This window comes from Bifidobacterium [indicum] DSM 20214 = LMG 11587, from assembly GCF_000706765.1.
Classification (GTDB): Bacteria; Actinomycetota; Actinomycetes; order Actinomycetales; family Bifidobacteriaceae; genus Bombiscardovia; species Bombiscardovia coryneformis.
In genome coordinates this window covers 1,153,429-1,210,092 of sequence record NZ_CP006018.1, presented here as the reverse complement: position 1 = coordinate 1,210,092, position 56,664 = coordinate 1,153,429, and the positions used below count along the sequence as shown (strand labels likewise).

Genomic DNA, 56,664 nt, shown 5'->3' with positions numbered 1-56,664 from the left:
ACGTTCACGTGTCCGGTATCCGCGGCGACAAGGCCCTGCCAAGGCTTGAGGATGCAGGAGACGATGGTCTGATTGGTCTGTGTGCCACCCGCCATGAAGAAGACCTGGGCCTGGGGGCAGGAGCAGGCTTCGGCTATTTTGCGTGCTGCCGAGCTGCAATACCGGTCCCTGCCGTATCCGGGGAGCTGCTCCATGTTGGTGTCGATCAGCCGCTGAAGGACTGCGGGATGGGCGCCTTCGGAATAGTCGTTGACGAATGAGAGCATGGCTGTCCTTTCTGTCCGGTCTTCATTCCGGGTTTTGCCGGTGACACGTGTGCCAATCTCTATCAGCATATGGCTTAGGGCTCCCATGTGGTGCAGGTGGGAGATGTGGCTGGACGGGTGCGGATGTGGCGAATGGGTGGGGCATGAGAATCAATGCCCCACCCATTTATCTCAGCATCTGGTGCGGGCGAGGATGCAAAAGATGCAGATGGCGCAGATGATGCACCTTTTGCATTCACGCCCTATGCTGTCGGGATGGCTTTTGGGGATGCACAGCCGGTCTCATTTTCCGTCGGTCATTGTTTCGGAGGCAACATCTCCTGTTGATCAGCATCCTCCTTGGGCTGAGGTTTCGGGGCCTTGGAAGAAGGGTTGTGGCGGTAGATCAAGGCGAAGGCGGCGATGGTTTCGACCACGGTGGCAAGAATCCAGGTGATGATGACCGGGTTCTGGTACTTCTGGACCGACCCCATCCTGGTAAAGATGAAAACGTCCATGATGAATGTCTGGAGGACCAGGAGGACCGCCGTTATCACAACCGTCGCAGTGTGCCGGTCGGCTCCGGATCCTGGTTCCGGTGCCTGGTCGGGGGATTGGAGGCTGGCGTAAGAAAGCAACCAGATGCCGATTCCGAAGAGGACCGCAGCCAAGGGGATGGAGAAGAAGATGGGTAGGGTGCTCAGGCTGAGTCCCAAGGCGGCTACCAGGAAAGCGGCTGCTAGGCCGAGGTAGAAGGAACCGAGATTCTTGGTCCTGCCGCGCTTGCCGGTGGTCCCGGTACCTGCCTGCTTCTTGTCGTTGTGCGGATCATCTGGTCGGCTTGTTCGTGGCGAGTCATCCTTGACGCGACCTGCCTTGCCGACCTCGGCTGCATCCGCTCGACTCATATCGGGCTTGGGCCTCTCGCGATCGGGAACAGCAGGACCTTCGCCGTCTGCTCCGTCTTTGGCTTCCGGTTTCCGATCGGGTCCTTCCGTGTCAGGTTTATCCTCACCGGAATCGGTTTCCGCTGCTGATGTCCTTTCTTGCTCATCTTCATCGGGTGCGGATTCTGTGGCTCCGGGTTCATCTGTGCTCGCCGTGCCTGATTCGCCTGAGAAGGAGTGGTCTTCGTCGGTCCTCGTGGTTTCGGTCTTTTCTCTTCCGGCGTCGTGGGCATCGGACCGGCTGGAGGCGTGGCTACCTTCTTCTGCATTTTCCGGGTTTTGCTGTTGGTCCACGCCCGGTTCCGGCAACAGCGGCTCATCTGGCGCTGTAGATGGGGCTTCATCCATCTTGTCTGCGTCCGGGCGCCTCGGTTGCCCTGTATCGTCACTGTGAATCCTGTACCGATCCTGATGCCGACCGTTTCTTCTGTTCTGCTTACTGTTCATGTCAACTCCCGCCTGTAAGCGCCCAGAAGGTCCGGGGAAGAAGAAGTCCGCCCGAATCTCGAGGGCTATATGACTGCCTTTTCTGTCAGTGTATGCAGCTGCGAATGGCAAAGCGGGTATTGAAGTGAAGAATGCAACCGAGTGTTTGTTGTGCCGTGGTCAGTCGGTTTTTCAAGGCCTGAGTCAAGCTTGATTGCGCTCTTTCGAAACCGTGAATCAGCGGTCGGCAGTAGGGGGGGTGACTTTACGACGGCACCAACGACTAAGGCGACATGTACTGATGTTCATATCGAGGTGAGTGAGAACTTATGGGCGAGTCCTATATACTCAGTCGCACGATTATCTTGGGCCGGTCAGTCGTACGGGAGCGTGCAGCGAGATCAGCTCCATCTATGTCAGGGACCCGGACAGGAACCTCGTTGAGCTCTCAGTTTACGTAAATTAGGAATCATAAGCGCACAGAGTCGACTCCTGTATTCCTGATGGGTAATTGTGCCAGCTAATTATCGGAGAATTGCAAATATCATGGGAGTTGCAACACCGAGTCGAGTCGGCTGTTTGTCACTGTGCCGTCATGCTGATCGTGTCGAACCTCGTTGTTCCGGACGCCTCGACAGGAGCCATGCAGAAAAGAAGAGGCCCCGACGGAGCGGGGCCAGGTTTATGCAGTCGATAGGGGGGTGTCACATGCCCAGGCTCTGCTGCATCACGTCTGGTGCTGTCTGCATCTGCTGGGAAACCACGGAAACGGGGGCTTCCGCCTTGGTGCGGTGAGAAAGTCCGCTGCCCACATTGGCGGCTACCATAGCGGCAAGCGCTGCTATGAGGATACTGGGCCACTTTGCCTTTTTATCCGGTTTCTTCTCTTCCTTCTTGGGCTCAGGAAGCGGATTCGGCGCCTTCGAGGGCCTCTGGTCCTGTTCGGGGTTGGTCATGATATCCCTTTCTTTTGCCTACACTGACGAAGCAAGCCTAACAAAAGCTTTTGTGCGGGGTGAAGAGGACCTGTTCCGCGCAGCAAGGAGGGTGAAGCGCTGGTGGTTTGAAAGAGCATGATGAGTAAGTTGACGCGGATTGTCCGTTTTCGTCCCCGGCGCTACTGTCTGAAAGACTTTGGCAAATCTGCGAATAGCGTTCACCTTTCATGCATTCATGTTCGGCCTTTTGTTTTAGAAATTTCTGAGGCTTTTTGAGATTGTTGTCTCTCGTGTCTTGCCTAGAAGCTGTCTGGGATATGGTGAATTAAAAAAGGATTGACGGCGATTATTACGATAGGGTGATTAGCTGGAACTAGGGTTATTATCGACTTTGCGTCATCCAGGATTCTTCGGTCATGGATCCAGAAATCCCGCTCCACTGTATGGCGTCTTTTTCTGGAGGAACTACCGCTGGTATGTGGTGCCGACATCCAATGAGCCGTATTTGGCGGGATTGTATTTCTCGGTTCTTGTGGCGGTTATGTCGAATTCGACGAAATGGTCGTGCTCCGGCTGTCGAGGTTCGTGGTCTGAGCAGGTCGGGTCGGGGATGATTTTGACCACCGTCCAGATGGCCACGTCCTTGCCGTCTTCACCGGTGATGCCGGTCTCGTGTCCACCTGCTTGACGATGTTTCACTTACTGTTTAACTTGGCGAATCTGCGGGATCGCTGCCGGTTTGTCCTTCATGTTGGTCGTGGTCTCGGCAGTGCCGCAGACTGACAACGTCAGTACGGGCGCTAATGCGGCTGCGACAGCGGGTTCATGATGGTTCCTTGTCCGCTGTGACTGTAAGCAGGCCATCAGTCGTTTTGTATGGCGAATATGGCTGATTCGATTAGCGTGTTGCGTTGTAGTGCGAGTGGTTTGTGTCGAGTATCCGTTGGTAGTCCTGAATAATCTGGAGGGTCACGTCAAGTTCGCAGGCAATCTGGTAGGGGTCCCCCTCGTAGATGGTTTCGGCGGTCTGGTACTCGATTGGGTCCACGAGCTTGAGTGCGGTCTCTCGTCGTGCTCGGTTCTCTATGCGCGACCCGTACACGCCTGAGCGGGTGGTGTCGGCATGCTGCCAATGGATGAGTTCATGGACGAGTGTGCAGCGCTTCTGGCAGTAAGTAAGCCTACGGTCGATGAGGATGGTTCTGGTGGCTTCATCGTAGAAGCCGGTCATGCCTTCCGGCAGGAGTGCGCTGCTGATGGTGACGTCCAGGGTGTCGGTGTAGCAGCGCATCTGCCCGTATGTCATCGTCGACATCAGGCCGTCCAGGAGCCTCGGGCCCTTATCTGCCATCGCCGCCTTCTGCTTCCTTCTCCTTGTTCGGGTCGTTCATGGCCGCCAACGCCTGGTCGTTTGCCTTGACCTTGTCGAGCACGTAGGCCACCTTCTCCTCCTCGGGGAGCCAGGAGAGATCCATGTCGGTTCTTTTGGTTGCATCGGCTCTTTCGGCCGCGTTGCTGAGGATAAGGAATGGGTCGACTCCCATGGCTCTGGCCAGCGCATCGATGTCTTCGGTGGTGAAGCTGGTATCCCCGCGCATCTTTCTGAAGAACGTGGATCGTCTGATTCCGGAACGTTGGATGAGTTCCTGAGTCGTCATGCCCACTTCCTGCCTGGTGGACTCAATCGTTTTGATCGCCTGGTCAGTGAATGCGTCTATCTCTTTCATGTTCCTCATAGTAGTCAATTTTGGCACTTTTTGCAATAAGTACCGTTCTTGGTTGACAGATAGTCCCAAATATGGCACTATCAGGATGTGCCAAAAATGAGACTCAAGCAATCCTCCACTCGGGTGATCCGGGCAGTGAGGGCGGAAGCGGCCCGTTGCGGATATAGCGGTAAGGACGTGGCAAAGGCACTGGGCAGGGACCCGAAATACGTATACGAGCGGTTCAGGTTTCAAAAGCCATTTTCGACCGAGGATCTGAATCAGGTGGCTGAATGGCTGGGTATCACCTTTAACGACTTGATCAAATCAGCTGAGTTCGATGCTGCCATGCGTAAGCAAGATTTGTCTGACAGCAGTCTGGTGGCGTGAGGTGGATTGGCTAAGGCTAGGTGAAGGACTGCTCGAACTTGTCGTTTCGTCTCACCCGGAGGGACCTGTCGCAACCCCGATGGAAGAGATGATCATGCTTCGAGTCCTATCGTCATCGTCTCTGATTCTTGCCCAAGTAAGAAGAATGCCGCAGCTGCCACTGCGGCGATGACAAAGAAAGTAGGTAAGCAATCAATGTCGGATTTCAGTGTATCAACCGCTCCGACGCGAAGGGGTAATCCTGAGACGTCGTTTGCGGCTGCGGCTGAGGTAAGGACTGGTCGTATGCAGGCTCTTACCCTGCAGGCCTTGTCTCGTCTGTGTTCTGAAAGACCGGGGCCTTTCACGCAGTGGGAGGTTGAGGCTGAGGTGGAGCAGCGGTTGGGGCGCAGGCTGGCGGACAGCACGGTTCGTAGTCGTCTTCCCGAGCTGGTCCGTAAGGGCCTGGTCTTGTGCGTGGACCGTGAGGGCATCAGTCCCAGCGGGCACGCCTGCTCCCGGTACCGTCTCTCGGATGTGGGGATGGCGGTATGAGCAGGGCATTGCTGTGTGAGGAGGGGGCCCGTGAGTATGTGGGCGGGATACCGGAGCGTACGTTCAAAACGCTCTGCGGTGACCATGTGATGCGTCTGGGGAAACGGAACTATTGCAGACCGTCCGATCTTGACGAGGCGGACAGGGTGCTTGATGATGCGGCGGACAAGGTGGAGCGGTTGTCGCGGTGGGTGTTGGTCGCGAATAGTCGCGTGAATGCTGTCAATGCTGTGAATGCCGGTCGTCGTCATCGTCACCGCACGTTGAGGAGCAGGCGCAAGTCAAGGGAATCAAACAAAACAATCGTGAAGGAAACAGGAAATGAGTGTTCTATTTGACCGCTTGGACCCGGGGGAAATAACGGGCATGCATGTTCGCGCCAGGTTTGACAGCGACACCGTGATTGAAGGCCGAATTGAAGGGGGCAACTGATGGGGTTTGAGATTAAGGAGATGGCGGATCGGGAGTACTTCGCTGACCCGGCGTTGGATCAGTCTGCGTTGAAGCGGTTCATGGTGTCGCCGTTGTCGTATGTGGATTATCTCGATCATGGTCTGGATGTGTCCGGTGATGCTCTGGATTTTGGCAAGGCGGCGCATGCGCTGGTGCTGGGCACTGGTGCGGAGGTCGTCGACAGGCCGAATCTGCGTACGAAGGCGGGCAAGGCCCTGATGGAGGAGCTGCGCGCTTCGGACGCGGTGGTTGTCTCCTCCGGTGACAGGGAGCGTCTGCGGAAGATGGGGGCTGTTTCGGCCCCGTATTTCAGGTCGCTTCCCGGCAGGCCGGAGATGGTGGTGGTCGCGGACGACCCGGGGAGTGGGCTGCGGTTGAAGGGCAAGTTCGACTGGCTGCCTGACGGTCCGGACGAGGACGGGGTGCTGCGTATCCGTGATTACAAGACTACGAGCGCGGACCCGAGGGAGTTCCCCGGCGAGGCGGCCCGTTTCGGCTACCACATCCAGGCGGCCTTCTACATGATGCTGTACCGGCTGACCGGTTTCCAGGGCCTGCTCGGGTTCGAGTTCGTGGTGCAGGAGAAGAAGCGTCCTTACGACTACATGGTGTGGCGGATGGACGAGGATGGCCCGGAGACCGTGCTGGCCGGTGAGCGTATCGCGCAGGCGTTGGATGAGCTGGCCGGGTTCAGGCGTGACAGTCCGGACGACTGGAAGCGGCGCATGGGGGAGTACGGGCTGGACAAGACTCCCCGCACGATGGGGTTCCCCGGCTGGCGGATCGACAGAGAGTACGAGGAGATGGAAGTATGAGCGGTCAGGAAAACAAGACAAAGCAGGAGCAGGCTGAGCAGGAGCTGACGGTGTGGGAGCGCCTGCAGAAGGCGCGCATGGAGATGAAACCGGAGCAGTCCGGCCGGCTGATCATCAGCGGTAACCGGGTCAGGTACTCGACGATCGACGACCTGTACAAGGCTGTCACCGATGCCCTGGCAAAGCAGGACCTGTGGTTGTCCACGCACCTGGCGGACAAGGCGGTGCGCGTCCGGGTCGTGGACGTGAAGACGGGCCAGGCCGAGGATCTGCTCGACTACCCGTGCGTGCTGACGGGGAAGGATGTGAAGAAGGACGCGGGCACATGGACCAGCTGCAAGCGGTACGCGATCACGAGCGCCTTCAACCTGTCTTCGGGCGACGAGGGCGGCTCCGAACAGGCGGCCGCAAGGGAGGCGGAGCGCCAGCAGCGGGGGTTTGTGAGCAGGCAACGGTTCGCTTCCGCCTCGGATTCGTCCCTGACGCGCATCCGTGCGGCCCTGGCGGCGGCGGGGGTGAGTGTACCCGCCGAGCAGAGGGAGACGGTGAGCCGCCTGATCGGCAGGCAGATCACCGGCAACCTGGGCTCCGCGAACCTGACGCCCGCCGAGGCGGACAGGATACTTGATGAACTCGGCAAGGTGGGTGATTCCGATGATGCCTCTCGTTGATTTCCTCTGGCTGTGCGCCGCCGGTTTCTGCGGCGCGGTGTGCGTGTTCGCTTCCTGCTGGACGCTCGCACACCCTCAGCTTGGTCTGCTTGACCTGGCCGCCCTGGCAGGGTTCGGCTGGTGCATGGAAAGGGGTGAGCGCTCATGAGCAAGCGCAAGGTGCATGGCTATACGGTGCACGTCCCCGAGGACGGGTGGCGGTTCGACTGCGGTGTGCCCAACAGCATCAGATTCATCTCCATCTACAGGGACGGGCACGTAATCGACGGCACCCGTTTTCGCTCCGAGTTGCACCAGCTGGTGTGCGGAGTCGACGACGCGGAAACCGCTTTCGACCTGGGAGTCGTCAAGTACGGCTGGCAGAGGGGAGATGTGTTGGACCGGCTCTACTGCTACCCGGAGCATCGAGAGGATGCCGACTCATGACGCTATCAACCAGGGCCGGCTGTCCTTGTTCGACTTGTTCCCGGCTCACCCAGGGCGAGTGCTGCAAGTGCTGGTCTCCGTCGTGTGCCAAGACCATCTGGCATGGCTATACATGCAACTGGGAAGCCGAGCGTTCACATCCTGTCACTCGCCGTTACCGGAGCGAGGACAACCCGATTGTAATCGACGACTTCAAGAAGGAGACCTGACGTGGCCGGAGAAGCCATCATTACCATCATCGGCAACCTGACGGCGGCCCCTAAGATTCGGTCGACGTCGAACGGGGGCAGAGTGGCGAACGTCACCATCGCCTCCACGCCCAGGCAGTTCAACAGGACATCGGGTCAGTGGGAGGACGGGGATGCTCTGTTCATGCGTTGCTCGGCATGGGATACGCAGCACCAGCCCCTGGCCTCGAACATGCAGGCGAGCCTGACCAAGGGCATGAGGGTGATTGCCCAGGGCCGTCTGGTGCAGCGCTCCTACCAGGACCGCAATGGCAACAACCGTATGTTCGTGGAGCTGTGCCTGGACGAGATTGGCCCGGCCCTGACTCGGAGCACCGCCCAGGTGACTCGGAACAATAATAGTGGCGGCAATTCGGGCGGCGGTGCTGGGTTCGGTGAGCAGTTCGCGTGGGGTGGGGGAGCGTCCCCGATTCCCGCGTCATCGGCCTCGTGCGCACCGGGACCGGCAGGTGGACAAACAGGTGCGCCGGAACAGGACCCGTGGGTAGGGGGCGGCAATGACGAACCTGAGTTTTGACCCGTTCGCCGGGGTTGAAACGCCGCCCGAGCCTGACCGCGTGTGCCCCGAGTGCGGTGGCGCGGTCGGCATGGTGGGCCGCTGCTTGGGTTGCGGGTGGCCGTCCTGGGAGGCGTACGCATAAGCAGACGGAAGAAAGGACAAGGGTACGAGGTTCGAGGCCGCCGTCTTGCGGTACCTGCGTGACCGTATAAGCGACCCCGAGGGCATGATCCGCCGGAAGACCCTACACGGGAACACCGATGAGGGCGACATCAAAAGCCACGGGGAGTCTGGTTCTGGCATGCAAGAACGCCAACAGGTTCTCGCTCTCGGACTGGCTGGGTCAAGCTCTGCAGGAGGCGGCGAACGCGGGGTCGACTACGGGATGGTGGTCTTCCACCGTCTTGGCAGGGGCGAGGCGAACATGGACCAGTACGTGCCGATGGACTGGATACGCTCGCCCGCATCGTAGGAGCGGAGGACGTGAACAAGGAAAGGGAAGAACATGAGTGAACCGCACATCTTCGCAAGCTGTGTGCATAAGCGGGGCGGTCTCGGGCCGGGGGCAGTCGAGTGAGGTATGTGAGCCTGTTCAGCGGCATCGAGGCGGCGAGCGTGGCGTGGGGGCCGTTGGGTTGGGTCCCGGTGTCGTTCAGTGAGATCGACCCGTTCCCTTCGGCGGTGCTGGCCCGCCGGTTCCCGGACGTGCCGAACCTTGGGGACATCACGAAGATCGATTGGAGCAAGCATGGAGAGTGTGTATCAGCCGACCTTGTGGTCGGGGGAAGCCCCTGCCAGTCCTTCAGCGTCGCAGGGACCCGAACCGGTCTCGACGGTGCCTCCGGACTCATGTGGGAGTATGTTCGGGCGGTACGTGAGCTCCGTCCTCGCTGGGTCGTCTGGGAGAACGTCCCGGGAGCGCTCAGCAGTTCGGGCGGGCGTGATTTCGGATGCCTGCTCGGCGCGTTGGATGACCTCGGGTACGGTCTGGCATGGCGGGTACTGGACGCGCAGTTCTTCGGAGTGGCCCAGCGCCGCCGCCGTCTGTTCCTTGTCGGCAGTCTTGGAGACCAGCGTGCCGCAGAGGTACTTTTTGAGCCCGAAGGCCTGCGCTGGGATCATCCGTCGATCCGCGAAAAGAGGCAAATCCTTGCCGGACCGGCTCAAGGACGCACTGGAGGCGCAGATGATGGTGCCAGCTGCCTGACCCCGTGGGACGTCCAGTCGCGCAGTATCCACGACTGCGACCACGCCTGGCCTGCGCTTTACGCAGAAGAGGGTGGCGGCCACGGATGCACCTCCGTGCCCTACGCGAGCGGTAAGGCAAACTCCACGACGCTAGGCGAGGAAGAGAGCCCGACACCCAAGATCGACCATAACCCCGCCGTGTTGTGCGCCACGGACAGCGGTTCCAATTCGTCCATCGCCGAGGACCTCGCCCCCACGTTGACAGCTCATGAGGGCAAGGCCGCCAGTTATGTGACCGGCCCCTGCCCCATACGTCGTCTCACCCCCACCGAATGCGAACGCCTCCAGGGTTTCCCGGACGGATGGGCCGACATCCCGTACAGGGGGGCGAGCCACGCGCCTGACAGCCCCCGCTACAAAGCCCTTGGCAACAGCATGGCGGTGCCTGTCATGAAGTGGATCGGACAACGCGTACAACACGTCGAGGGTGCTTTCCATGGCGTGGCTTGACAGGGGGAACACTGATGGTCACTTGCCGATTGCGCCAAATCGACCCCAAGCACCACCAGCCGAGGACAAGCGCGAGCTGCACCCTCTCTAGGGGCTAGGGTCCTGTTTCCCGGGTGCGTGCGTCGCATCGAGGCTCCCGGGGACTGACGGCTCGGGATGCTGACCATGCTCGGCTATGCGGGACGAAGCGGGGCCGACGTCATGCTGGTATGCCGGTGCGATTGCGGGCAGGTCGGCACCAAGGCCGGGCGGAACCTGACGGGCGGACAGTTCAAGTCATGCGGATGCCAATGAGGCAGTAAAGAAAGGAAAAAGAAAGGAGGGCTGTCATGGCCGGTAGACGCGGTTACGCGAAGTTGAAAAACGACTTCTACCTGAACGGGAAGGTCAAGGAGCTACGTGTCGTCTGCCCATCTGCAGTAGGGGCGTTCGTGTTCGCCATCGCCTACTGCTCGGACAATCTGACGGACGGTCGCATTTCCGATCGTGACCTTCGCTATGTGCTCGGGGTCACCGATGAGGAGATCAACGCGCTGTGCAAGGTCGAGCTGTTGGAGCCGGACGGCAACAGCGGGTATGTGATCCATGACTACACGGAGCACAACAGCAGGCGTGACCAGGTGGAGAAAAGCAGGGAAAGGAACGCAGAAAACTACCGAAAGCGCAGATTCAACAGAGATTCAACAGCGACTCATCGTGATGAATCCGAGTTGAACCGGACTAAACACAAAAACACCAGAACACAAGAACATTTACCCGACGGTAAATCCCCCAACCCCCCAACGGGGGCCGACGCCGACCGGCAGCCCGTCAGGGAGCCGTCGTCGGATGAGACGGCCCAGTTCCGACAGTTCTGGTCGCTCTACCCGAACCACGACTACCCCGATGCCGCCGTCCGCGAGTTCAAACGCGTCCTGCGCCGGACCGGAACGGAACGCGTGAACCTCGTCGCCCTGCTTCAGGGAGCCCAGATGCTCCGGGACGAACAACGGGACCCCCGGTACATTCCCGCCGCATCCAAATGGCTCCACGATGGCGGCTGGAAGAACAAGCCCAAACCGCGGGCCAGGCAGCCGGACCGGCAGGCGAGCAGGGCTCAGCAGAACCAGGATGCGAACGCCGCCCTCATAGCCCGGTATGCGCAGGAGGAAATTCCGCAGATCCAGAGAAAGGAGATACCCGCATGTTAACCCTCGCCGAAAGCACCCTCGTGCTTGCCAAGATACGGGCGCACCACGGCAACGCACCCATCACCGACCTGGAGGCGCGCACCTTTCATGAGGAGCTTCGGGCCGAAGCGAACCTGGCCGACGCGATGGAATCCGTCAGACGTTTCTACGCGAACAACGAGACGGGCCGGTGGATGCTCAGCGGGGACGTCAACGCAGGCATCCGCCGCATCCAAGGCCCGCGAATCCCCGATGCGGTACGAATCCATGAGCTCATGGAGCAGGACGGCATCGGCATCAGCAGTCCCCGGTCAATCCCATACAGGCGGACCCTTATAGCCCAGACTCGCCAGGGGGCCCCAATCCAGGAGGCTCGCGTCAAGGCCATGAAAGCCGCCCAGCTTGTCATTGAACCGCCCAAGCCAGAACCAAAACCCCGCCTAACGGGCCACTTTATCGGCGGTGGGGTTGAGCGGCTTGGTGCCGAAGACCTCAGCAGCATGATAGGAGGCACAAAGTGAGCAACCATACGAACCGCAAAAAGAACCCTCTGAGTGTCCGGCAAAACCCGGGTGCGGGTGGGACGAGGAACGGACGAGTAAGGGATGTAAAAGCATGTACGGGGACTATCCGGGAGGAAGTTTGAGCTACGCATCCGATCAAACCAAATCCCTGGCCGGTATCCACGAAACGGCCTCCGACCATGGCATCACCCGCAGGTACAGGTACAGGCAAGCCGTCATCAATGCCATGCACGTCACCATCTCCTGGGAGTCGAACATCAAGAAGGAAGGACCCAAATTTTGACCAGAAACCAATGCCCGATATGCGAGGGACTGCCGCGCGGACCCCTGTGCAAAGCCCACCGGCAGGAACTTGCCAAGACAATCCATGATCTCAGGCTCGGCATGTACGAGCTGAAGCGTATGGAACGTCGCGAGGTGCGCCATAAGCCGCACGGTGAGAGAGCCGTCAGGTCCGTGTTCTCACCAACCCTCATAGACATGACCGCCGCCAGCCTGTACGACTATGCGGAGGAAATCATCCAGGACGTGGCAGGCGACATCGGCCTATGGGCCGGCGAGGCCCTGCAGCTCCTCACCAAGCTGGCCGGCAGGATGGGCAGGCTGGCGAACGCGCCTAACAGCGGACGTGACTACCGCGACCTCACTCGCACCAACCGGAAGGTCCAACTGCATATAACACCGCCGGAGGAGCGCATCATCCACGGACACTGCCTCAGCCCTACCTGTGGGGCCGAGCTGTCCGGACTGCCCGACGACACCATGTCCACCTGCAGCAAGTGCGGAAACGCGTGGATGGTGGCCGAAGTCAGACGGGTACGCCGTGAGCGTATGGAGGGACAGTACATCATCGGGCAACCCAAGGTGGCCGCCCAGTGGGTCTGCCGGGAGACAGGGTTGGAGATCAAAAGGGGCGACGTGAGCAATTGGCGGAGTAGGGGACTGCTTCATCCTGTGGAGACCGAAACCAGGGGCGTATGGCAGTGGGCAAAACCTGAGCTGCTGGAGTGCGCAGAGGGAATGCGCCTGGCGACTTGACAAACTGTCGTTTGAGTGCGATAGTTAAATATAGTTGATTTAACTGTAAGGGTCGGGCGATTGTGTCCGGCCTTTACTTTTGTCTCCTTGCGCCTGGGATTCCGGTATCCGAGCGGCTATCTTTGTGATGAAGTAACGTGCCTCACCCCTCCCTTTTTATCATGAGCAGCACCTCTTCAAACCGGTTACAAAGGGCTATTACTGTTGGAGTCAACCAATCGCTCGAGTGCCCCAAGGATCATCGCGAGGTTGTCGTCGCCCGTTTGCCCCACTGGAAGCAAGACGCGAGCATCAAGCTGTGCAAAGCCCATGACGACCCAGAAACCGGGCCAGCAGGACAGCCTATGTACGACTGCCTGGCCACATCATTCCGCTATGGGTACATCCCCTGGGTCCCCACGCTGTTCGAACTCCTGAATAACGGCTGGCGGCTGAGCGACACCGAATGCCAGCCAGCCTCATAAAACTTGCCCGCAGGCTTTCCTACCTTTCCCCTGTGGGCATCATTCTTGCCCGGCCGTGCCACAATTCCAATACTCGGACGTGAGCCGGGCAACTTCAACCGCGCGGGCCCTCATGGATGAGCTGCGTGAACAGACCACCAGGAACGCAACCAGTCAGGATGTCGTCGATGAAACCTGGTCGCCCATCGCCGCCGTCGTGGATGACTCCTGCTTCGGCTGATACGCGGAGGTGCACGACCTGGACAATACGACCGCCAACTTCTTCAGCGGCCAGATGTTCTGGGCGGAGGCACGATGAACGAAATGCTGATTGATCTGGTGGAGAACCTGGTGTTTCCCATGCTGATACCCGTCCTGACCGGTGTCTGCGGCTGGTTGCTGAACGGGCACCGCAAGGAGGAGGAGCGGGACCGCGCAGTGGAGGCCGGGTTGCGCACCCTCTTGCGTGCCGAACTGCTGGAGATCCATGCCAGGTATGTTTCCTTGGGCAGTATCCCGCTGGCGGCCATGGAGGAGGTGGAGCGCATCTACCAGGCGTACCACAGCCTGGGCGGCAATGGGACGGGCACGAAGATCTATGAGGAGATTAAGGTCCTGTCAACCGTGGGCTGACCAGTCCCTTCCTCCATGCATGCCACTCCGTCCGGGTGGCTTTTCTTTTATCCCTTTGAGAGGAGGTCGTATGCGGCTGCCGAGATTGAAGACCGTCGCTCTATTCTGCCTGACCTTGCTGGCCGTGGTCGCGGTCGGTGCGGTGGTGGTGGCGGCGGTCAGGCTGACGTTGTCGTGGTGTGTGGGACGGCTCCTGGCGTTCTGCCTGGCGCTCATGTTGCTTACCGCCTGACCGCGTTCACGCGGTTCCGTTTTGTTCGTGCCGCCCGCCTGGGTGGCGTTTTCCTGCGAGGAGGTATCCATGTCCTACCAGGACATTACCCAGTACAATGCCGCCTGCTTCACGCCCGGCAGGCCGTATGGCATCACATCCATCACTATTCACTGGTGGGGCGACCCGAGCGACGGCCCCACTTTCGATGGCGTCATCCACACATTCACGTCCGGTGCGCGCGGCACGTCCGCCCACTATGTGGTCGAGGACGGGCGTGTGGCCTGTCTCGTTGCCCCGGGTGACCGCGCCTGGGCGTGCGGGGACGGCGTGGGCGTCGGGTCGGGCGGCAACGACACGAGCATCTCGATAGAGTGCAACCCCCGCCAGAGCGACGGGGACTACCGGACGGTCGCCGAACTGGTGCGGGACCTGCGCGCCGTGTACGGGGACCTGCCCCTGTACCCGCACAGCCGCTGGTTCAACACCCGGTGCCCCGGTACCTATGACCTGTCCAGGATCGACCGGATCGCCCGGGGCCTGCCCGACACCGGACATACGCCCCCCGCCCTTATGGGCACGTCCAAGGTCCGGCCCGGCCTCGCCGCCCATGTTCACTACCGGCTGCATCGGCAGGGCGGCGACTGGCTCGACGAGGTGACCGACTACGGGCCGGGCGACGAGGGGTTCGCTGGCCTGCCCTGCTCTGCCCACGACCTGCTGACCGTGCGCGTGGATGAGGGCAACCTGCGCTACCGGGTCCACATGCTGGGCGGCGACTGGCTCGACTGGGTGGACCGCTCCGACATCAACGACACCGTGAACGGGTGCGCGGGGGTGTCGGGACAGGTGATTGACGCAGTGCAGCTGCACTACACGACACCGGCAGGGCGCACCCTCGCCCAGGCCTGGTACCGCAGTCAGACCGCCGCCCGCCAGGGATGGCTGCCCACTGTCTGTGACGACGGCACCAGCTATGGCGGGGATACCTTCGCGGGCATGTTCGGCGAACCTCTGGACCGCCTCCAGATCGCCATCAGTGACGGCAACCCCTTCTGACTGAGAGGAGATACTCATGACCGACCCTGAGACCATGCCCCGGCACGCCACTCCTTGCCCGCCCCGGTCGCAGTCAGGCCTCGCCAACTGGGCCAAGGCCGCCGCCGTACGCGCGGTCAAGACCGCAGCCCAGGCGGCCTTGGCGGCTGTACCCGCCAGCGCCGCGACCATCGGCACGGTGGACTGGCCCCTGGTGGCCGGCACCGCTGCCCTGTCCGCGATGATGAGTCTTTTGACCAGCATCGCCGGCCTACCCGAGGTGGACTCCGGGGCCAGCGTCCGGCAGATGGCCGGCAAATAGATTGTGCCCCCGGCCGTCCGGCCGGGGGCGGAAACAATAGGAGGATAAATGAAATCAATGAATGGAGGTGATCCTGGTGGCAAGTGTCTCAAAATTCATTGAGCGCATGAGATATTGGTGCGTGCAGGCCAACATGGGCTATTCGCAGTCCGACCGGTGGCATTTCGATCCCGCCGCCGGTAACTGTGACTGCTCTAGCCTGGTGATTCACTGTCTACGCGAGGCCGGTTTCGACACCGGTTCAGCCAATACGACCAGGGATTTGAGTGCTAACCTCACCGCTCGCGGCTGGGCGAGGGTATCAAACGACGGGAACCCCTATCCGGGTGACATCCTGCTCAACGATGCCAACCATGTGGCCGTGTACATCGGCGGGGGCCTAATCGCGCAGGCTTCCGTCAGCGAGACCGGCGGTATCGCCGGTGCCCCCGGCGACCAGACCGGTGGTGAAACCAATGTGAATAACTACTATAACTTCCCGTGGAACTGCTACCTGCGGTGGACGGGGGACAACGATTTGCAAGGAGAAATTGATATGCCAGTGAAGACTGATCCGATCAACTGGGACGGCATGAACACGACCGTGGAGTACGCTCTGCAGGACATCAAGCACAAACTGGATGCCTTGGGCAATGCCCAGAACATCAGCGATAAGATCTGGTTCGGGCCCGGCAACGGTGTCCTTGAGGAGACCCCGCTGTATGCGCTGCGGGATATTCGAAACAGCGTCAATTCCAAACTCAAGTAGCCTGACTCTCCCGGCGTTCTGTTACACGATGGGGGTCGGGTAGCTGTACGTGCACCCTCGCTCCGGGAGACCGGAGCGAGGGTGTTTTCTGCGTTTAAGAAAGGCTGGAATAGGGTAATCAGCGTTTAATGGGGGCCTGCTTGATGGTCAGTCTGCCTTCCAGGAGCAGCTTGTGCAGTAGGTTCCTGCCGTGATCTTCATTGTCAAGGGTGGTACCGTAAGCGGTGATGAGACGATTGACCTTCTCGAACATTTCCTCCTGCACGGCCTTTTCTTGAAGCGTTGTATTCGGACGGCTCTTGTTGTAATAGAAGATTAGACGCGTATTGCTCTCGTAGAGGTTCACCTCGTCGAATATGGCCTGGAAATACGAGTAGTCGGCATCGCCCAGCGAATGTCCGTAGAACTTGATCATCTGTGTCGCACTGTCCGGGGACCCGGGGATGAACGAGACCACACAAGCCACCACCCTGGCACCTGCGGACCTGGCCCAGGCCCTGCCCGGCAATGCCGGACAGACCGGGCCGGCGACCATGACCCCCCCCCCTCAGCCAGGCGGAGCTCGCCAGACTGATGGACACCATGTCCCAGCAAGCCGCTCCGAGCCCGTCCCGGTCGATGTCGGGCATCGTCGAATGGTCCAAGGCCGCCACCGTACGCGCGGCCAAGACCGCAGCCCAGGCCGCCGTGGCGGCTGTGCCCGTCAGTGCCGCGACCATCGGCACGGTGGATTGGCCCCTGGTGTCAGGAACCGCCGCCCTGGCCGCGGTCATGAGCCTTTTGACCAGCATCGCAGGCCTACCCGAGGTGGACTCAGGGGCCAGCATCAAGCAGCTCGCAGGCAAGTAGCCCAAGCAATCACAAGCGCCCTCGCCGCCGGAAGCCCGGGAGCGAGGGCGCTTTCTGTGTTTCAGGTAGGCTTTACCCCATCAACTGGGTGTTTACAAATGTACGGCGTGTCTGCTGTAATATGTGACTATGACTCGACGGGAAGCACATGAGCGTCACGAATCGGGCTTCAAACCTGCTCCGGAAGACCAATGCGAGACCAAACGCTGGTACAGCAAAGTGAATGACGTCTATGGGCACCCATTAAATGCCCTGCGAATCTACAAAACCTGGAAGTGTGGTCCAGTTCTGCAGAAATTCTATACTGGCGTTTCCTTGTTGAGCGATGATGATGTTGAGTCTGGGTGGAGTGCAGCCGAAGTGGATTGCAATCATAGTGTGTGCCATATGCACCCCACGGGGCACAAGCCGCCGAGCGGGGAAAAGCGGCGGTACATTGAGATAATGCGATTGGGCTGTTGCGAAGACGTCAAGAAGGCAAGAGCGAAGACACAGCTCATTTTTTGCGGAATTGAGCCAGCGCTTGGATTTGCAAGGAAAGAAGGAGGGGGTTGGGATGAAGAACGAGTTGCGGAAATCGCAGTCAGGGCAATTATTCGATCGGGCAGCTAGGCTGTGTGTTTTCCAATCGACAGTCAGCGAAAGCATCAGTGACGGCTATTTGGACAATATGCTCACTGTCAGGGATGACAACGGAGACTATCCCATCGTCTGTGCCTTGGGTGAGGAACCCCTGGGCCTGCTAATTGAGCGGTGCGACGCGATAGGTGGCGATGCGAACGTCTTCGTGCACGGGGCCAAGGGAGTCAGTTTTCTTTCCTCTAGAAGTGGAAGCTCCCAACTTCCCGATGCCAAGATAGTGGATCTTGCCGATCCTGAGGAATGGCAGAACGGCGATGCGGCTATCGATTTATTCCTTGAGTACCTGGCTCTGAGCGAAAGCAAGATTGCCGAGGTACCGGGTAGTCTTCCCTGCACCCTTGATCTGTACAACGAAGAGATACAGTTAGGGCCGGGTGAGGAGAATGAAAAACTGACCAAGAAGTTGGGAAAGATGGAAGCCCTCATCGGTGCCTAGTTCACTCGTGCACGTTTCGGGTCCGCCTTACAGCCTATGAAGGTTAAAGGCAAATAACCGCTACTTGGCACATGCCCCTCGTTCCGGGAGACCGGAGCGGGGGGGCGTTTTCTGCGTTCTGTAATTCAGCATCGACACCGGGATAGTGCGTGTAAAATAGAAACCGATTGTCCCCCGCCCTGCCTCTCGGACACAAGTCCTGAATCCCACTCGGCGGGGCCTTTCATGCCTAAGCCAAGAGAGCGATGCCGTGACGCAATCGCCATATCGTCCAGGTATGGTTTATTTCCCCGATGACGTTTCGCGGATACCCGACACCACTCCGACTACATCCCCGCTCCTCCCGACCGGAGAGAACGACTCCCGGTCCTCCTGCACAAGCACCTCTACCAGAGCATCGACCAGGAACACCAGCCGGGACTGACCAGACAGGAACGCGAACGCCTGGCCCGACTGCACCGGCAGGTGGAGAGGGATATCGTCTCCATCAGGTACGGGGCCAGGGAGAGCGAGGTTCGGGACCTGGAGCGCAAGTATGGAACACCTCGTTGAATTTCGTTTTGCCGATTATGGGTCACACATGGGTCACACATTTGATTGTCAGGCTCGGAATCTACATATAGTAAAACCCCTGCTTCCCTGTTGGGAGTAGGGGTTTGAGGTGGGGTGGCTAACGCGGCTCGAACGCGCGACCTCCTGAACCACAATCAGGTGCTCTACCGACTGAGCTATAGCCACCATGGAACGAACACGTCACACGAGTCCGTACAACAAACGATAACTATACACGATATCCGGATTTGGCACGCCGGGATTCCAATCTATGTTCAGGCATCCAGAGAGGGAAACGGACGATGTTATGAATTGCCGCTGTAATCATAGTGATTCGGATCAATCTCAAGCCTCTAAGGCAGCTTTTATCGGGACGTAATCCGCAATAAGGTCGTCCAGGCTTTTGGCTGCGTTGGCTGGGCTGGTCGAGGGAAGATTCACCATGGGTATATCGAGCCCGATGGCATCGAGAGCGGGTTGGCAGTAGCGGGTGTAGAGCTGCCCCGCCTTCCGTCCTGTGGTGAATACAGTACGGATGGGGGCCGCAGTCAGGATGCTGCTGATATCAGTGGGGATGACGTTGGTGATGCTGGCGTCGCTGGCTCCATGGATGTCACATTCCTGGATGACGTCCCAGAGGGCTATATGATGCTCGAGCGTAAACCGCCGGCGTACGTCGGGGTCCGGTTCAGGTACAGGGCTGTCGAAGAGGGCGGCCAGTACCGGCCAGAAACGGTTGCGTGGGAACATGTAGTAAAAGCCGGCCTTGCGGGACATGAGGCTGGGCATGGAACCGAGAATCAGTACCTGAGACCGTGAATCCCACACCGGGCCGAAACCATGGGTCACATGTTGCATCGATGCCGCCTCATGATGGGCGGTCGATGATGAACCCTGTTTGCGGTGTGTTTGCCGTGAAGGAGCCATACAACAGTTCTACCCTCGCATGAGTATTTCGCCGGGGTAGGGGGCGCGCGTCAAGGAAAAGTGGCACCACGGTGGGATGGGATGCCACCCTGGTATTAAAGGAACAGCCCCATTCCTTGAAGGGTGGATGTGATTGGCCCGGCAGTTCCGATGGTCACCAGGAAGACCACGAGACTGGCGATGCTCTCGACCATGCCTACCTGCTTGATGGGGATACGGTGCCTCCTGGCGATTGCAGGCAGTGCCGCGGCGCGAATCACCAGGATGAGCGCCGCGAATAGGGGCCAGAATCCGACTTCCGGCAGGACTAGCGCGGCACCGATTGTCAGCATCAGATTCCATACCACGGAGGCCACCGTGCACCATAGGTGCTTGCGCTCGCGAACCAGGGACTTCACATAAAGCACCGATCCGAACTCGGTATAGGCGAAGATAAGCGTAGCCACCAGACCAACCGGGGGAAATGCCTGTGCGGGGAAGAGTCCTTCGCTGAAGCAGTTGACGGCTGGATTCGGTGGGCAGCCGAAGTATACGTCAGGGGAGTGGGTCGCCTGTGACTGGGGGCCGGACCCGAGCGAGTAGGCAATCAGGCATAGTGTGCAGGCGGCGATGATGGACACCAGGTTGTTCCACCATGACCGCTCCACACGTCTCCAGGCGGCCAGGAAGGTCAGGGCCGCCAGGACCATATATAAAGGAACCCATCGCAAAAGACCGGGTGTGGTAACCAGCAGGGCAAGGCCGAAAACGGCGGTCACGGCTGCATAGGCGGCAACGGGAGGCAGGAAGCGCTTGGACATACGGGAGGTCAGCCACCGTGCGGTGGTGAATTCCGTGCAATAGCAGAGGACCCATGCAAGAAGCAGGAGGAGGTTACGCCAGGAGACGCCTCCCATGAGTGTTCCTGCCAGTGGCGGCATAAGAGCCATGGCCCAGGCACCAGGCTGGTTCGGAATCCACCGGCGGAGCGTATTCGAACGGGTGCCGCTTGGTTTCCGGTCGGACTGTGGGGGCTTGGCAATCGTAGTCCCTCCAACGGCACTCGCATGACTACTGTTGTCGCTTGCAGTGTCTTTTCCCGGTCCCTGGCTCATGGTCTCCACCATATGCCTTCGCGGGATTCCGAACAAGGAAAAGCCTCGCGAAACGCTTCCTTACGAGCCGACTGCCACCTAGTCTGGAATCGTCATCAACCAGTCGATTCGGGAGGTGCACAGTAATGGGCGAGGTAAGAATCAAGCGGGTCTACGAGGATGCGGACAAGGAGGATGGGGTCAGGATTCTGGTGGACCGTCTCTGGCCGCGAGGGGTCAGCAAAGAAGCCGCGGCCCTGGACGGCTGGCTCAAGGATGTGGCACCGAGCCCTGGCCTGCGCACATGGTGGAAGCATGATCCGAAGCGATTCCGGGAGTTCGCCGACCGATACCGTTCCGAGTTGGATGGGAATCCGGCAGTTGCCGACCTTCTGGCCATTGTCAGAGGGAATGACCGTACTTCACTGATTTATGCCGCCAAAGACCCTCTGGTCAACCATGCTTTGGTTCTGCGTGACTATCTCACCGGGATTCTATAGGACAAAGGGTTACCTAGGTCGTCCTGTATGTTTGACCGATACCATGCCGATTCAAGAGACAGCCGCGTAAACCGGCCGGGGACAAGGGGAGCGGGATTGTCCCACGTGATGGTATACTGATAACTTGTGTGTGCCGGCAGCATGCCTTATGTCACAGGTGTGTGGGCCGGGATATCCCCAAGTCCGTGGATTGCAGGCAGTAATGTCCTGCAGGAGGGCAAGGGGCCATCGGGCCGGTGGACAGTGGCTGATTTCTCCCGTCTGTTCGGGTGACTGTGGCTGCAGTGCGGCGGCCTCACAGAGGAACGAACAAGAGTGACACCTACTGAATCGGAGAGAATCAGTTGCCAACAATTGAACAGCTCGTCCGCAAAGGACGGAAGGCCAAGCCTCGCAAGTCGAAGACCTTGGCACTGAAGGGCAGCCCGCTGCGTCGTGGCGTCTGCACCCGTGTGTACACCACCACCCCCAAGAAGCCGAATTCGGCACTGCGTAAGGTGGCCCGTGTCCGCCTGAGCTCTGGTGTTGAGGTCAGCGCCTACATTCCTGGTGAGGGTCACAACCTTCAGGAGCACTCCATCGTGCTGGTGCGCGGCGGTCGTGTGAAGGATCTGCCCGGCGTGCGCTACCACATCGTGCGCGGTGCGCTGGATACCCAGGGAGTCAAGGATCGCAAGCAGGGACGTTCCCTGTACGGAGCAAAGAAGGCCAAGTAAACCATGTCACGTAAAGGACCAGCCAAAAAGCATCAGCTCCTGCCCGATCCCATCTACGGTTCGACCGTGGTGGCCCAGCTGATCAACAAGATTCTGCTTGACGGCAAGAAGTCCATCGCCGAGGACATCGTCTACACGGCGCTGGAGCAGGTCAAGGAAAAGACCGACCAGGAGCCTGTGGCGGTGCTCAAGCGCGCCCTGGACAACATCCGTCCCAGCCTGGAGGTTCGTAGCCGTCGTGTCGGTGGCGCCACCTACCAGGTCCCCGTTGAGGTCAAGCCCAACCGTGCGAACACGCTCTCCCTGCGCTGGCTGACCGATTACAGCCGGGCCCGTCGTGAGAAGACCATGTCCGAGCGTCTTGCCAACGAGATTCTCGATGCTTCCAACGGTCTGGGCGCAGCGGTCAAGCGTCGCGAGGACACCCACAAGATGGCCGAGGCCAACAAGGCCTTCGCCCACTATCGCTGGTAATCAGAAGAGAGCGAGAACACAGGATTATGGCACAAGACGTGCTCACGGACCTGACCAAGGTCCGCAACATCGGCATCATGGCCCACATCGATGCCGGCAAGACAACGACGACGGAGCGCATCCTCTACTACACCGGCGTCAACTACAAGATCGGTGAGACCCACGACGGCGCCTCCACCATGGACTGGATGGACCAGGAGAAGGAACGTGGCATCACGATCACCTCCGCCGCCATCACGGCCTTCTGGAACCGCCAGTCGCACGACACCAAGGACACCTTCCAGATCAACATCATCGATACCCCCGGCCACGTGGACTTCACGGCCGAGGTGGAGCGCTCCCTGCGCGTCCTCGATGGTGCCGTCGCCGTCTTCGATGGCAAGGAGGGCGTCGAGCCCCAGTCCGAGACGGTCTGGCGTCAGGCCGACAAGTACGGCGTGCCCCGCATCTGCTTCATCAACAAGATGGACAAGCTGGGTGCCGACTTCTACTACTCGGTCGACACCATCAAGGACAAGCTGGGTGTCAAGCCCCTCGTCATGCAGCTCCCGATCGGTGCCGAAAACGATTTCCACGGCGTGGTCGACCTGATTCGCATGGTCGCCTACTACTGGAAGGACGAGGCCGATCTGGGTGCCAAGTACGACACCATCGACATCCCCGACGATCTCAAGGACAAGGCCGAGCAGTACCGGACCGAGCTCATTGAGGCCGTCGCCGAGTCCGACGAGGCGCTCCTGGAGAAGTACCTGGGTGGCGAAGAGATCTCCGAGGAGGAGATTCGCAAGGCCGTTCGTAAGATGACGATCGACCAGACCGCCTTCCCGGTCTTCTGCGGCTCCGCCTTCAAGGACAAGGGTGTGCAGCCCATGCTGGATGCCGTTGTCGACTTCCTGCCCAGCCCCGAGGACATTCCCGCCATCAAGGGCTACAAGGTTGGCGACGAGTCTGTTGAGATGGACCGCAAGCCCAGCGTGAACGAGCCCTTCTCGGCTCTGGCCTTCAAGGTTGCGACCCACCCCTTCTACGGCAAGCTGATCTATGTCCGGGTCTACTCCGGCAGGATCGCCCAGGGTGACACCATCCTGGATTCCACCAAGGGCAAGAAGGAACGCGTCGGCAAGCTCTTCCAGATGCACTCCAACAAGGAGAATCCGGTCGACGAAGCCATCGCCGGCAACATCTACGCCTTCGTCGGTCTCAAGAGCGTCACCACCGGTGACACCCTGTGCGACGAGAAGGAGCCGGTGGTGCTGGAGTCCATGACCTTCCCCGATCCCGTGATCGAGGTGGCCGTGGAGCCCAAGACCAAGGCCGACCAGGAGAAGATGGGCGTCGCCCTCCAGAAGCTCTCCGAGGAGGATCCCACCTTCCAGGTGAAGACCGATGAGGAGTCGGGCCAGACCCTGATTTCCGGCATGGGCGAGCTCCAGCTCGACATCCTGGTTGACCGCATGCGTCGTGAGTTCCATGTGGAGTGCAACGTGGGCAAGCCCCAGGTCGCCTACCGTGAGACCATCCGCAAGCCCGTCATGAACCAGGAGTACACCCACAAGAAGCAGACCGGTGGTTCCGGTCAGTTCGCAAAGGTGCTCATGAACTTCGAGCCCCTGGACACCACCGAGGGCGAGACCTACGTCTTCGACAACAAGGTCACCGGCGGCCACATCACCAAGGAGTTCATCCCCTCGGTCGATGCTGGCGTGCAGGAGGCCATGGAGTCGGGCGTTCTGGCAGGCTTCCCGGTTGTGGGCGTCAAGGCGACCCTGACCGATGGTCAGATCCACGAGGTCGACTCCTCGGAGATGGCCTTCAAGATCGCCGGATCCATGTGCTTCAAGGAGGCCGCTCCCAAGGCCAAGCCCGTGATCCTCGAACCCATCATGGCTGTCGAGGTCCGTACTCCCGAGGAGTACATGGGCGACGTCATGGGCGACATCAACTCCCGCCGTGGCTCCATCCAGTCCATGACCGACGCCACCGGCGTCAAGGTCATCGACGCCAAGGTGCCCCTGTCGGAGATGTTCGGGTACATCGGCGATCTCAGGTCCAAGACCCAGGGACGCGCCATGTTCACCATGCAGATGGACTCCTATGCTGAGGTCCCCAAGGCCGTCAGCGACGAGATCATCAAGGCCCAGCGCGGCGAGTGATTCGTCAGGTCCGCCGACACGGCGGACCGCACCGTCAGGCGTTTTCTGTCACCAGTCAGCGCTACACTCTTGTAGCGCTGACTGGGCGGAGGGCATAACTGGCAAAGAACCCAATTACCCAGTAATATGTAGCGAGTGCTCTGTGCGTGGTTCGTGCAGGCAAACTACGAACGTCCAGGAGGACAAACACAATGGCAAAGGAAAAGTACGAGCGGACTAAGCCGCACGTTAACATCGGCACCATCGGCCACGTCGATCACGGTAAGACCACCCTGACCGCGGCCATCTCCAAGGTGCTGCACGAGGAGTTCCCTGATGTGAACCCCGAGTACGATTTCGCCGCAATCGATGCTGCTCCGGAGGAGAAGGAGCGCGGCATCACCATCAACATTGCGCACATCGAGTACCAGACCGAGAAGCGTCACTATGCCCACGTCGACTGCCCCGGCCACGCTGACTTCGTCAAGAACATGATCACCGGTGCCGCCCAGATGGATGGCGCCATCCTCGTGGTCGCCGCCACCGACGGCCCCATGGCACAGACCCGTGAGCACGTTCTGCTGGCCCGCCAGGTCGGCGTGCCGAAGATCCTGGTTGCACTGAACAAGTGCGACATGGTCGAGGACGACGAGCTGATCGAGCTGGTCGAGGAAGAGGTCCGCGACCTGCTCGACGAGAACGGCTTCGATCGTGATTGCCCCGTCATCCGCACCTCCGCCTACGGCGCTCTGCACGATGATGCTCCCGATCACGACAAGTGGGTTCAGACCGTCAAGGATCTGATGGATGCCGTCGACGACTACATCCCCACCCCTGTCCACGACCTGGACAAGCCCTTCCTGATGCCCGTCGAGGATGTCTTCACCATCTCCGGCCGCGGCACCGTGGTGACCGGTCGTGTCGAGCGCGGCAAGCTGCCCGTGAACTCCACCGTGGAGATCGTAGGCATCCGCGACACCCAGTCCACCACCGTCACCTCCATCGAGACCTTCCACAAGCAGATGGATGAGGCCGAGGCTGGCGACAACACCGGTCTGCTCCTGCGCGGCATCGGTCGCGAGGACGTCGAGCGTGGTCAGGTTCTGGCCGCCCCCGGCAGCGTGACCCCTCACCACAAGTTCGAGGGCGAGGTCTACGTGCTGACCAAGGACGAGGGTGGACGCCACTCGCCGTTCTTCTCCAACTACCGTCCTCAGTTCTACTTCCGCACCACCGACGTGACGGGTGTCATCACCCTGCCCGATGGTGTCGAGATGGTCCAGCCCGGCGATCACGCCACCTTCACCGTCGAGCTGATTCAGCCCGTCGCCATGGAGGAGGGTCTGACCTTCGCTGTTCGTGAAGGCGGCCACACCGTTGGTTCAGGTCGAGTGACCAAGATCATCGACTAGTAGCTGTACTCGGGCGGGATTGATTCCCATCCGAAACTGAAGGGTCCGGCGCGCTTCGGCGTTCCGGACCCTTTGCCTTGCTTGGCCGGTCGTACAGGACTGCCGATAGGGGAGATTGCCCCGAAGGTTCGTGTGTTCATGCACCGTGGCATAATAGGCGAGGATTCAACGCGAGCAGGTCATCCCCATGGGAGGGCCGTTTGGGAGCTGGAGGAACGGGCCGAGCGTCGGCCCTTGCGGATTCCCGCCCCAGTCATTCATGAGATAGGTGGTATCAAGGTGGCACAGACTTCAAACGACATCAAGAACGGATCGGTCATCAACCTGGACGGCAAGCTCTGGACCGTCATCAAGTTCCAGCATGTCAAGCCCGGCAAGGGGCCGGCCTTCGTCCGCACGACCATCAAGGATGTTCTTTCGGGCAAGATCGTCGACCGTACCTTCAATGCCGGTATGAAGATGGAATTCGAGACGGTGGACAACAGGACCATGCAGTTCTCCTACCGTGATGGAGACGCTTTCGTCTTCATGGATATGAACACCTACGATCAGGTCAACATCCCCGCCAGCCTGGTCGGGGACCAGGAGAACTACCTGCTTGAGGGCACGGACTGCATCATCAGCTTCCATGACGGGAACCCCCTTTCCGTGGAATTGCCGGCCTCCGTGGTCCTGACCGTGACCGAGACGGAGCCCGGTGTGCAGGGCAACCGCTCCAATGCCGGTACCAAGCCCGCCACGGTCGAGACCGGAGCCGAAATCCAGGTTCCCCTCTTCGTCGGGCAGGGTGAGAAGGTCAAGGTGGATACCCGCGACGGTTCCTACCTGGGCCGCGAGAACTGAGCCGTACGAATAGATGGCACGTTCCACAGCCCGTAAGCGGGCGCTGAACACCCTGTACGAAGCGGATGAGAAGGGACAGGACATCCTGTCCCTGCTCGATGAGCGCATAGCCCATCCAGGGGCCCAGACACCCCTGCCCGACTACGCCATCCAGATTGTCCGCGGCGTTGCCGAGCACAAGAGGAGTATCGACGCCACCCTCGATCGCCACTCGACCAGGTGGCCCCTGGGCCGGATGCATGTCATCGACAGGAATCTCCTGCGTATCGCGGCCTGGGAGATGCTCTACAACCCTGAGGTGCCCGACAAGGTGGCGATAGACGAGGCGCTTTCCCTGGCGAAGAGTCTGTCGGACTCTGATGCCCCATCCTTCATACATGGCCTGCTCAGCGCGGTTCAGCAGGAAAAGGATGAGGAATCCGAGCATGAGGAAGCCGAGACGGTCCGTCGTCAGGAGGCTTCCAGGATTGCCGACCTGGCACTTGCCGAGGCCGACAAGGCAGAACAGGAAATCTCCGGGATAGATGCCGAAGACACCCATGAGTCCGAACATCAGATTGATGGTTCGGCGGGTAAGGGTGATGGCTTCGATCCAGATGTTACGACGAACGAGGACGAGAACAATGGTCTTCAGGGTGAGGAAGTTTCCCTTGCCGATCTGACTTTGACCATGCCGGAAGAACTATATGGTGAGTCTTCCGACCAATAGACCATCGTGATGTGACATGGCTCGCCGATACTGAACGTGCGGTGGCCTGGCGGATACAGCCGGGCCACCGCACGTTCCTGTTTGTATGACCTCTCTGCCGTCGTCCGTTTCGGCCCATCGGACCGTGAGGAACCGCAGCGGATGCAGAAGTGAAAAGGAACCGTGCTGCGCGGTTCGGATGCGTGGTTGTTATCCACGGGTCTGACTAGTGTGGTTTCGAATATCCACGGTAATCAAGGGGGTTCGGTGAACCTGAAGGACACCAACGCCATCACCTCCGATAGCCGTTTTTCCAATCGGGCCTTGCTCATCCTTGAGGATGGGGAAGTGTACCTGGGGAGAAGCTTCGGAGCGGTGGGCACTACCATAGGTGAAATTGTTTTCTCGACCGGGATGACGGGGTATCAGGAAACCCTGACGGATCCCAGCTATGCTCGGCAGATCGTCGTACAGACCTTCCCCCACATCGGCAATACCGGTGTCAACGACCAGGACGGGGAGTCGGACAGGATCTGGGTGGCTGGATACGCGGTCCGGGAACCCAGCCCCAACGTCAGCAACTGGCGGGCCCGGGGCAGTCTCCATGACCAACTGGTCGATCAGGGCATCGTCGGTATCAGTCACATAGACACTCGCCGGCTCGTGCGGCACTTGCGTTCTGCAGGTGTTATGCGAGCCGGCATTTTTTCAGGCCCGGACATCATGCTCAACGATGGCGGCATGCCCAGAACCATGCAGGAACTCCTCGATGAGGTCCGTTCGGCCCCCCAGATGAGTGGATCCCACCTGACCGGCGAGGTCAGCACGGATGGATCCTATATCGTCGAACCGGTCGGAGACCATGAGGGGAAAGAGCCCGTCTGCACGGTGGCGGCGGTGGATTTGGGAATCAAGTCCATGACACCTTACCGGCTGGCTGAGCGTGGGTGCAGGGTCCACGTGCTTCCCGTAGATGCCACCATCGAGGAGATACGGGCCCTGGGGCCTGACGGGGTCTTCTTCTCCAACGGTCCAGGCGACCCTTCGACCGCAAACGAAGAGGTGTCGCTCCTCAGACAGGTCCTGGATGCCGGGCTGCCCTTCTTCGGGATCTGCCTCGGCAATCAGCTCCTGGGGCGTGCTCTGGGATTCGATACCTACAAGCTCAAATTCGGTCATCGTGGCATCAACCAGCCGGTCATGGACCTGACGACCGGCAAGGTGGAGATAACCGCCCACAATCACGGATTCGCCGTGGACGCCCCCAAGGGCGAGCCGGTTCCGGCCCCTTACGGAGACGGTCGTTATGGTCGCGTCCGCGTCTCGCACATCGACCTGAACGATGATGTGGTGGAAGGACTTGGAGTGCCTTGACATTCCGGCCTTCTCGGTCCAATACCATCCGGAGGCGGCGGCCGGGCCGCACGATGCCTCCTACCTGTTCGACCGGTTTGTCGATCTGATGCGGAACGCCAAGGGAGGGAAGGCACATGCCTAAGCGGCAGGACATCCATTCGGTCATGGTCATCGGCTCCGGCCCCATCGTCATCGGTCAGGCTGCCGAATTCGATTACTCGGGAACCCAGGCTTGCCGGGTCCTCAGGGAGGAGGGAATCAGGGTAATCCTGGTCAACTCCAACCCAGCCACCATCATGACGGATCCCGAGATGGCCGATGCCACCTACATCGAGCCCATCTCCGTTCCCTTCCTGGAGCGCATCATCGCCAAGGAGAAGCCCGATGCCATCCTGCCCACGCTGGGCGGGCAGACGGCCCTGAACGCTGCTGAAGCCCTGGGCAAGGCCGGTGTGTTGGAGAAGTACGACGTTGAGCTGATCGGTGCCTCCCTTGAGGCCATCGACAGGGGAGAAGACAGGGAGCTCTTCAAGAAGGTTGTGGACGAGGCCGGTGCCGAGTCCGCCAGGTCCCGAATCATCCACACCCTGGATGAGGCTGATGCCGTGGCCGATGAACTCGGCTACCCCCTGGTGGTGCGTCCCTCCTTCACCATGGGTGGTCTGGGATCCGGCATCGCACATGACCAGGAGGAGCTTCACCGAATTGCCGGTGCAGGCATCCACTATTCGCCCACCGATGAGGTCCTGCTTGAGGAGGGCATCGAGGGGTGGAAGGAGTATGAGCTGGAGCTCATGCGCGACCGCAATGACAATGTGGTCGTGGTCTGCCCCATCGAGAACGTCGACCCGGTCGGTGTTCATACGGGCGACTCCATCACCGTGGCTCCTGCTTTCACCCTGACGGACCGTGAGTATCAGAAGATGCGTGACATCGGCATCGCCATCATCCGTGGTGTGGGTGTCGATACCGGTGGCTGCAACATCCAGTTCGCCGTCAATCCCGACAATGGGCGCATCATCGTCATCGAGATGAATCCTCGCGTTTCGCGGTCCTCGGCCCTGGCCTCCAAGGCGACCGGGTTCCCCATCGCCAAGATTGCGACCAAGCTGGCCCTGGGCTATACCCTGGATGAAATCGAGAACGACATCACCAGGTCGACCCCGGCCTCCTTCGAGCCGACCATCGACTACGTGGTGACCAAGATTCCGCGCTTTGCCTTCGAGAAGTTCCCCGGTGCAGACACCACCCTGACCACCTCCATGAAGTCTGTGGGCGAGGCCATGGCCCTGGCCGGCAACTTCCAGGAATCCCTGGGTAAGGCCATGCGGTCCATCGACAAGCGGCATATGACCTTCGACTGGGACGGTCCACGCCCCGACCAGACCGAGGTGGACCGCCTCCTTGAGCTCATGCACACTCCCACGGAGCATCGCTATCTGCAGATCCAGCGGGCGCTCTGGGGTGGGGCCAGCATAGATCAGATATTCGAGGCCACCAAGATCGACCGCTGGTTCCTGGAGCAGTTCAGCCTGATCAATCAGCTCGCCATGGAGATCCGTGGCAGTGAGTTCCTCGATGATGATCTCCTGCGCCGGGCCAAGCAGGCAGGGCTGAGCGACCTGCAGATATCCCATCTGCGTGGTCTGGGAGACCAGGGGGAGTCCGTCATCCGCGAGTTGCGCGGTGCCTTCGGCATCCACCCGGTCTATAAGACCGTCGACACCTGCGCGGCCGAGTTCGATGCGGCAACCCCCTACTACTACTCCTGCTATGCCGATGAGTCCGAGCTGAGGCCCAGGGACCGTGAGGCGGTCATCATCCTGGGTTCCGGTCCGAACAGGATTGGACAGGGCATCGAATTCGACTACACCTGCGTCCACGCGGTCCAGGAACTGGGCAAGGACTATGACACCATCATGGTCAATTGCAACCCCGAGACCGTCTCCACCGACTACGACATGTCTGACAGGCTCTACTTCGAGCCCCTGACCTTCGAGGATGTACTGGAGATATACCAGGCCGAGAAGAAGATGGGCCCGGTCAAGGGTGTCATCGTCCAGCTGGGCGGCCAGACCCCGCTCTCCCTGGCGGCCAGGCTGAAGGCTGCTGGTGTGCCCATCCTGGGTACCAGTCCCGAGTCGATCGACCTGGCGGAGAACCGCGAGCTCTTCGGCGAGGTTCTGAAGAAGGAACATCTGAACGCACCCAGGTATGGCACGGCCCTCTCCCTGGAGGAGGCCCAGGAAGCGGCACATGGCATCGGATATCCGGTACTGGTCAGACCCTCCTATGTGCTGGGAGGCAGAGGCATGGAGATCGTCTATGACGATGACCAGCTGGAGAAATATGTTGACAGGGCCCTACAGGAAGCCAAGGCCGATACGGTGGTCTCCGGCCGCCTGCCCTCACCCCTCCTGATCGACAAGTTCCTTCAGGATGCCATCGAGGTTGATGTCGATGCTTTATACGACGGTAGCGATCTGTATATCGGCGGCATCATGGAACACGTGGAGGAGGCCGGGGTCCATTCCGGTGATGCTGCTTGCACCCTGCCCCCGTCCACCCTCTCCGACGACCAGATCGAGCGACTTCGACAGGCCACCAAGGCCATTGCCGAGGGCTGTGGGGTCCGGGGCCTGATCAACGTGCAGTACGCCTTCATGGCCAACACCCTCTACGTCATCGAGGCCAATCCCCGAGCCTCCCGCACCGTCCCCTTCGCCTCCAAGGCCACTGGCACCGCCCTGGCCAAGGCGGCGGCCCGGATCATGGTGGGGGAGACCATAGCTCAGCAGCGGGCCAACGGTCTCCTCCTGCCCATCCAGGACGGGGGTACGGTCCGGGTCGGGCAGCCGGTGGCGGTCAAGGAATCGGTCCTGCCCTTCAAGCGCTTCAGGACACCGGTCGGTAGGACGGTTGACATCCTCCTGGGGCCCGAGATGCGTTCCACCGGTGAGGTCATGGGCTTCGACAGGGACTTCCCCCACGCCTTCGCCAAGAGCCAGTCGGCTGCTTACGAGGGCGGTCTGCCCACCTCCGGGGTGGTCTTCCTCTCGGTCAATGACTCGGACAAGCGCCAGCTGCCCATACTGGCCGCCCGACTCCAGGAACAGGGCTTCACCATCTGCGCCACCGAGGGAACGGCATCCGTCCTGCGCAGGTACGGGATTGATGTGGCCGTGGTGGACAAGATCACCGCAGGTTCTGCCGACCAGGCATCCGGCCCCGGTGAGGATGATGGTGTCAGGCGCATGGGAGGAAACCCCGTCCAGCTGATTGAGGAGGGGCGGATTGACATGATTCTCAACACCCCGAGTTCCAGGGATTCCCGCTCCGACGGTTATCTGATACGAGTCTCGGCCATCGCGGCGGATATTCCCCAGTTCACGACCATCACCGAGTTCTCTGCCGCCTTGATGGCCATCGATGCCGTCAAGACGGGCGACTACGAGGTGCTGAGCATCCAGGAACACGCCCAGCGTCTTTTGGAGCTGGAAGGTCTGGGCCGGTAGACCGGAGCCTGGTCATAGGACCAGAACCGAACCGGTTGGTCGTCCTGCACCGATGATGTAGGGGCAGGACCGGATGATTGGTTTGCCACGGGGGCCGGGAACGGATGGGGCAGTGCCCCGATCCGTTCCCGGTCCCCGCTATTCTGGCTGTGTAGGTGCTCATCAGGGCCGTCTGCGGAAAGGAAGATTCATGTCAGCTAGCAGTGACGCCGTCAGGGAATCAGATCAAGGGATTCTCACCCAGGGCAAGGGGCGTAGGAGGCTGATTGTCCTGACTGGTCCGACGGCGGTCGGCAAGGGGACCGTAGAGGCGGCACTGCGCGCGGCACACCCGCAGATATGGGTTTCGGTCTCGGCCACGACCCGCGCACCCCGCCCGGGTGAGAGCAACGGTATTACCTACTGGTTCATGGATGAAGAGGAGTTCGCCCGGAAGGACAAGGCCGGCGAGTTCCTTGAAAGTGCCCTGGTGCATGGCATGTCGCACTACGCCACCCCGCTCAAGCCTGTTCTGGAGCATATGGAGGCAGGGGTGCCCACCATTCTTGAAATCGACCTTCAGGGGGCGCAGCGGGTACGTCAACGCGCCGAGGAGCTGGGTCTGGATGTGGTCTATGTCTTCCTGGCCCCGCCCACCTTTGACGATCTGGTCATCCGGCTGAACAAGCGGGGGACCGAAAACGAGGAGCAGCGTAAAAAGCGTCTGGAGACCGCCAAGGTCGAGCTGGCGGCAAAGGACCAGTTCGATGTGGTCGTCGTCAATGACTCCGTGGAGAAGGCCTCCGATGCGCTCTGGCAGATTATCAGCCGGGAGTATGACCTTCCGGCCTGATATGCGGTGATCCGCAGTCATGGGCGCAGGGTTCCCGACCGTCTGCCCCGGCCTGCGCGGTCCCCGCTCTCCGAGAGCGATATTGCAAGTGCCGCACTGGTTTCCGAATACCGGTGCGGCACTTGCAATATCGGGTTACTGCGCAATCACTCCAACCCGGAGAGCCTGTTGATCAGTTCAGGGTCCCTGGTGGCGCCCTTGTCGGCGGATCTGGCGAAGGCCGCGTACGCCTTGAGGGCCAGGGAGACCTTCCTGTCGCGGTGGGCCACATAACCGTCGCCGGCCTCCACCTCCGCGCGTCGTTGACTCATCTCCTCATCGGTCAACTCCACGTCCACCCGTCGGTTGGGGATGTCTATGCTGATCATGTCGCCGGTGCGAATCAGGGCAATGGGTCCCTTGTTCGCCGCCTCGGGGGCGATGTGCCCGATGGAGAGACCCGAGGAGCCGCCGGAGTACCGCCCGTCGGTCAGAAGCGCCACATCCTTGCCGATACCCTTGCCTTTGACGAAGGAGGTCGGGTAGAGCATCTCCTGCATACCGGGTCCACCCTTGGGACCCTCGTAGCGGATGACCAGGGCCTGGCCCTTCTTCAGGGTGCCGTTCAGAATGACTTCGACGGCTTGCTCCTGGGACTCCACCACCAGGGCCGGCCCGCGGAAGTTCCATATCTCCTTTGGAACACCGGCGGTCTTGACCACACACCCGTCGGGTGCCAGATTGCCCCGGAGAATGGCCAGACCACCCTCCGTTACCGCAGGGTGTTCCAGGTCGTGGATGGCTCCGTGGACCCTGTCCGTATCCAGGTCGTCCCATTCCTTGGACTGGTTGAAGGGCTCGGGGGAGGTGATGTGCCCGGGAGCAGCGTGGTAGAGCTCCTTGGCCTCGTCCAGGCAGGTGGGGCGCATGATGTCCCACTCTCCGAGTTTGGACTCCAGGTCGGGGTAGTCGATGGAATGGGTGTTCCGGTGCAGGGCGCCGCCCCGGTCGAGCTCACCCAGGATGCCGCAGATGCCTCCGGCCCTGTGAACATCGGATATCTCCCAGTCGCCTGACGGTGATGCCTTGCAGATGCAGGGAACCGTATGGGAGATGCGCTCGATGTCGTCAAGGGTGAAGTCCACGTCGGCGGATTGGGCTGCGGCCAGAATGTGCAGGACCGTGTTGGTGGACCCTCCCATGGCCACATCCATGGTCATGGCGTTCTCGAAGGCCTCCTTCGTGGCGATGGCCCGGGGGAGGACGGATTCATCGTCCTCCTGGTAGTACCGGTTGGCGATTTCGACCACCATCCTGCCGGCCTTTTCGAAGAGCATCTTCCTGGCGGTGTGGGAAGCCAGGGTGGTGCCGTTGCCGGGCAGGGCCAGGCCCATGGCCTCGGTCAGGCAGTTCATGGAATTGGCGGTGAACATACCTGCACAGGAGCCGCATGTTGGACAGACGGACTTCTCCAGGGCCAGGATCCCCTCGTCGTCGACGGCGTCGTCGGCCGAAGCGTACATGACATCGATCAGGTCGGTGTTCTCTTTGACCGTTCCATCAGGCATGACCGTTCGGCCGGATTCCATGGGGCCGCCGGAGACGAAAACCGTCGGTATGTTAAGCCGCAGTGCCGCCATGAGCATGCCAGGAGTGATCTTGTCGCAGTTGGAGATGCAGATCAGGGCATCGGCACAGTGGGCGTTGACCGAGTACTCGACGGCGTCCGCGATGATGTCCCGGGAGGGAAGGGAGTACAACATGCCGGTGTGGCCCATGGCGATGCCGTCATCGACGGCTATGGTGTTGAACTCCCGGGGAATGCCACCCGCTGCCTGAACGGCCTTGGAGACCAGTCGGCCCACCTTGTTCAGGTGGACGTGGCCGGGAACGAACTCCGAGAAGGAATTGGCGATGGCCACGATGGGCTTGCCGAAGTCCTCACCCTTGACGCCGGCGGCACGATAGAGAGCACGGGCGCCCGCGAACTCACGTTCCTTCATCAACTTGGCTGATCTCATCTGCATATTCTTATTCAAGTGACCGGGCCAGGACCGTGCCGGAGCATGGCCGCATAGTGGAATACGGCAATCTTCGTCCGGATGTGAACACTCATTCCGAATATCCAACCTGAGCGGTAGAATCGTGACCGATTGAACGGTTGTTCATCCACTTGAATTGGAGTATGAACTTATGGCATTTGGCACCGAGCCCCATCCACAGGGATTTGCGAATCCTCCCATCGACGATCTGATGCAGCACGCCGATTCGAAGTACGCCCTGTCCATCTTTGCGGCCAAGCGCGCCCGCCAGATCAATTCCTACTTCACCCAGCTCAACGAGGGCCTGCTGCAGAACGTCGGCCCCCTGGTCGAATACCAGAACCAGGAAAAGCCCCTCTCCATCGCCTTCCGCGAGATCGATGAAGGACTGCTGGAGGAGACCCTGGGCGAGGATGATCTGAGCGAAGGCAACTGAGTCTGCCCTTATACACCGGTATATACGGGGAAGGCTCGGGAATCGAAGCGTCCCACGGCTGAGTCGGTCGTTCACGCAGAAAGCAAGAGGTGGTTGTAATGGCAGAACGACGGTTGATTTCGGCTGAATCCGTGACGGAGGGACATCCCGACAAGGTATGCGATCAGATTTCGGATGCCATCCTCGACGATCTGATAGCCCAGGACCCCCACTCCCATGTGGCTGTGGAGACTTCTGCCGCGACCGGGCTTTTCCTGATTTTCGGAGAGGTCTCCTCGCAGGGCTATACCGACATTCAGAGCCAGGTTCGTTCGGTCCTGCGTCGGATCGGATACACCTCCTCTGAAATCGGCCTGGATGCCGACTCCTGCGGTGTCACCGTGTCCTTGAGCGAGCAGAGCCAGGAAATCAACCAGGGCGTGGCCCGTCTGAGCGGAACCCAGGAGAGCGCAGCCACCCGTGAGGAGCGGTACGAGTCCCAGGGGGCGGGCGATCAGGGTGTCATGTTCGGATACGCCTGCGATGAGACCGACACCCTGATGCCCCTCCCGATTTATCTGGCGCATAAGCTGTCCTACCGCCTGTCCCAGGTCCGCAAGGAGGACATCGTCCCCCACCTGCGTCCCGATGGGAAGACCCAGGTCACCATCGAATATGACGAGAACGACCAACCGGTTCGCGTCGACACGGTTCTCATTTCGACCCAGCACGACCCGGAGGTTGACCACGACTGGTTGCTGGACCAGCTTGTGGAGCATGTCATCACCCCTGTCCTTGACGAGGTGTGCGGTGATTCCATCGAACACCAGGGATACCGCATCCTGATCAACCCTACCGGTTCCTTCGTTCTGGGCGGCCCTGCCGCTGACGCTGGTCTGACCGGTCGCAAGATTATCGTCGATACCTATGGTGGGGCTGCCCATCATGGTGGCGGAGCCTTCTCGGGCAAGGATCCGAGCAAGGTCGACCGTTCCGCGGCCTATGCGGCTCGCTGGGTAGCCAAGAACATCGTTGCCGCCGGTCTGGCTCATCGCGTCGAGGTCCAGGTGGCCTACGCCATCGGGGTGGCTGACCCGGTGAGCGTCAACGTTGAGACATACGGCACCGAGGAGGGGGTGACCCGCGAGCGGATTCAGCAGGCCGTCCGCACGGTCTTCGACCTGAGGCCCGCCGCCATCATCGATGAGCTTGACCTCCTCCGTCCCATCTATTCAAAGACCGCGGCCTATGGGCACTTCGGACGTAACGATCCCGATTTCACTTGGGAGCGGACCGACAAGGTCGATGAACTCAAGGCCGCCGTCGGCATGGACAGGTAAGGACCACAAGGAATCCACGGACCACGATGCACTCCTGGAGGAACCTGGGGCGGTCGTGGTTCTTTCATATCGGGGTCTGGTGTAGTCGATGAGGGAGCGGGGGCAGGCCCTTCCCGGTAGGTGCCGATTCCGCATCAGGATTTTTGGAGGCACGAATAAGCGTCGGTGCGGATATCCTGGAGGCAGGCCGCCCACCGGGTCATGAACCCGGCATTATAAGAAGCACGTTAGGAGGTCGGAGCCGATGAGTGAGGCTGATGCCCAACAGCTTGTCCTGGATGGTCTTGCCCAGGGGAAGCCGCGCAAGCCACGCGTTGCAAGGCGCCGAACCCCTGCCGGCCAGGATCCGGTGGCCCAGGTGGTCCTGAACGTCCAGGCAACCCATTTGGGGGGCACCTTTGACTATCTCGTCGACCAGGATCAGGACAAGGGTGCACAACCTGGGTCCCTGGTCAGGGTCCGCTTTGGACGTCAACTGATCAACGGGGTGATCTGGGGGCGGCAGTCGACCAGTGAGGTTCCCGAGTCGTCCCTTCGCTACCTGGAGCGTGTCATCACCCCCCACGCCCTGGTCTCGGACTCCATGCGGGAAGACATCACCCTGATAGCGCGGGCCTATGGGGGTACAGAGGCCAATATCCTCCGCCTGGCCGTACCCCCCAGGGTGGCACGGATAGACAAGGAGCAGCAGCTGGTTCCAGGTCAGCCCAGGCTGGCCTCCGACACTGACTGGGTGGCTGGGCTGGACCGGGCTGCAACCGATGCAAGGGCCGACCTGAATCGGGATTACGACCGCCTTGAGGAGTTTGACCAGGCCCTGCAATCCGATGGGTTCTCCGCCTTCCTTGCCGATATAGGGCCGGGGCCAGGCCGCGCCGAACACCTGGCAGCCTGGTCCCTGGCCGCTGCCCTCTTGTCCGGGAGGTCGGCCGTTATGGTCCTGCCGGATATGCAGGTGGTTGAGCGCCTTTCCGCTGCCTTGCAGGCCTTGGGACTGGTGCCTTTCGGTCCTAGGACAGGAGGCGGTGGCGACCCCGGCGGGCCGGGTTGGGCAGGGGACTACACCATCCTGGATTCCTCCATGGCCCCGGCAGAACGATATCGGTCCTATCTGGCCCTGGCCTCCGGTCAGGTTCGATGCGTCATCGGGCTCCGCGCGGCCATGTATGCCCCGGTGGAAGGTCCGGCCCTGTTCGCGGTCATGGACGACGCGGCCTATCAGAGTGCCGATGGGATGATGCCCTATGCCAATGCCAGGGGGGTTCTGAGGCTCCGGGCCAAGTCCCATGGTGGCGTCTTCCTTGCCCTGGCGCGGTCAAGGAGCGTCCGTTCCCAGTGGGAGAGTACTCCGGAGGCCGAGGAGGTTGGCTCCGGCGTTACCGGACCGATTCGTCCTTTGGACTCTGCACACACCCCGGGTAGGGACCGTCTGCCCTGGATCAGATGGCTGAACAGGGAGGAACTGTCCCGTCTGGCCGACCCCACAATCGGTGCCAGGGTACCCCACACCGCAGTCGTCGCACTCCGGAAGGCCTTGGATGATGGTCCTGTCCTCTTGTCGATTCCCCAGGACGGATACAGCCAGGCCCTGAGTTGTGCCCGTTGCCACCACCAGGCTCGTTGCCCGCGCTGTACAGGACCACTCCGCTCCGACCGTGAATCTGCACCCCGTTGCGCCTGGTGCGGTGCAGCGGCCACCAACTGGAGTTGCCCGAACTGCGGCGGGGAGCGGCTGCGGGTGATCAGGGTCGGGGCGGCCGGAACAGCCCAGGAGCTGCGGATGCTCTTCCGTAACGTCCCCATTCTCATCTCTTCGCCAGGTCAACCCCGGGGGCCGGTCTTCGAGGTGGATCAGAAGCCCCGATTGGTCATCGCCACACCAGGGGCCGAGCCGATTGTGATTCAGCGAGGTGGGGGCGACGGTGCTGGTGATGCCTCCGGGCAGGACCCTCTTCCCGAGGCCCATCGGGCAGGATACGCCGCCGTCGCCATACTGGACGCGTGGACCAGCCTGTATGCACTGGGTGTGGATGCCCGTGTCGATACCCTGTCGTCCTGGATGCGTGCGGCCTCCCTTTGCCGGTCTCGCGACAGTGGGGGGCAGGTCCTCCTTCTGGGGCAGACGGACCCTCAGCTGGCCCAGGCCCTGGTTACATGGAGGAGCCCCCTCCTGGCCGGAGCCGAGCTGGAGGACAGGCGCATGACGGGAATGCCTCCGTCCTGCTCCCTGGCTACGGTCTGGGGCGGACGCAAGGCCGTTATGTGGATACTGGACCGTATCGGGGCGACCACGGGTGAACTGTCCCTGCTTCGGACCGAGGAAGGCGAGGTTCCATCCATGCTGGGCCCCGTACCGATTCCACCCCCGAAGACCCTTGCGGCCAGGCAGCTGGAGGGGACTCAGGATCGTGTCCGGGCCCTGGTCCGGGTCCCCTTGGAGAAGCGTGACTTCCTGGCCGATCGACTCAGGGAAGGGCTGTCGGAGTACTACGCCAAACGAGGACGTGAGGAATTGAAATTCCAGATGGATCCCAAGGATCTGACGTAGCGAATCCCGGGGTCTATGAGGCGTGCTTGCATGGGAAAGACGATGAGGTGCGAGGAAGGTGACGTGAACGATGATTGGATGGCCCGGAGAGGTTGAAGTGCCCACTGATGTCATCCTGGCCGATGACCAGGCGGAATCAGCCAAGGGCAGGCCCATCAGTCAGGTCATCTTCGACTTTGGCAACGTCCTGATCTACTGGAAGCCCGAAGCGGCCATGGTGTCCCGGTACGGCCCTGAGGCCATACGGGACATGCTGGATAACGACAAGTCCGGTTTCTTCGATGCCAACAACATGATGGACGGTGGCGCGCCATGCGCGCAGGCCCAGGCCTGGGTCCAGGAACACCATGGTGCCCCCTGGGATGAGATGTTCACCTATTACTGCGACAATTTCGTTGATTCGCTGACCGGTCCCGTTCCCGGTGCCAGGGTGTTGGTCAAGGATCTCAAGGCCGCCGGGGTCGGGGTCTGGGGTCTGTCGAACTGGGGCACCGAACTTTTTCCCTACGCATGGGGGCAGTACCCCATTCTGCATGAGCTGGATGATCTGGTCGTATCCGGCCCCATCCATATGCGTAAGCCCCATCCGGATATCTATCTTCATGCCCTTGAGCGGTTCGGCATCAGGGCAGAGGATGCCCTCTTCGTGGACGACAAGGGGATGAATGTGGTTGCGGCCAACAAGGTGGGTATCAGGAGCGTCTGCTTCACGGATCCCTACAAGTTGCGGAACTTGCTGATTGAATCGGGGCTCGACATTCCCCGGGTCCGGTAAAAGGTACGGTTGTTCTCGCGGGCCGATTCGTATTTTCGGACGCGACAGGTTATGGAGGAGTGAATCCACATGGTGATGAGGTTATTGTTTGCGGGAACACCTGATGTGGCCCTGCCGTCCCTGAGGCTCCTGGCCGGCGACCCGGAGCATTTCCAGGTTATGGCCGCCCTGACCAGGCCCGATGCCCCCAAGGGGAGGGGCCGGAGGTTGGAGCCGAGTCCGGTGAAGGCGGCGGCTTTGGAACTTGGCATCCCGGTCATCGAATCCGACCCCGGAGAGGCCGACTTCATCGACACGATCCAACGGACGGGAGCCGAGTATGCCGCCGTCGTGGCCTACGGGAAGATTCTGAAACGACCGGTTCTGGACGCCATGCCCGGTGGCTGGTACAACCTTCATTTCTCCCTCCTGCCCCAGTGGAGGGGTGCTGCCCCGGTTCAGCGTGCCATATGGTCCGGCGAGACGATCACCGGAGCCACGGTCTTCCGGTTGACTCCGGGCATGGACGAGGGACCCATCCTTGCCCAGTCCACGGTCGAGATCGGTGCCCATGAGACGTCCGGGCAACTCCTGGAACGCCTGGCCGAGGATGGTTCCCACCTGCTTGGTGCGTCGCTGGAAGCCCTTGCCGAAGGGCGTGCCCTCCCCATTGAGCAACCCCAGGGTGCCTATGAGGTAGCACGGAAGGTCACCAGCCAGGATGCACATATCCGTTTTGATCGGCCTGTTTTCGCCCCGGACAGGCAGATCCGGGCCTGCACCCCCAATCCCGGTGCATGGTGCCGGATTCACGAGGATGGGGAAAACGGCGACCGGATAACCCAGGTCCAGGTGATTGAGGCCGCACCCGCCCAGCCGGACCAGCCGGGCCTGCCTGAAGATCTGAAGCCCGGTCGTCTGGCAATGAGCAAGAAGCACATTTGGGTGGGGACTGCCTCGATGCCCCTGGAGTTGTTGCAGGTCAAAGCAGCCGGGAAGAAGGCCATGAAGGCCATCGACTGGGCCCGCGGTGCGCGGCTTGAGAAGGATGCCTTCTGCGACTGACGGGTTGCAGATGGGGATGAATCCCTGATGGGAGGTTGCTGCACCGGTATGCGGAACCAAAGGTCCGAGTGGGTCTCTGGTCCGGCTAGCATCTTGGGAGAGCACAGTCGGATTCACAATGGGGGCCGAGGAGGATACGGTGAGCAGACAGGACAGTGGGATTGCCGGTGACGTCCTGAAGGAGGACGGTTCATCACCCTCGGCTTCCGAGGGAGATGGTCCGGGGAATCAGGCCGCGGTCATGGATGCCCTCAGGGAGCGTAACCACGCCCTGGCTCAGGCCCTGAACCGGGCGGGTAAGGAACTGACCAAGGCCAAGACACAGCTGGCCCAGATGGCGTCGCCTCCCTTGAACTTCGCCCTAGCGCTGGGAGTGGATTCGGTCTCGTTCGATGAGATGGGTGTCCAGCATGCCTCCCTGGAGGTGCTCTACGGGTCCCGGCGTATGGTCCTGGCCTTGGCACCGGGGGTGAAGGCTGACAGAATCAGACCCGGACAGACCCTGCTGCTTGATGAGAACATGGTGGTGGTCCAGGTGCGCGACCAGGCGACCACCGGACCACTGCGCCAGGTCAGCCGAATCATGGACTCCGGCAGGCTGGAGGTCAAGGACGCTTCGGGCGCCTCAAGCCTGGTCGGGCGTTCAGGCGTCCTCATGGATACCGACCTGAGTGTGGGGAACCAGGTCATGGTCGACCCCGCAGGGCAGCTGGCCCTGTCGTTGGTCCCGGAGCAGGAGCAGGACGACCTGGTCCTGGAGGAGGTGCCGGATGTCACCTTCGCCGACATCGGTGGCCTGGACAGACAGATCGACCGGATTCGCGATGCCGTCCAGCTTCCCTTCCTTCACAAGGATCTTTTCCGCCGCTTTTCCCTCAACCCACCCAAGGGTCTTCTCCTTTACGGTCCTCCCGGCAATGGGAAGACCATGATCGCCAAGGCCGTGGCCAACAGTCTGTCCAAGGGGTCGGGCACGCCGGGTGTCTTCCTGTCGGTCAAGGGGCCGGAGCTGCTCAACAAGTTCGTAGGGGAGTCGGAACGGCTCATGCGACGGATTTTCGAACGGGCCCGTCAGCGGGCCGGTCAGGGCGGTCCCGTCATCGTTTTCATCGACGAGATGGATTCCCTACTGCGTACCAGGGGATCGGGCATCTCATCGGACGTGGAGACGACGATTGTCCCCCAGTTCCTGGCCGAACTGGATGGGGTTGAAGCCCTGGATAATGTCATGGTCATCGGGGCCTCCAACAGGGTCGACATGATCGATCCCGCCGTGCTGAGGCCGGGTCGGCTGGATGTGAAGGTTCGTATTGACAGGCCGGACAGGGATGCCGCGGCATCCATTCTTTCCCGATATGTGACGCCTGATCTTCCCTTGAAGCCTGAAGGGGGAGTGGGTGATCTGGTCCAGGTCCTGGTGCGCGATATCTATCGCGAGGATCAGGGGCGTAAGGTCTGTGACCTGCTCGACCAGGACGGTCGCTGGTACCCCTTCTACATGAGCCAGCTGATTTCGGGGGCGGTCCTGCGCAACATCGTCGACAGAGCGAAGACCATGGCCGTCAAGGACTCCATCCGGCAGGACCGGGAGGTTACCCTCGATGCCGACCGATGCCTGCAGGCCGTTCAGGAGGAGTATCTGGATATGCTCGATTCCGTGGGTGACCAGAACCCGCAGCAGTGGGCTCGGACGGCCGGTCTGTCCGTGGGGCGGGTGGCCGACATCCGTCTGATCGGCCGGACGGATACCGAATCATGAGGGTGGAGCGTGTGGTCGGCACGGAAACCGAATACGCCATCGCCGCCGAGGATGGATCACCGGCCAATCCCGTATCCCTTTCCATGGCGGTGGTCAGGGCCGCAGCCGATCCTGAACGCTCACACATTCACTGGGATTACGGCCGGGAGGACCCTGTCAACGATGCCCGTACCGGACGGCTGCCCAGGGCCATGGCCAGCCCCGGTATGCTGACGGATTCACCCCAGTCGGCCCTGATGAATGTGCTGGCCCCCAATGGCGGTCGCATCTACGTTGATCATGCCCATCCCGAGTACTCCTCTCCTGAGACCACCGATCCCTTCCAGGCCCTTGCCTATGACCGGGCCGGAGACCTTCTCATGTCCAGAGCGGCAAGATGCGCCGGTCGGGAGGGGGCCACGCATGGTGTGCGGCTCTATAAAAACAACGTGGATGGGAAGGGGGCCTGCTGGGGGACCCATGAGAACTACCTGATGGACCGATCCGTCCCCTTCAGCCGGGTGGTTGCGCTGATGACCATCCACTTCGTGACCCGCCAGATATACACCGGCTCCGGCAGGGTGGGCCTGGGGGTCGATGGTCGGGAACCCGGCTTCCAGATTGGGCAAAGGGCCGATTACCTCCAAACACGGGTCGGTCTGCAGACCACCTTCGACCGCCCAATCATCAATACCAGGGATGAATCACACAGTACCGCCTCCGCCCGCAGGTTTCATGTCATCGCCGGGGACGCGAACCGGATGGATCTGCCCCAGGTCCTCAAGCTGGGGACAACCAGCATGCTTCTGGGACTCCTGGAAGATGCCGATGCCGCTGGATTCGACCTGGATGCCCTCCTGGGTCGACTGGCTCTGGACGACCCCGTGTCGTCTCTGAGGACCGTCTCGCGTGACCTCAGCCTCAATGCGCCGCTCGTCCTGGAGTCAGGCAGGCGGGAAACCGCCCTGCAGATTCAGCAGGACCTGTTCCAGGCGATCTGCCGGGTTGGGGTCATTCTCTACGGTGAGGACAGGGAGGGGAAACCCGCCTGGCCTGGTCAGGTCACAGGGCGGCTCATGAAGTTGTGGGAGGCGATTCTGGATGACCTGGACCGGGTCCGCAGGGCTGATGCCGACGAACGGCTGGGTATGTCCGACCAGGCGGGGCGTCTGGAGTGGCTCATGAAGTGGCAGCTCCTTGAGAGCCTGCGTCGTCGTCGCTCCATCCATGATTGGTCCGAACCCCGCCTGGCGGCCCTGGATATCGAGTGGGCCCGGCTGGATCCCGGTCACGACCTGCCCTCCAGACTGGGGTCGCGAATACAGCCCGTAACCTCCCAGCCGGCTGTCGAGGATGCGGCTGACATGGGTCCTGACGGTACCAGAGCCTGGTTCAGGTCGCGTATCCTGCATGACTGTCCGCATATCATCCGCTCCATGTCCTGGAGTCGGGTGGTTCTGGAAGATCCGGAAAACGATGAGGGTCGGCCGCTGATTGTGGATTTAACTGATCCGTCGGGTCACACCAAGGCCGACTGCCCGGGGGTATTGGAACATTCTGGGGATATTGCCCGGTGGCTCCTCAAGGGGGAGGGTCGCGACCTATACTGCTGATATTGGAGGAGCGGGGTCATGCTCGAGGACGTATCTGATTCGGATTCTCCCCCGGGCTACGTTGCGAAAGAGAGAGATATGGAATTGCGTGAATTGGCCATGCAGGTCGCAACCATAGCGGTCGAGGCAGGTCGTCATGCCCTCCAGGACCAGATCAACCCCCACGATCCGCGCAGCACTTCCGCCATCGACCGGGGAACCCAGTTCTCATCCGGTATCGATACCCGGCTGATTCGCTACTGCCGGACCAGGATTGCCGACCTGGAGCCCTTTGACGGATTCTGGGAAGAGGAGGCCGGTAACCGCAGGCCGGGTGGTCGCTACTGGTGCATCGGGCATATCGATGGGCCGGTCAACTATGTCAGGAACATGGCCGAATGGACCGTCACCGTCTCCCTCTTCGCAGTTGATGAGACGGGCCACGCCTCGCCCATCCTGGGTATCGTCCATGCCCCGGTGCTGGGACTGACCTATCTGGCGGCCAAGGGCCAAGGCGCGATACGTATCCGCCGGACCATCGTCGGGGATAAGCGGGAGAAGATCATTCCCTCCACCATGGACACCCTCAAGGGTTCCGTCGTCAGTTTCGGTATGTCATACTTCCCCAATGAGTCTGAGCAGGTGCTTCAGATCGTCTCCAGGATGGCCGGGAAACCGGCCGATATCAAGCGTGTGGGTCCGGTTTCCCTGGATCTGTGCAGGGTTGCGGACGGCAGCTACGACGCCTACTTCGAGCCTGCCCTCCATTCCTGGGACATCCCTGCCGTGTCAGCGGCCGCTGTGGTGGTCCGTGAGGCCAAGGGGACCCTCTGGCGCTGGGACGGCGGCCACGTCCGCTGGGAGGGCAGCAACGACGTCGTGGCCACCAATGGAATCATCGACAAGGAACTGGGTTCCTATCTGGTATTCGACTAGTCCCTGACGAGTGAAAGCGATATAAGGGTCGGCGGTTGTGCCGGGATGTGTCCGGGCACTGGAGCAGGAGGACAGGATCATGCCACAGGAGTTCAGCCAGCGTTCATCTTCGGCACAGTCGGGTCAGGAGGGGATGGAAGAGGGAACCCTGTCCGGTCGTGCATCGGCCCGTTCTCAGGACTCCTCCCTGGATTCCGTGCTTGACGACATCGAATCCACCCTGGAGGACAACGCCGAGGAGTACGTCAAGGGGTTCGTGCAAAAGGGCGGGGAGTGAACTGATGCATCAGGCCCCCGGCATCGATCACCGTCGTATCTTCGGCATCGAGACCGAGTACGGGGTCAGTCTGACCGGAGGAGATGGGGCCTGTAGTGCCGGGCAGGTGGCCATGGCCATGTTCCACCGCCTGGTGGAGCAGCACAGGTCGACCAATATCTATCTTTCGAATGGTGCCAGACTCTACCTGGACGTCGGCTCCCATCCCGAGTACGCCACGGCCGAGGCACTGACCCCCATGGATGCCCTCGAGCAGGATTTGGCTGGGGAGCGGATCATGGCCGATCTGGCCCGTGAGGCATGTTCGGTCCTCGCCGACATGTTGGGGCCAGGGGTCACGGTGCATGTGTTCAAGAACAACGTCGATGCCCAGGGGCATTCTTTCGGCTGCCATGAGAACTATCTCCTCCGTCGCCAGGTTCCCCTGGACGTGGTCAAGGAGCAGTTGGTGCCCTTCCTGGTCACCCGCCAGCTGTTCGCAGGGGCCGGGCGATTGGGGGAGGCCGGCTATCAGCTTAGCCAGCGCGCGGATTTCCTGGACGAGGCCGTATCCTCCGCCACAACGCGAGCCCGCCCCATGGTCAACACCCGCGATGAGCCCCATGCCGATCCTGACCGGTACAGACGCCTGCATGTCATTCTCGGGGATTCAAACCGTTCTCAGACGGTCACCTGGCTCAAGCTGGCCACCACCCACCTGGTCCTGAGTCTGATTGAAGAGGAGGTGCTGTCCGGACGGCCCCATGGCTTCGGGGCCTGTGCCCTGGCCAATCCGGGTGAGGCCATGAGGGCCACCAGCAGGGACATGACGGGAAGGGCCTCCCTGGACATGGAGGGCGGCAGGGTCATGTCGGCCCTCGATATCCAACGCAGGTACTGGGAGGGTTGCCGGGCCTATGTCGATGAGCTGGGCGACCAGGCCGACACCGTTCTTCCTATGGCCGATGAGGCCCTTGGCCTGTGGCGGTCAGCCCTGGATGCCCTGGATGATGGTCACTGGGAGGCCTTGGCCAGTTGGGTTGATTGGGCTGCCAAGCTCAGACTCCTCAATGCCGAAGCGGCTCGTGATGCAGATATCTTCAAGGCCAGGCGGCTGGATTTGGACTACCACGACGTAGCTGCCGGTCGGTCCTACGGGGCGCTGGTAGACCACGGGATGATGGACACCCTGGTGGACGTGAACCGGATAAGGGAGGCTGTGAGAAGGCCGCCACAGACCACCCGTGCCCGTCTACGTGGCGACTTCGTATCCAAGGCGGAGGCGACAGCCCTGTCGTGGTCCTGCGATTGGACCCACCTGGTCGTCAAGGGCACCCACAGGCACGAAGTGACCCTGATGGATCCGTTCGCCTGCGACCCAGACGAGTCATACAGGGCCTTGTCCGAGGAGTTGGACCGCGAACGGACAAGGCAGGACTCGGTCTAGGTTTCCTTGTTTGGGGCGTTCCGTCCGGTTGAACGCGAGGTGAAAAGCAGGAATGCCGCAAAGGGCCACTGGTGGACAGAAGGCCCCTGGCATACAGAACGGGCCTGATCACCGTGGATCAGGCCCGTCGAAAAACCTATGAGGTTGTCAGCACATCACTTGTCGGAGACAGCCTTCTTCAGCAAGGAGCCGGCGGAAATACGAACGCCGTAGCTTGCCGGAATCTTGATGGTCTCGCCCGTGCGGGGGTTGCGGCCGGTGCGAGCGGCGCGCTTGACGCGCTCGGCGGAGAAGAGACCGGTGAGCTTCAGGCCCTCGCCGGACTTCATGGCCTCAACGAAAACGTCCTGGAAGGCGTTGACGGCTGCCTCGGCCTGGGCCTTGGTCAGGTTCGACTTCTGGGCGATCTTCGAAACGAGATCAGATTTGTTGTATGCCATAGAGCATCCTTCTTTCGGGGGGCTCCCCTTTTTTCCTGTATTCACGGAAAGCCCAACGGTCAATGACTGATATTAGCGCAGGTGAGAGTCAAGTACCTCATTTTTCGGGGGTTTCCCGCCAATTCTGCCTCATTTGGCCCTAAAATTCCATCTTTCGGACCTCTAGAGACCCCTAAAACGACGCCCAAAGGTCCGAATCCGGCTCAGGATAAGGTTGAAAACCCTATACATCAGATCAGATTATGGCGACCGAGCCACCGCATGGCCAGTGCACCGAGGGGGATGCGTAGCCAGTAGTTGGCGACGCGGAAGACCAGGGTCGCCGAAATGGCCACGCCTGAGGGCACACCCGCAAGGCGGAATGCCGAGAAGAGGACCGCCTCGATGGCGCCCAGACCACCCGGTGTAGGTACCGCGGAACCAAGGGTGTTGGCCAGGAGGAAGACGAAGGTGGTCTCGAAGATGTTGGTCCTGCATCCGAAGGCCATCAATGCCGCCCAGAAGCTCATGCCCAGGGCCGCCGACTGGACGACGGACCCCGAGGCGGCCAGGGCGAGCTGACGGGGCTGGGTCAGAATGTCGAACAGGTGGCGGGCGTACGAGGCGACGATTGGCATGAGCTTGTCCATGATCAACCGCCTGGTATAGGGGATGGCCATGGCCAGGGCGGCCACGATGGCCACCACCCCGATGACGATGACCAGGGTGTTGGTGGGGATCATGCCTGAAAGGGTGTTCCTGCCGGTGAAGAGACCGATGACGATCAGGAGGACAAAAGTGGTGGCGAACTGAACCGCCACCACGGCGCTCATGATGGCCGTCGCCATGGTGTTGCCGTATCCGCTCTTGCGCAGGTACTGGAGGTTGACGAAGGCAGGGCCCACACCTGCGGGCATGGATACCGAAGTGAATGAGGAGGCCACCTGGGAAAGGAATATCCCCGGGATATTCCGCTTCTTTTTGTCGACCAGGACCCCGAGGGTGATGGCGCCGCCCACCCAGGAGAAGGACCCCAGCAGGAAGGAGAGCCCCGCCATCCAGGGATTGGCGTTCCTGACGGCCTGGATGACCTGCTGGAGATTGAACTGGGTGAAGATGACGACGACCGCGATGACCAGGAGGACCAGGGCGAGGAAGCTGCGCAGGCTGAATCTGGATAGGGTGACCTGGTCCGTGGTTTCGACCGACTCCGGCGGGGCCAAGGATCGCAGGCGGGCGCGCAGGTCCGACATGACCTGGCGGTTCCATCCGGGCAGGGCCTGGGTCTGGGATGGGATTGCCACCATCTGGATAAAGGGCATCAGGGCAATGAGGGTGTCCTTCCCCCAGGACTCCAATGCAATCCTGACTGTTTCCTCGACACCCAGTGAGGCAGCGATCAGGCTGAGGAGCTGGACCCTGTCCAGGGCGATGTTGGCCGAGGAACTGGCGCTGTCGCTGTTCTCCCAGCCCGCTATGACGGCATGGCCCTCATTGTCGGTCGCCAGGGTGTTCGGGGTGATGCGCCGATGGGTATACCCCCGGCTGTTGGCCCTGGCCAGGAAGTCCATGAGCTGACGGGCCTGGTCGGCATCCAGGAGGTCCGGCTCGATGGATGTCAGGTGGGTATCGTCATAAAACACCAGGATGGATGATTCGGCGCTTTCGGTCAATCCGTAAGGGTGAAGGGCGGATAGGTCAAGGTCGCGCAGTTCGAAGAGGATGGCCATATGGTGTTGCATGGAGTCCATGGCGGAACGGTCACGGCGCATGGAAACCCCGGAGAGCTTGATCCACTGCCACAGCTGCATCAGATAACCTGCGGTATGAAGCTGTCCATCCATGACCGAGACGGTGTACCTGGTCCCGCTCGCGTCCTTGGCCCGGTAGATGCGTGAGGCTTCGATCAGGTCGTCATTCAGGCAGGGGATGGGCTGTCCGTCCTTGTCCAGCGTGGCATCCACACGGGTCAGTTCGGTCAGGTCGATGCCGATGGAGGCGACGGCCTGTGCCACGGCCTCCCCCCAGGCACCCTTGTTCTGGGTCCCGACGATGTAGCGGATGACCATGCCGGCTATCCTGCCCAGGAGCAGGGAGACGAGGACCCCGCTGACCGAATTCGAGGAAATGATGATCATGATGACGGCCACTGCATAGAGGGCGTTCCAGCCCCACTTGACCGTGCTTCGGAGGCGGCGGGGCCCGGCGGCGCTCAGAAAGGCCGCCAAGCCGGCATATATGTCGGGCAGAAGAACCGTTGAGCCGAAGGCGTTCTGGGGATTGAAGGATGCAATCAGAGTCGTATTGCGGGTGGAGACAATCAGGTTGGAGATGATCAGGACCAGGCTGTACCCAACGAACATGGCCAGGGGTGCGGTAATGGACTGGAGCCACTCCCGGTTGACCAATAGGTGGATCAGAACCGCAAGGACCACGGTTACGGTCACGATCTGCTGGAGGAAGTTGGTGGGTACATCCATGAGCCAGTCCATGGCGTGACCGGCCTGGCGCATGTCCGACTCGACACCCGCGGCCGTCCCCCTCAAATAGACGGCGGCCAGGGTGACCAGCAGCCCCAGAATAAGTGATACCAGGGCACGAAGCAGATCCCCGGCATCATGGACCCGCTGTGGAGGGGTATCCACCACGACGGGGCTGTGTGTGGAAGAGGGTCGATCATTCCGGATTGTCTTCCGGTCTTGGTTGGGAACGTCGGTCATGGTCAGGCGCGGTCGAAGTCCACCAATGTCTCGGCGGCCCCGGTGTAGGATGACGGGGTCAGCGTCTTGAGCCGTTCGGCCATGGCAGGCTCCAGGTCCAGTGTGTCGATGAAGTCCTCGACGTCCTTCTTGCCGATCTGATGGCCTCGCATCAGCTCCTTGACCCGTTCATAAGGGTCGTCCATGCCGTTCCGGCCGGCAAGACCCGCAGCCCGCATGGCGGTCTGGATGGGTTCGCCCAGGACCTCCCAGTTCTGGTCCAGTTCCTCCTGCATGGCCTTGATGTTGGGGTGGATGGCCGCCAGGCCCCCCTTCAGGTTGTCCAGGGCCAAGAGGCTGTATCCCAGGGCGGAACCGACGTTGCGTTGGGTGGTTGAGTCGGTCAGATCGCGTTGCCACCTGGTCTCGGTCAGCGTGGACGACAGGCTATCCAGAAGGGCGCAGGAGATCTCCAGATTGGCCTCGGCGTTCTCGAAGCGAATCGGGTTGACCTTGTGGGGCATGGTACTGGAACCCGTGGCACCCTTGACCGGCTCCTGGGCGAAGATGCCACGGGAGATGTACATCCACACGTCAACGGCCAGGTTATGCAGAATCCGTCCGGTATGGCTGATGGCCGAGTACAGCTCGGCCTGCCAGTCGTGGGACTCGATCTGGGTGGTCAGGGGATTCCAGACCAGGCCCATGCGATTGGTGACGAACTCCTTGGAGAGCCGGACCCAATCCACATCGGGAGCAGCGGCCAGGTGGGCGCCGAAAGTGCCGGTTGCCCCGTTGAGCTTGCCTAGATAGTCCTGGTGCCGGATGTGGCCAAGTTGGCGGTTGAGTCGGTATACGTAGACGGCCATCTCCTTACCCAGGGTGGTGGGGGTTGCGGGCTGGCCGTGGGTCAGTGCCAGCATGGGCAGTTCGCGATGTGTGACAGCCATTTCGGACAGACGGTCCACAATGGTCTGGGCCGCAGGGAGCCAGACCTGCTCCACTGCGCCACGGATGCACCGGGCGTAGGAGAGGTTGTTGATGTCTTCACTGGTGCAGGCGAAATGGACCAACGACTTCAATCGGGGCAATTGAGTATCGGCTCCCAGGCTTGCCTCGGCCTGTTCCAGACGCCGGTCCAGGTAGTATTCCACGGCCTTGACGTCATGATGGGTCTTCGCCTCGATCTGAGCTAATTCCATGATGCCCTGGTCTTCGAAATCCTCGGGTATGGCGCGCAGGTAGGTCTGTTCGTCATCGGTCAGAGGCTCAACGCCTGGCAGAACAGGGTGGTTGCCCTGCTCCGGATACCCGTTGGCCAGTAGAATCATCCACTCGACCTCGACTCGCAAGCGCTCGCGGTTCAGGGCCGGTTCGCTCAGATAATCCACCAAAGGTGAGGTCTGCATCCGGTATCGACCGTCGAGAGGACTGAGTGCAATGGCAGGCGTGATTCGGCTCAGGTTCATGACCTCCAGTCTAGGCGAAACCGCCAACCGAACGACATTCACCGCCGGGTTCGGAATGTTCGGCTCCACCTCTTCATCGATCGGCTGGCTGCCTCCCCTCATAGTAGGTGGTCTCCACCAGGTCGCCGTTGGTTGATTGGGCAAAGTGACGGTCCTGTTCGTTTGCCTTGGGCACGCCCTTGTTCAGGGCGTTCTGCCAGGCCGCCCTCTGGTAGTTCATGCCGTGTGTAGATTCCACGACTTCTGAGGAAAACTCGACAGGTTGCCTGGCATAGCAGCCGTTTACAGAGGCCGGTGAGATGCCTTCGTCCCTCCCGCGGACGGTCAGACGGTTGGTTGCATCGGTATTGTCCCGGGCATCCAGGCTGGAGACCAGCTCCTCCTTCATCTCCACGCTGGTGACCCAGGTTTGTGGTGCTATGGGATGGTTGGCGATGGGGGCGCCTGCCGTAACCACGTGTTCGAAGCGGTATTGGTCCGCCATGTCGCTGGACAGGGTGGCAGCCACTATTCCTCCCTGGGAGTGACCGACCAGACTGACCCGGTCTCCGGGTGCTATTCCGGACCTGCGCATGGCCTCCATCACCAGGCGGGTGGATGCGGCCTCCGCACGGGTGCTAGCTGTGTCACTCATGAGTTGGAGATTCTGACCCCATCCTATGGCTGAGTCACGATGGGAACTGGTTCCCGGTATGTAGACCACCCAGTGTGTGCTTCCATCCGTGTCCCTGTACTTTTGAACGGCGACGGTATCGTAGGCGAACCCCTTATCGCGTGAGCCGAGATTCTGTAGGTTCTCCAGGGCCTGGTCGATGCTGTGGGCGCTTCCCAACCCACCGCCGGTCGGACGGACCTGGGTCACCTCCAACCGGCGCTGGGACCCATGGGCGGCCAGACACGACCATTCCGCGATGCGGCCTATGGGGGACGCCGAACGCGGAGCGATTCGACTGGACAGGTCACTGAGTGCTTCCTGGTGGAGGGAGCCCGTCTTTTTGAGGAATTCCGCCATGGTGATCATGTGGCCTTCAAAGAGGGACAGTCCCAGATAACCGGCGATGGATATCCCCGCCGCAGTCAGCAGGTTTCCCACTGGTGTGGGCCAGGAGGAGGTCATAAGAAGGCCTCTCAGAATCAAGGTTACGAATGACTCCGCTGAAGAGTAAAGGGAGTAGGCCTCGGTCAGGGCCGCAGCCTGGTCGGACAGGATGGTGGCCAGGGTCCGGCAATCGTCGCACCGGCAATCGCAGGTCCTGATGGCGCAGTCGAAGGGGAAGGCTGCGTGCCCTTGAATCAGGACCTGCCCTCCATCTAGGCAGGGACAGGTCTGAGTCATCCTGTTTCGTTCCAGCTGCAATCCGGTCAGGCTCCATTCTCCCTGCAAGGACAGGAGGTTGCCGGACAACTGGTTGAGGCTGTCCGCCACGCGGGTCATTTGGTCGAGTTGGACCCGGGTATATCCGCTGGAACTGACCTGGGAGGATACCTGGCGACTCATGCTCGGGTCTCCTCCTCAAGGAGCCGCCTGGCCTGCACCAAGGAGAACAACTGGCCGTCGGCCATGTCGGAGGCTCTGACCAGACCTGCCCTGAACGCCTGGGCGGCCTCGCCTTCCCAGTCGATTGTGCCGGCCTGATCCATCAGGACTCGCGCATCACCCAGCACCCTTTCGGTCTGGTCGATGAGATTGGTCATCGTCTCGAAAGACCTGGCCACGATTCGATGACAGCTGCAGGAGAGCATACGGTCGACGCTTGGTCCGTCCGGTCCTGCAGCCGGTTGCATCGAAAAGGCGGGCGGTGTGAAAGAGGGGGAATCGATCATGGACCAATTCCACCAAGACGGACAGGATGGAGGAACTTCGGGGATAAATGTGGTCGAACGTGCGCAAGGAACCGGATATGCAAGTCGTGGGTCGGTTCAATGCCAGTTAGTCAGGGGAGCAACAGGCCCGTCGACTGTGGCGCCTTGAAGTTCATGCTTACCACGGCTTGACTGTTTTCGGGTCTTCTTTCCCCTGACTGGTTTGGGGGCCTGTGGACGGATCCTGGACCTGCTGGTTCTGTCTCAGGATTTCGTCCACCTTGTCCTGCTGTTCCTGGGTGAGTCCTTGCTGCCCCTGGCCGTTCTGTTCCTGCAAGTCGGCGGCCTGCCCTTCCTCGCCCTTGGCGACCTCCTGACTGCGAATCTGCCTGGTCACCCTTCTGGTCAGTTTGTCACTGACGGCCTTGCTTTTGTGTATGGCCTGTCTGGTTCCCGGCAGGAGGATCGGACCCAAGGATTCCGCTTGATGGAAGAGCTTGTCGGTTTGGTCCTGGATGGCCTTGATCCTGTCAGGGTCCGCATCGGACCGGTTGGCTTCGGCAATGCTGGTGTTCAGGGACCGGGTGGCCTCATTGTAAGTACTGATGGCGTGGATGTTGGCCAGCCCCCAGACCGCCACCAAGGCCATGACCAGACCCAGGATGACCAGGATTATCCTGACACCCGGCAGGGGTTTCCTGTTTGCTGGTTTTGTTTCCATCCCCGCGGGCTGTTGCTGTTTTGCCGAACTCATAGGAGTCTCCTTGAGGTGCGGATCCAATCGGCCAGTTCCCAGATCAGGAGGGCGGCTTCCACCAATGTCAGAGGCCAGACCAGTGGTGTGACATGCTGCCGGGTCTTGGTCACCGTGGTCACCCGATACCGCTTCGAGGCCTTGGCCGTGTTCCCGGAATCCAACGTTCGCCCCTGGCCGAGATGCTCGTATGAGCCGCTCATTTCGTCTGCCAAGGCCTTCAGGTTCTTTTCGTCCATGACGGAGATACCGGGCTGACCGGTCTGGGGGTCATTGACCCATTGATCCGCTTCGGTAGGTGGGTTCTCTTCATCGGTGCCCAGGGAGTCCGGGCTGACGGGGATCCGCCCGCCCTCGCTGGAGCCTGTTCCCAGCACGAAGGCATCGTCCAGATAGGCGCGCAAGGCCGAGAAGGAGCGTCTGGAGTGATTGCTTGTCTGCTCACCGTCGGTGATCAGATAGAGCAGTATGCGGTCATCCGGGTGGTGCTCACGGGTCTCCTTCATGGAGAGGACAAGCTGGTCCAGGGGGGCATCCAGGTTGGAGCCCGTCGATTGGGAGGTGGGCTCCGTCCGCAACCCCCGGGCCCAGTTTCCGACGGCCCTGTCATCCGGCGTCAGGGGAAGGTCCAGGGTGCCGGATGCCCCAAAGCGGAGAGCCGCGAAAGAGGCATCCGGATAGGCACTGGTCAGGTCGGCAACGGCGAGGCGCGCGGCTTCCAGACGTGAGATGCCGGTGTGATCCCCGTAGGCGGCATCCTTGACGGACATGGATCCTGTCACGTCGACCGCTATGTATACATCGGTGGCGTTGATTGCCCGGTTGGTGGTCTGACTGACTGAGCTGGGTGTCAGAACCATAAGAGCCAGGACGAGCACCATGGCCGTTCGCCGCACCATCGACAGGGTGCCTGCGTCCGTATGGCCCCTGGCCCTGTGGTGGGCGATGGGGATGGATATTGCCAGGATCACGAGGGCGGAGGCCAGTATTCCTCCACCCACCCATCCCAGGGAGGGGGACAGGGTCAGACCGTTCAGGATGTTCACCGCTTCAGCCTCCAGACCAGAATCAGGTATCCGCCCAGGGTCAGGCTCATGGCAAGGACCCACCAGCCGGGGGAGTCCACCTGACTCGATTGCCTGATGGTGCCCGGGTTGCCGCCATGGCGTTGTTCGATCTGCCTTACCAGTGAGTCGATGGAATCACCGTTCTGTTGAAGCAAGAATATGCCTTGGTGCGATTCGATCAGACGGCGCATCTCCTGGGTGCTGTCGTCCGAGATGCTCTCCTTGGGGCCCGAGTAGAGGCCGTCCACGGCGATTCCGGTTCTTGAGGTCAGATTGAGGGCCTCCTCCAAGGTGTACGTCGGCTCTCCCGAGACCACGTTGTCGGTGGCCAGGACCACCGAGGCGGCGCGCCCCTTACCCTGTTGCTTACCTGCATCCTTGGTGGTGAAACCGGGAAGGAGGCTGGCGCAGCCGATGAGACCATCGCCGATCAGGGAGGTGGTGTCCTTGCGGTTCTGGGTTCCTTCCAGCCAATCGCTGACGTCCTGGTACTGCTGGTCGCTCATCTTGTCGATTTCGTCCTGGGATTGGACCCCTTTGAGGATGTCGTTGGCCCTGCGCAGTTCCTTGGTGACCATGTCGTAGTCGTCTGTCAGGGGGAAGACTGTGCGCGAGGTGGAATTGAAGATGCTCAGGGCGATTCGTTCCCCCCTGAACCTCCCGACCAGGTCCAGGTAGGATGCCAGGACCTGTTGGTCATATGGGAGGGTGGAACCGGAGACGTCCAGGCAGAGAACGATATCCCTGCTGTGACCGGTTTCCTGGGTCGCATCGACGGTTGAAGGACGCCCTGCCAGACCGATACCGGCCAGGAGGGTCAGAATCAGGAGCAGGCAGGCCAGACGACCCAGACTCCGCCACTGGCGGAAGAGCCCGACACCGGCCTCGGTATTCAGGTCATCGTCCAGGCTCCAGACCTCGATCCGAGCCTCTTCCTGCTTGTTGTTCCGTCCATGGACATCTCGCCTGGATTCGACCCAGAAGACCGCCAGGGCCACCACTATGGATACTGCCAGGACCAGGGCCATGATCCAGGGCCAGCGCCAGGTCACCTGACCGATGCTCATCAGCGCCACCTTTCGATCAGGGCCCGTACCCACTCGGCGGCCTGGTCCACGGAGACGGGGGAGGAGCCGCTCATTTCAGCCGGCGGAGCGAATTCCGGCGGATACAGAGCGTCGATGGTCTGACGGAGGAGGTCAAGCCCCTGTGACGTACTGCTGGTTCTGGGCTGGATTTTGATCTCTGTCAGGGTCTTCGCGCTCATATCCC

60 protein-coding genes and 1 tRNA gene (2 of these 61 cut by a window edge) are annotated in these 56,664 nt (G+C 60.9%); 41 read left to right on the top strand and 20 right to left on the bottom strand.

Annotated features, from left to right (window positions below; all coding sequences use genetic code 11):
* The 6 genes from BINDI_RS04785 to BINDI_RS04760 form a co-directional block, all read right to left on the bottom strand.
* A protein-coding gene (locus BINDI_RS04785) for a threonine aldolase family protein (protein ID WP_033490957.1) crosses the window boundary here: on the bottom strand, positions 1-266 show its start. Its footprint begins 760 nt before the window's first position; only the first 266 of its 1,026 coding nucleotides appear in the window; its start codon is at positions 264-266; its stop codon lies beyond the left edge, outside the window.
* Positions 267-562: 296 nt separating this feature from the next.
* On the bottom strand, positions 563-1,486 hold the full coding sequence (locus BINDI_RS07685; protein ID WP_152571138.1) for an ICP22 family protein: 924 nt from the start codon (positions 1,484-1,486) through the stop codon (positions 563-565).
* 836 nt (positions 1,487-2,322) lie between these two features.
* Positions 2,323-2,574 (bottom strand): hypothetical protein, encoded by a 252-nt coding sequence (locus BINDI_RS04775; protein ID WP_033490446.1) that lies wholly within the window; start codon positions 2,572-2,574, stop codon positions 2,323-2,325.
* Between the two features lie 447 nt (positions 2,575-3,021).
* Positions 3,022-3,255: a hypothetical protein gene (locus BINDI_RS04770; protein WP_033490445.1), complete on the bottom strand. Its 234-nt coding sequence runs from the start codon at positions 3,253-3,255 to the stop codon at positions 3,022-3,024.
* 199 nt (positions 3,256-3,454) lie between these two features.
* The gene (locus tag BINDI_RS04765) at positions 3,455-3,907 is read right to left on the bottom strand and encodes a hypothetical protein (protein ID WP_237742930.1); all 453 of its coding nucleotides are present in this window, start codon (positions 3,905-3,907) and stop codon (positions 3,455-3,457) included.
* Positions 3,897-4,283 carry a helix-turn-helix domain-containing protein gene (locus BINDI_RS04760; protein ID WP_033490444.1) on the bottom strand — a complete coding sequence of 129 codons (387 nt, stop codon included), beginning with the start codon at positions 4,281-4,283 and terminating at the stop codon, positions 3,897-3,899. Before BINDI_RS04760 ends, BINDI_RS04765 begins: the two co-directional genes overlap by 11 nt.
* A gap of 177 nt (positions 4,284-4,460) precedes the next feature.
* On the opposite strand from BINDI_RS04760, the gene BINDI_RS04755 reads away from it, so the two are divergent.
* The 18 genes from BINDI_RS04755 (at position 4,461) to BINDI_RS07680 (ending at position 16,122) form a co-directional block, all read left to right on the top strand.
* Positions 4,461-4,652, top strand: coding sequence for a hypothetical protein (locus BINDI_RS04755; RefSeq protein WP_232340120.1), 192 nt, complete (start codon positions 4,461-4,463; stop codon positions 4,650-4,652).
* A gap of 369 nt (positions 4,653-5,021) precedes the next feature.
* Positions 5,022-5,186, top strand: coding sequence for a hypothetical protein (locus tag BINDI_RS07530; protein ID WP_158332601.1), 165 nt, complete (start codon positions 5,022-5,024; stop codon positions 5,184-5,186).
* A 431-nt stretch (positions 5,187-5,617) separates the two neighbouring features.
* Complete coding sequence (locus BINDI_RS04745) at positions 5,618-6,454, top strand: PD-(D/E)XK nuclease family protein (protein ID WP_033490440.1); 837 nt, start codon at positions 5,618-5,620, stop codon at positions 6,452-6,454.
* Positions 6,451-7,125, top strand: coding sequence for a hypothetical protein (locus tag BINDI_RS04740; protein ID WP_033490437.1), 675 nt, complete (start codon positions 6,451-6,453; stop codon positions 7,123-7,125). Before BINDI_RS04745 ends, BINDI_RS04740 begins: the two co-directional genes overlap by 4 nt.
* Before the next feature lie 144 nt (positions 7,126-7,269).
* A complete protein-coding gene (locus BINDI_RS04735) occupies positions 7,270-7,551 on the top strand; it encodes a hypothetical protein (RefSeq protein ID WP_033490435.1) in 282 nt (93 codons plus the stop codon).
* Between the two features lie 210 nt (positions 7,552-7,761).
* On the top strand, positions 7,762-8,316 hold the full coding sequence (ssb, locus tag BINDI_RS04730; RefSeq protein ID WP_033490434.1) for a single-stranded DNA-binding protein: 555 nt from the start codon (positions 7,762-7,764) through the stop codon (positions 8,314-8,316).
* Positions 8,317-8,599: 283 nt separating this feature from the next.
* Complete coding sequence (locus tag BINDI_RS07525) at positions 8,600-8,770, top strand: hypothetical protein (protein WP_158332600.1); 171 nt, start codon at positions 8,600-8,602, stop codon at positions 8,768-8,770.
* 110 nt (positions 8,771-8,880) lie between these two features.
* Positions 8,881-9,996 (top strand): DNA cytosine methyltransferase, encoded by a 1,116-nt coding sequence (locus tag BINDI_RS04720; RefSeq protein ID WP_052108816.1) that lies wholly within the window; start codon positions 8,881-8,883, stop codon positions 9,994-9,996.
* A gap of 329 nt (positions 9,997-10,325) precedes the next feature.
* The gene (locus BINDI_RS07170) at positions 10,326-11,186 is read left to right on the top strand and encodes a hypothetical protein (protein WP_052108814.1); all 861 of its coding nucleotides are present in this window, start codon (positions 10,326-10,328) and stop codon (positions 11,184-11,186) included.
* On the top strand, positions 11,180-11,686 hold the full coding sequence (locus BINDI_RS04710; RefSeq protein WP_052108813.1) for a hypothetical protein: 507 nt from the start codon (positions 11,180-11,182) through the stop codon (positions 11,684-11,686). The genes BINDI_RS07170 and BINDI_RS04710 overlap by 7 nt, the downstream gene beginning before the upstream one ends.
* Positions 11,687-11,807: 121 nt before the next feature.
* Positions 11,808-11,972 (top strand): hypothetical protein, encoded by a 165-nt coding sequence (locus tag BINDI_RS07520; protein ID WP_158332599.1) that lies wholly within the window; start codon positions 11,808-11,810, stop codon positions 11,970-11,972.
* Positions 11,969-12,727, top strand: coding sequence for a hypothetical protein (locus tag BINDI_RS04700; protein WP_033490426.1), 759 nt, complete (start codon positions 11,969-11,971; stop codon positions 12,725-12,727). The genes BINDI_RS07520 and BINDI_RS04700 overlap by 4 nt, the downstream gene beginning before the upstream one ends.
* Positions 12,728-13,270: 543 nt before the next feature.
* Positions 13,271-13,411: a hypothetical protein gene (locus BINDI_RS07515; RefSeq protein ID WP_158332598.1), complete on the top strand. Its 141-nt coding sequence runs from the start codon at positions 13,271-13,273 to the stop codon at positions 13,409-13,411.
* Between the two features lie 74 nt (positions 13,412-13,485).
* Entirely contained in the window at positions 13,486-13,803 is a 318-nt protein-coding gene (locus BINDI_RS04695; protein ID WP_148301984.1) for a hypothetical protein, read from the top strand.
* 70 nt (positions 13,804-13,873) lie between these two features.
* Positions 13,874-14,035, top strand: coding sequence for a hypothetical protein (locus BINDI_RS07510; protein ID WP_156149488.1), 162 nt, complete (start codon positions 13,874-13,876; stop codon positions 14,033-14,035).
* 69 nt (positions 14,036-14,104) lie between these two features.
* The gene (locus tag BINDI_RS07315) at positions 14,105-15,073 is read left to right on the top strand and encodes a peptidoglycan recognition protein family protein (protein WP_081830798.1); all 969 of its coding nucleotides are present in this window, start codon (positions 14,105-14,107) and stop codon (positions 15,071-15,073) included.
* Positions 15,074-15,089: 16 nt separating this feature from the next.
* On the top strand, positions 15,090-15,374 hold the full coding sequence (locus tag BINDI_RS04685) for a holin (RefSeq protein WP_202805343.1): 285 nt from the start codon (positions 15,090-15,092) through the stop codon (positions 15,372-15,374).
* 61 nt (positions 15,375-15,435) lie between these two features.
* Entirely contained in the window at positions 15,436-16,122 is a 687-nt protein-coding gene (locus tag BINDI_RS07680) for an endolysin-like domain-containing protein (protein WP_237742929.1), read from the top strand.
* Between the two features lie 118 nt (positions 16,123-16,240).
* Here BINDI_RS07680 and BINDI_RS04675 read toward each other — a convergent pair whose 3' ends face one another.
* Positions 16,241-16,657, bottom strand: coding sequence for a hypothetical protein (locus BINDI_RS04675; RefSeq protein WP_052108810.1), 417 nt, complete (start codon positions 16,655-16,657; stop codon positions 16,241-16,243).
* A gap of 47 nt (positions 16,658-16,704) precedes the next feature.
* On the opposite strand from BINDI_RS04675, the gene BINDI_RS04670 reads away from it, so the two are divergent.
* Both BINDI_RS04670 and BINDI_RS07165 read left to right on the top strand, forming a co-directional pair.
* Positions 16,705-16,971 carry a holin gene (locus tag BINDI_RS04670; RefSeq protein ID WP_237742928.1) on the top strand — a complete coding sequence of 89 codons (267 nt, stop codon included), beginning with the start codon at positions 16,705-16,707 and terminating at the stop codon, positions 16,969-16,971.
* A gap of 556 nt (positions 16,972-17,527) precedes the next feature.
* On the top strand, positions 17,528-18,049 hold the full coding sequence (locus BINDI_RS07165) for a hypothetical protein (RefSeq protein WP_052108808.1): 522 nt from the start codon (positions 17,528-17,530) through the stop codon (positions 18,047-18,049).
* A 662-nt stretch (positions 18,050-18,711) separates the two neighbouring features.
* Here the strand turns inward: BINDI_RS07165 and BINDI_RS04660 are convergent.
* The 3 genes from BINDI_RS04660 to BINDI_RS04650 form a co-directional block, all read right to left on the bottom strand.
* Positions 18,712-18,787 (bottom strand) — tRNA-His (locus BINDI_RS04660).
* 159 nt (positions 18,788-18,946) lie between these two features.
* The gene (locus BINDI_RS04655) at positions 18,947-19,459 is read right to left on the bottom strand and encodes a DNA-deoxyinosine glycosylase (RefSeq protein WP_052108806.1); all 513 of its coding nucleotides are present in this window, start codon (positions 19,457-19,459) and stop codon (positions 18,947-18,949) included.
* A gap of 164 nt (positions 19,460-19,623) precedes the next feature.
* On the bottom strand, positions 19,624-20,622 hold the full coding sequence (locus tag BINDI_RS04650) for a YwiC-like family protein (RefSeq protein WP_158332597.1): 999 nt from the start codon (positions 20,620-20,622) through the stop codon (positions 19,624-19,626).
* A 125-nt stretch (positions 20,623-20,747) separates the two neighbouring features.
* Between BINDI_RS04650 and BINDI_RS04645 the strand changes: the two genes are divergently transcribed.
* The 11 genes from BINDI_RS04645 (at position 20,748) to gmk (ending at position 33,069) form a co-directional block, all read left to right on the top strand.
* Positions 20,748-21,101: a DUF488 domain-containing protein gene (locus tag BINDI_RS04645; RefSeq protein ID WP_033490418.1), complete on the top strand. Its 354-nt coding sequence runs from the start codon at positions 20,748-20,750 to the stop codon at positions 21,099-21,101.
* A 344-nt stretch (positions 21,102-21,445) separates the two neighbouring features.
* A complete protein-coding gene (gene rpsL / locus BINDI_RS04640; protein ID WP_033490416.1) occupies positions 21,446-21,817 on the top strand; it encodes a 30S ribosomal protein S12 in 372 nt (123 codons plus the stop codon).
* Positions 21,818-21,820: 3 nt separating this feature from the next.
* Complete coding sequence (rpsG, locus tag BINDI_RS04635; RefSeq protein WP_033490414.1) at positions 21,821-22,291, top strand: 30S ribosomal protein S7; 471 nt, start codon at positions 21,821-21,823, stop codon at positions 22,289-22,291.
* Positions 22,292-22,317: 26 nt separating this feature from the next.
* Positions 22,318-24,444: an elongation factor G gene (gene fusA, locus BINDI_RS04630; protein WP_033490412.1), complete on the top strand. Its 2,127-nt coding sequence runs from the start codon at positions 22,318-22,320 to the stop codon at positions 24,442-24,444.
* Positions 24,445-24,635: 191 nt separating this feature from the next.
* Positions 24,636-25,835, top strand: a complete 1,200-nt coding sequence (gene tuf / locus BINDI_RS04625) for an elongation factor Tu (RefSeq protein ID WP_033490410.1) — start codon at positions 24,636-24,638, stop codon at positions 25,833-25,835.
* 279 nt (positions 25,836-26,114) lie between these two features.
* Complete coding sequence (gene efp / locus BINDI_RS04620) at positions 26,115-26,678, top strand: elongation factor P (protein ID WP_033490946.1); 564 nt, start codon at positions 26,115-26,117, stop codon at positions 26,676-26,678.
* Positions 26,679-26,691: 13 nt separating this feature from the next.
* Positions 26,692-27,387, top strand: a complete 696-nt coding sequence (gene nusB / locus BINDI_RS07785; RefSeq protein ID WP_081830796.1) for a transcription antitermination factor NusB — start codon at positions 26,692-26,694, stop codon at positions 27,385-27,387.
* 270 nt (positions 27,388-27,657) lie between these two features.
* On the top strand, positions 27,658-28,740 hold the full coding sequence (gene carA, locus BINDI_RS04610; protein WP_437123912.1) for a glutamine-hydrolyzing carbamoyl-phosphate synthase small subunit: 1,083 nt from the start codon (positions 27,658-27,660) through the stop codon (positions 28,738-28,740).
* Positions 28,727-28,864 carry a glutamine amidotransferase-related protein gene (locus BINDI_RS07780; protein WP_437123898.1) on the top strand — a complete coding sequence of 46 codons (138 nt, stop codon included), beginning with the start codon at positions 28,727-28,729 and terminating at the stop codon, positions 28,862-28,864. The genes carA and BINDI_RS07780 overlap by 14 nt, the downstream gene beginning before the upstream one ends.
* Positions 28,857-32,237: a carbamoyl-phosphate synthase large subunit gene (carB, locus tag BINDI_RS04605; protein WP_033490408.1), complete on the top strand. Its 3,381-nt coding sequence runs from the start codon at positions 28,857-28,859 to the stop codon at positions 32,235-32,237. The genes BINDI_RS07780 and carB overlap by 8 nt, the downstream gene beginning before the upstream one ends.
* Positions 32,238-32,427: 190 nt before the next feature.
* Positions 32,428-33,069, top strand: a complete 642-nt coding sequence (gene gmk / locus BINDI_RS04600; protein ID WP_033490406.1) for a guanylate kinase — start codon at positions 32,428-32,430, stop codon at positions 33,067-33,069.
* Between the two features lie 146 nt (positions 33,070-33,215).
* Here the strand turns inward: gmk and ilvD are convergent, their stop codons facing one another.
* The gene (gene ilvD, locus BINDI_RS04595) at positions 33,216-35,075 is read right to left on the bottom strand and encodes a dihydroxy-acid dehydratase (protein WP_033490404.1); all 1,860 of its coding nucleotides are present in this window, start codon (positions 35,073-35,075) and stop codon (positions 33,216-33,218) included.
* 166 nt (positions 35,076-35,241) lie between these two features.
* On the opposite strand from ilvD, the gene rpoZ reads away from it, so the two are divergent.
* The 10 genes from rpoZ to BINDI_RS04545 all read left to right on the top strand — a co-directional run bounded on the left by rpoZ (position 35,242) and on the right by BINDI_RS04545 (position 47,181).
* Positions 35,242-35,526 (top strand): DNA-directed RNA polymerase subunit omega, encoded by a 285-nt coding sequence (gene rpoZ / locus BINDI_RS04590; RefSeq protein ID WP_033490402.1) that lies wholly within the window; start codon positions 35,242-35,244, stop codon positions 35,524-35,526.
* Between the two features lie 98 nt (positions 35,527-35,624).
* A complete protein-coding gene (gene metK, locus BINDI_RS04585) occupies positions 35,625-36,845 on the top strand; it encodes a methionine adenosyltransferase (protein WP_033490400.1) in 1,221 nt (406 codons plus the stop codon).
* Between the two features lie 244 nt (positions 36,846-37,089).
* A complete protein-coding gene (locus tag BINDI_RS04580; protein WP_033490398.1) occupies positions 37,090-39,393 on the top strand; it encodes a primosomal protein N' family DNA-binding protein in 2,304 nt (767 codons plus the stop codon).
* A 70-nt stretch (positions 39,394-39,463) separates the two neighbouring features.
* A complete protein-coding gene (locus tag BINDI_RS04575; protein WP_033490396.1) occupies positions 39,464-40,168 on the top strand; it encodes an HAD family hydrolase in 705 nt (234 codons plus the stop codon).
* A gap of 72 nt (positions 40,169-40,240) precedes the next feature.
* A complete protein-coding gene (fmt, locus tag BINDI_RS04570) occupies positions 40,241-41,212 on the top strand; it encodes a methionyl-tRNA formyltransferase (RefSeq protein ID WP_033490943.1) in 972 nt (323 codons plus the stop codon).
* Positions 41,213-41,387: 175 nt separating this feature from the next.
* Positions 41,388-42,971, top strand: a complete 1,584-nt coding sequence (gene arc, locus BINDI_RS04565; RefSeq protein WP_437123911.1) for a proteasome ATPase — start codon at positions 41,388-41,390, stop codon at positions 42,969-42,971.
* Complete coding sequence (dop, locus tag BINDI_RS04560; protein WP_033490394.1) at positions 42,968-44,563, top strand: depupylase/deamidase Dop; 1,596 nt, start codon at positions 42,968-42,970, stop codon at positions 44,561-44,563. Before arc ends, dop begins: the two co-directional genes overlap by 4 nt.
* Positions 44,564-44,641: 78 nt before the next feature.
* Positions 44,642-45,478: an inositol monophosphatase family protein gene (locus BINDI_RS04555; protein ID WP_033490393.1), complete on the top strand. Its 837-nt coding sequence runs from the start codon at positions 44,642-44,644 to the stop codon at positions 45,476-45,478.
* A 133-nt stretch (positions 45,479-45,611) separates the two neighbouring features.
* Positions 45,612-45,755 carry a ubiquitin-like protein Pup gene (locus tag BINDI_RS04550; RefSeq protein WP_437123910.1) on the top strand — a complete coding sequence of 48 codons (144 nt, stop codon included), beginning with the start codon at positions 45,612-45,614 and terminating at the stop codon, positions 45,753-45,755.
* 4 nt (positions 45,756-45,759) lie between these two features.
* Positions 45,760-47,181 carry a proteasome accessory factor PafA2 family protein gene (locus tag BINDI_RS04545; RefSeq protein ID WP_052108804.1) on the top strand — a complete coding sequence of 474 codons (1,422 nt, stop codon included), beginning with the start codon at positions 45,760-45,762 and terminating at the stop codon, positions 47,179-47,181.
* Positions 47,182-47,336: 155 nt separating this feature from the next.
* Here BINDI_RS04545 and BINDI_RS04540 read toward each other — a convergent pair whose 3' ends face one another.
* The 9 genes from BINDI_RS04540 to BINDI_RS04500 form a co-directional block, all read right to left on the bottom strand.
* On the bottom strand, positions 47,337-47,621 hold the full coding sequence (locus BINDI_RS04540) for an HU family DNA-binding protein (RefSeq protein WP_033490389.1): 285 nt from the start codon (positions 47,619-47,621) through the stop codon (positions 47,337-47,339).
* A 230-nt stretch (positions 47,622-47,851) separates the two neighbouring features.
* Positions 47,852-50,320 carry a lysylphosphatidylglycerol synthase transmembrane domain-containing protein gene (locus tag BINDI_RS04535; RefSeq protein WP_052108801.1) on the bottom strand — a complete coding sequence of 823 codons (2,469 nt, stop codon included), beginning with the start codon at positions 50,318-50,320 and terminating at the stop codon, positions 47,852-47,854.
* Positions 50,321-50,322: 2 nt separating this feature from the next.
* Entirely contained in the window at positions 50,323-51,768 is a 1,446-nt protein-coding gene (gene purB, locus BINDI_RS04530; protein ID WP_033490939.1) for an adenylosuccinate lyase, read from the bottom strand.
* A 73-nt stretch (positions 51,769-51,841) separates the two neighbouring features.
* Complete coding sequence (locus BINDI_RS04525; protein WP_052108800.1) at positions 51,842-53,266, bottom strand: PGAP1-like alpha/beta domain-containing protein; 1,425 nt, start codon at positions 53,264-53,266, stop codon at positions 51,842-51,844.
* A complete protein-coding gene (locus BINDI_RS04520; protein WP_148301983.1) occupies positions 53,263-53,484 on the bottom strand; it encodes a hypothetical protein in 222 nt (73 codons plus the stop codon). Before BINDI_RS04520 ends, BINDI_RS04525 begins: the two co-directional genes overlap by 4 nt.
* Positions 53,485-53,749: 265 nt before the next feature.
* A complete protein-coding gene (locus BINDI_RS04515; RefSeq protein ID WP_033490386.1) occupies positions 53,750-54,325 on the bottom strand; it encodes a DUF6466 family protein in 576 nt (191 codons plus the stop codon).
* Positions 54,322-55,362 carry a vWA domain-containing protein gene (locus BINDI_RS04510; RefSeq protein WP_033490937.1) on the bottom strand — a complete coding sequence of 347 codons (1,041 nt, stop codon included), beginning with the start codon at positions 55,360-55,362 and terminating at the stop codon, positions 54,322-54,324. The genes BINDI_RS04515 and BINDI_RS04510 overlap by 4 nt, the downstream gene beginning before the upstream one ends.
* 5 nt (positions 55,363-55,367) lie before the next feature.
* Positions 55,368-56,459, bottom strand: coding sequence for a VWA domain-containing protein (locus BINDI_RS04505; protein WP_033490384.1), 1,092 nt, complete (start codon positions 56,457-56,459; stop codon positions 55,368-55,370).
* Positions 56,459-56,664, bottom strand: partial view of a hypothetical protein gene (locus BINDI_RS04500; RefSeq protein WP_146208235.1) — the 3' portion only. 268 nt of this gene lie beyond the right edge of the window; only the last 206 of its 474 coding nucleotides appear in the window; its start codon lies beyond the right edge, outside the window; its stop codon occupies positions 56,459-56,461. Before BINDI_RS04500 ends, BINDI_RS04505 begins: the two co-directional genes overlap by 1 nt.

Excerpts from the sequence above, each read along its gene's own strand:
- BINDI_RS04775 (WP_033490446.1), bottom strand. The coding sequence starts at position 2,574 with ATGACCAACCCCGAACAGGACCAGAGGCCCTCGAAGGCGCCGAATCCG.
- BINDI_RS04765 (WP_237742930.1), bottom strand. The coding sequence starts at position 3,907 with ATGGCAGATAAGGGCCCGAGGCTCCTGGACGGCCTGATGTCGACGATG.
- BINDI_RS04760 (WP_033490444.1), bottom strand. The coding sequence starts at position 4,283 with ATGAAAGAGATAGACGCATTCACTGACCAGGCGATCAAAACGATTGAG.
- BINDI_RS04745 (WP_033490440.1), top strand. The coding sequence starts at position 5,618 with ATGGGGTTTGAGATTAAGGAGATGGCGGATCGGGAGTACTTCGCTGAC.
- BINDI_RS04740 (WP_033490437.1), top strand. The coding sequence starts at position 6,451 with ATGAGCGGTCAGGAAAACAAGACAAAGCAGGAGCAGGCTGAGCAGGAG.
- BINDI_RS04735 (WP_033490435.1), top strand. The coding sequence starts at position 7,270 with ATGAGCAAGCGCAAGGTGCATGGCTATACGGTGCACGTCCCCGAGGAC.
- BINDI_RS07525 (WP_158332600.1), top strand. The coding sequence starts at position 8,600 with ATGCAAGAACGCCAACAGGTTCTCGCTCTCGGACTGGCTGGGTCAAGC.
- BINDI_RS07170 (WP_052108814.1), top strand. The coding sequence starts at position 10,326 with ATGGCCGGTAGACGCGGTTACGCGAAGTTGAAAAACGACTTCTACCTG.
- BINDI_RS04710 (WP_052108813.1), top strand. The coding sequence starts at position 11,180 with ATGTTAACCCTCGCCGAAAGCACCCTCGTGCTTGCCAAGATACGGGCG.
- BINDI_RS04695 (WP_148301984.1), top strand. The coding sequence starts at position 13,486 with ATGAACGAAATGCTGATTGATCTGGTGGAGAACCTGGTGTTTCCCATG.
- BINDI_RS07510 (WP_156149488.1), top strand. The coding sequence starts at position 13,874 with ATGCGGCTGCCGAGATTGAAGACCGTCGCTCTATTCTGCCTGACCTTG.
- BINDI_RS07315 (WP_081830798.1), top strand. The coding sequence starts at position 14,105 with ATGTCCTACCAGGACATTACCCAGTACAATGCCGCCTGCTTCACGCCC.
- BINDI_RS04685 (WP_202805343.1), top strand. The coding sequence starts at position 15,090 with ATGACCGACCCTGAGACCATGCCCCGGCACGCCACTCCTTGCCCGCCC.
- BINDI_RS07680 (WP_237742929.1), top strand. The coding sequence starts at position 15,436 with ATGGAGGTGATCCTGGTGGCAAGTGTCTCAAAATTCATTGAGCGCATG.
- BINDI_RS04675 (WP_052108810.1), bottom strand. The coding sequence starts at position 16,657 with ATGGTCGCCGGCCCGGTCTGTCCGGCATTGCCGGGCAGGGCCTGGGCC.
- BINDI_RS04670 (WP_237742928.1), top strand. The coding sequence starts at position 16,705 with ATGTCCCAGCAAGCCGCTCCGAGCCCGTCCCGGTCGATGTCGGGCATC.
- BINDI_RS07165 (WP_052108808.1), top strand. The coding sequence starts at position 17,528 with ATGAAGAACGAGTTGCGGAAATCGCAGTCAGGGCAATTATTCGATCGG.
- BINDI_RS04655 (WP_052108806.1), bottom strand. The coding sequence starts at position 19,459 with ATGCAACATGTGACCCATGGTTTCGGCCCGGTGTGGGATTCACGGTCT.
- BINDI_RS04650 (WP_158332597.1), bottom strand. The coding sequence starts at position 20,622 with ATGAGCCAGGGACCGGGAAAAGACACTGCAAGCGACAACAGTAGTCAT.
- BINDI_RS04645 (WP_033490418.1), top strand. The coding sequence starts at position 20,748 with ATGGGCGAGGTAAGAATCAAGCGGGTCTACGAGGATGCGGACAAGGAG.
- rpsG (WP_033490414.1), top strand. The coding sequence starts at position 21,821 with ATGTCACGTAAAGGACCAGCCAAAAAGCATCAGCTCCTGCCCGATCCC.
- fusA (WP_033490412.1), top strand. The coding sequence starts at position 22,318 with ATGGCACAAGACGTGCTCACGGACCTGACCAAGGTCCGCAACATCGGC.
- tuf (WP_033490410.1), top strand. The coding sequence starts at position 24,636 with ATGGCAAAGGAAAAGTACGAGCGGACTAAGCCGCACGTTAACATCGGC.
- nusB (WP_081830796.1), top strand. The coding sequence starts at position 26,692 with ATGGCACGTTCCACAGCCCGTAAGCGGGCGCTGAACACCCTGTACGAA.
- carB (WP_033490408.1), top strand. The coding sequence starts at position 28,857 with ATGCCTAAGCGGCAGGACATCCATTCGGTCATGGTCATCGGCTCCGGC.
- gmk (WP_033490406.1), top strand. The coding sequence starts at position 32,428 with ATGTCAGCTAGCAGTGACGCCGTCAGGGAATCAGATCAAGGGATTCTC.
- ilvD (WP_033490404.1), bottom strand. The coding sequence starts at position 35,075 with ATGCAGATGAGATCAGCCAAGTTGATGAAGGAACGTGAGTTCGCGGGC.
- rpoZ (WP_033490402.1), top strand. The coding sequence starts at position 35,242 with ATGGCATTTGGCACCGAGCCCCATCCACAGGGATTTGCGAATCCTCCC.
- metK (WP_033490400.1), top strand. The coding sequence starts at position 35,625 with ATGGCAGAACGACGGTTGATTTCGGCTGAATCCGTGACGGAGGGACAT.
- BINDI_RS04580 (WP_033490398.1), top strand. The coding sequence starts at position 37,090 with ATGAGTGAGGCTGATGCCCAACAGCTTGTCCTGGATGGTCTTGCCCAG.
- BINDI_RS04575 (WP_033490396.1), top strand. The coding sequence starts at position 39,464 with ATGATTGGATGGCCCGGAGAGGTTGAAGTGCCCACTGATGTCATCCTG.
- dop (WP_033490394.1), top strand. The coding sequence starts at position 42,968 with ATGAGGGTGGAGCGTGTGGTCGGCACGGAAACCGAATACGCCATCGCC.
- BINDI_RS04555 (WP_033490393.1), top strand. The coding sequence starts at position 44,642 with ATGGAATTGCGTGAATTGGCCATGCAGGTCGCAACCATAGCGGTCGAG.
- BINDI_RS04550 (WP_437123910.1), top strand. The coding sequence starts at position 45,612 with ATGGAAGAGGGAACCCTGTCCGGTCGTGCATCGGCCCGTTCTCAGGAC.
- BINDI_RS04545 (WP_052108804.1), top strand. The coding sequence starts at position 45,760 with ATGCATCAGGCCCCCGGCATCGATCACCGTCGTATCTTCGGCATCGAG.
- BINDI_RS04540 (WP_033490389.1), bottom strand. The coding sequence starts at position 47,621 with ATGGCATACAACAAATCTGATCTCGTTTCGAAGATCGCCCAGAAGTCG.
- BINDI_RS04535 (WP_052108801.1), bottom strand. The coding sequence starts at position 50,320 with ATGACCGACGTTCCCAACCAAGACCGGAAGACAATCCGGAATGATCGA.
- purB (WP_033490939.1), bottom strand. The coding sequence starts at position 51,768 with ATGAACCTGAGCCGAATCACGCCTGCCATTGCACTCAGTCCTCTCGAC.
- BINDI_RS04525 (WP_052108800.1), bottom strand. The coding sequence starts at position 53,266 with ATGAGTCGCCAGGTATCCTCCCAGGTCAGTTCCAGCGGATATACCCGG.
- BINDI_RS04515 (WP_033490386.1), bottom strand. The coding sequence starts at position 54,325 with ATGAGTTCGGCAAAACAGCAACAGCCCGCGGGGATGGAAACAAAACCA.
- BINDI_RS04505 (WP_033490384.1), bottom strand. The coding sequence starts at position 56,459 with ATGAGCATCGGTCAGGTGACCTGGCGCTGGCCCTGGATCATGGCCCTG.